The following is a 42,438-nucleotide window of genomic DNA, read 5'->3' as shown; positions in this document are numbered from 1 at the left end:
AAGAATATTAGAGAATATCGAATTAGCAAATAAACTAGGTTTTAAACCCATAAAAATAAATACTGTGCTTTTAAAAGGTTTTAATGATGGTGAAATATTAGATTTCTGTGAGTTTGCAGCAAAAACAAATACATTTGTTAGATTCATTGAGTTTATGCCAGTTGGAGATAATAAATGGAATGAGGATAAAATAATAAAAAAAGAGGATGTGCTGAAAATAATCTCATCTAAATACAGCTTTAAAAAAATAGAGGATCATTATAATACAACCTCCACAGACTATCAACTATCTAATGGTGGTATTATTGGACTTATAACACCCATTACTAATCATTTTTGTAAATATTGTAATAAAATAAGAATATTAGCAAATGGCAATATAAGACCCTGTTTGCTCTCAAATAACGAAATATCGCTCTTTGACATTATCAAAAAAAGGGATAGCAAAAACTTTCTTAAAACAGTCCAAAAAGCAATAGACATGAAACCAAAAAATCATAATATAATTAATGATAAAGGTGGTGGTAATGACACGCCTATGTCCTCAATTGGTGGATAATCTACATATAAGATATGGTAAAGAAATATTTAATATTAAACTACCATTTAAAGTCGAATTGATAGATTCTAATAAAGAAACACCTCACTTAAGCAATGATGAAATATATAAAAAAACAATGACCTACGCTATAAAAAGTCAAAGTCTAAATGCACTCATCAATAAAGCAAAGAAAATTCTAATAGTTCTACCGGATATAACAAGAAAAAGTGGCGTTAAATTTATTTTACCCTATTTAATAAATGATATTTGTAAAAATAATAAACCCTTTAATATAATATTCGCCACTGGGATTCATAGGTCAATAACATCAAATGAAATTAAAGAAATAATTGGTTATGATATATATGATATAGTTAAAGATAAGGTTATAGAACACAATCCATATGATAGAATAAACCATATATATTATGGTAAAACAAAAAAAGGAACACCCTTGCTACTAAATAGTGCTTATCACAATAGTGATCTAATAATAACTATTGGAGCAATTACATACCACTATTTTGCAGGATTTGGTGGTGGACGTAAAATGATTATACCAGGGATCGCGGCAGAAAATACAATTATTAATAATCACAAGCTCGTAATAGATGAAAAAAACCTAAAAAGAAGACCAACTGCAACAACGGGAAAACTGCAAAACAACCCAGTACATAACGATATCATTGAAGGTGTTATGATAACCAAAGCTAACAAAACGCTATTTGCAATAAATACAATTATAGATGAGAAGGAAAATTTAATAGATATTGTAAGTGGTGATCTTTTTATGTCCCACATAGAAGCCTGTAGAGAATATTTTGACATGACTGCAATTAAGGTTAACAAAAAATATGATATATTAATTGTATCCTGCGGCGGTTTTCCAAAAGACATTAATATGGTACAGGCCCACAAATCACTAAATAGAATCTCTAATATTGCCAAAGAAAAGGCTCAAATATATTTTTTTAGTGAATGCATTGATGGGTTTGGCAACAATTATTTTAAAGAATTTTTCGATATAGGAAGCTCTAAAGAAATGATCAAAGAGCTAATTAAGAATTATCATGTTAATAGACAAACTGCATATTCGTTAAAATTACTCACTGAAAATTATGATATAAATCTCTACTCAAATTTTGATGAACAAGAATGCAGAAAAATGGGCTTTAAGAAAATAAACTCCATAGAGGCGCTTAAAACAATAAATCCGAATAATAGAAACATTGCTTTTATTCCTAATGCTTATAATTATCTCTTTGAAGATTAACTCTATTTTAATTATGATTATGTACGTGTTTATCACCTACAAACAACAAAGGAAAAACTATATCACTTGTACAACAAGGTAACCATACAGCTAAAAACAAGAATATAAAGACAACAATACTTGTAAATATATCTACTGAACCTCCTGCCATAAGAATATGGAAGAGTGAGGCCCATGTGCTAATTAATACGTGTAAAAAATGGGGAATCTTAGTAATAGCTTTAAAATAGGCTATAATTATTCCCAATATAGCAAGAGGATTAACTAGCCACCATTTTTCAATAAACCCTAAATGAATACCACGATTTGGAAGATCTAACAACCATTCGCCTAGATATGGCACAATGGAATCACTTATAGTTGCTATTCCCACAGAACCAATATATCCAATTATAAAAACATTTAGAAAAGTTGGTTTATAATTATTATCAGATTTATATATTATTAAAAGAGATGTCGTTACAAGTGCACTCATTAACACATGCAGTGGGTGAAAAATATAGAAAATCTTATATGAAACCTCATAAGGAACAGTTCTTAACAAGAGCAACAAAACTATCCCTGTTATTGCCCCAACAGTAGTAAAGGGCATATGATTCTTTAATTCTTTAGCTATTAAACTCAACATATTAGTTTGTTTAATAATATTAATATATTTAAAAGTCAATCAATAAGATTTATTTTAAAAAAATAACTTTTATAGTTTTATCAACAATATCAAAATTGCTAACGTATCTTTACTTATAAAAAATCTCTCACTTGTAAGTTACTTAAACAGCCAAAAAAATGAATTTTATAATAATGAGGCACAACAAATGTGCTTTTATTTTATAAAAAGATAATTAAACAATTTATCATCTGTTGATAAAAATAGATGACTGCTGTTATCAATAATCTTGTTATATACCTCTAAGGATTTCATATAATTGTAGAATTCAGGATCCTTGCTATAGGCTTTAGATGTGATTTTTATAACTTGAGCATCTGCTTTTCCCTTTATCTCCTCCATTTTCCTATAAGCTTCTGCTATTATAACCCGCCTCTCTTTATCTGTCCTTGATCGAATTTTTGCAGCTTCCTCCTTCCCCTCTGACCTATATCTTTTTGCTATCCTTATTCTCTCTGATCTCATCCTGTCAAAAACCCTCTCCTCATTTTCTTTTGGTAGATCTGCCCTTTTAATTCTCACGTCATCAATATAAACACCATATTCTTCAGCTTTTTTTCTGGACAAAGTTGTAACATTGTGCATTATTTTTTTTCTATTTTCTGAAATAACTGAAGATAAATTATGATTTGCAAGCTCTATCCTCATTTCAGAGTATATAATATCATCTATACGTGTTAATGCTCTTTCCATATCTCTCACTGTAAGATAAAATCTAAGTGGATCGACTATCCTCCATTTACAGTAATTATCTACAACCAATATCTTTTTATCTTTGGTTATTATTTCTGCAGGTTCTGCATCGTACTCAAGTAGCTTTTTACTTAAGGTATTCACTTTTTGAATAAATGGTATTTTCATCTTTAAACCGGGGTCTTTTATTACATTAACAGGTTCGCCCATTTGTGTAATAATTACCTGCTCTGATACTTCAACAGTAAAAAGAGCATTAATTAACAAAATTATCATCAATAATAACAAAACAGATATAATAACTAAACTATTTTTCACTTCCAATCTCCTTTCTCTTAATACTATCTAGACCCAACAAAGGTCTAATTTCAGTTATATTGGAGTCAAATATGTAGTTTCTGCTTTTACTTAAAAATTTACTCACATTTTCTAAGTATAAACGTCTCTTTGTAATTAGCGGAGATTTTTTGTACTCCTCAAAAATTTGCAAGAATCTAGAGGTCTCACCCTTTGCCTGTTCAACTTGCTCTGAACTATATGCCTGAGCCTGGTATATTATTGAGGCAGCTTTTGCTCTGGCTTTTGGTATCACTTCATTCCTATAAGCTTTTGCTTCATTGACAAATCTATTTCTATCTTCTTTTGCACTAGCAACATCTTTAAAGGCAGCATCCACTGGTGTTGGTGGGGATATATCTTGTAATTGTACTAATACAACTTTTACCCCACAATTATAGCTATCTAAAATTTTTTGTAATGATCTCATTGTTTCAATCTGAATCCTGCCTTTACCTGTTGTTAATATATCATCTATTTTTTCTTTCCCTGCAACTTCTCTAATAACAGCTTCGGCTGCCTCTTTAATAGTTTTTCTAACATTAGAAACCTCATAGAGATATTTGATTATATCGCTAATCTTATATTGAACAATAAAATCAATACTTACTATGTTTTCATCCCCTGTAAGCATTAATGACTCACTAGAAATCTCTTTCACTCTACCACCCACTGTTGTTCTATAACCAACCTCTATTCTATGAATCTTTGCTATCTCTGCTTTATCAACAGTCTCAATCGGAAAGGGCATATGATAATGCAGCCCTGGACCAACAATCTTTACAACTTTGCCAAACCTTTTTACAACTCCATTCTCGCTAGCATCTATCATGTATAAACCAGTTGATACCCAAACCAACAAGATAATAATAGCAATAATAAAAATAACTCTCAAATCTTTAAATTTAATCTTTTTAAAATTAATTCTTATATTCCCAAAGGGATCTTTTTCTATCATTTATTCAGACTCCTCAATTTATATTACCCTAGTATATATAGTAACATAAAATATAAGAATATAAAATATTAATTGAAAAAATTTAAATGTTTAATTTTTGGATAAATAGGTCCTTAGCGAATTACGATTACTTACAATTTTAGTAAATACACAAGTTTTACATAATTTACTGTAATCTATTAAAATGCCACAATTTATCTTATAATAAATAAACTTTTTAACATAATAATGTATTTGTTAATTATAAAACAAAAAACTTTTAATTTATAAAATACTAGAAAAATATTTTAAAGCTTCATCTAATAAACTAGTGTTAAATAAGATGTTTAACTACTTAATAAATTATATTGAATGAATATTTTTATTCATATTGACAAACATATAATTCCTTTTTATAATATGTTACCTTTATATAACAAAACATTAGGAGGTAATTATGAGAAATCTGTTGAAGTTATTTATGGTGTTCTGTTTGACTTTTGCTTTTACGCAAACTATCTTTGCACAAAATGACGATGAGACCATTCTTGGTCAGTGGAAAACTATTGATGATGAAACTGGTAAACCAAAATCAATAGTTAATTTATACATAGAGAACGGCAAACTCTATGGTAAGATAGTGAAACTTTTTAGGGAAGAAGGAGAAGATCCTGATCCAGTATGTGACAAATGTGAAGGGGAATATAAGAATAAAAAGATAATTGGTATGGTTATTATCAATGGATTAACAAAAGAAGATAATGTGTGGACCAATGGTAAAATTCTTGATCCTGAAAAGGGTAAATGGTATAGAACTAAAATATGGGAAGAAGATGGAAAATTACAGGTGAGAGGTTATGTAGCTTTTTTTCATAGAACTCAAGAATGGGTTAGACCAACTAAGGAGGAAATGTTTAAGGGTGAATTATAATAATGTGAATGATAATAGTAAACAGCTGATTGAAATAGCAAATAAAATATTATCAAAAGAACCCTTTAGTATATTCTTGGAAGCAAAGATATTAGACTTCCAAATAGGTAGTGTTATATTAGAAATACCTATCAGTGAAAATTACTTACAGCAAAATGGGTTTGTCCATGGTGGTGTACTAAGCTATGCAGCAGACAATGCTCTGTCATTTGCAGGAGGTTCTGTCTTGGGGACCAATGTGCTGACCCTTGAATTTAAAATAAATTATTTGAGGCCAGCAATTGGAAAAAGCCTCTTAGCATATGGGAATGCAATCTATTCAAGTAAAAGGCAGGCAGCTTGTAGAAGCGATATTTATGTGGTTAATAAGGAGGATGATAAAAAGCTATGCGCAATAGCTCAAGGAACTATTATAACAATAGATAATCAAAATAATAGTAAAATGAGCTAGAATAGCATAAAGGCCTCCTTATTTTAACTTTAGTGTAGTAAATTATTACAGCGAAATATAATATATGTGGTTACATCAATATTTATAGTCAGTTACATTTGTTTTTAAAAAATAAATGTAACTGACTATTTATTATAGCTTTTCCACATATCGTCATCATTATAGCATTTTTCTTGTTCAGCCTTTGAATTAGCTGCATCTTTCTCAATATCTCTAGCACCATAACTATTTTTTAGTATTTCATTATACCACTCATGTTGAATAAGTAGATTCATTATCTCATTTGTACCTGTCCAAATTTGGGCAAGCCTTGAATCACGAACAATTTTCTCTATAGGATAGACATCTGTATAACCAATACCACCCATCACTTGCATAGCAATATTACTTACATCCCACGCCATTTTTGTTGCAAATTTTTTAGCCTCGCTAACAAGTCTCCTCTTATTTGGAGCATCATTGTCAATAGCTTTTGCTGCCATATATGTTATACTTCTTGCTGCATCTAATTGTGTCACCGCATCGCTTATCATAAAACTAACACCCTGGAACTTTCTAATAGGTTTGCCAAAAGCAATCCTTTTGTCGCTATATTTTGTAGCAATTTCAATTGCAGCCCGTGCCATACCTAAACTTGCTGCTGCCGAGGTTAATCTCTCTGGTATCATCATTTGGTTGAAAACAATTGCACCTCCGTGCAGTTCACCTACTATATTTTCCTTGGGCACTTTTACATTTCTAAATACAAGCCTACCTGTGCCTCCACCCCTTGTGCCATGAAGACCGTAGACATATTCTGTTTCAATTTCATCACAACGCTCAACAATAAAAGTACTGATACGCTGATATTTATTAGCATCTTCACTAAGATTTGTTCTACAGTATACAAGAAAGATATCAGCTTCTGCTGCTCCTACTACAAATCTTTTCTGACCCCTAATAACAAAATGGTCACCCTTTTCCTCAGCAACTGTAGCAGCCCCAAAAAAATCTGAGCCACCCCTTGGCTCGGTTAAAGCTTCAGCACATATTTTCTCGCCACTTAATATTGGTTTTAAATATTTTTCTTTCTGTTTTTCTGTTCCAAAGACACTAAGAGCCTCACCTACTATAGAAGGCATAACAAAGGCACAGCCAAGGGCAGTACCTAAAACACCGATTTCTTCCTCAGCTTGTACTTCTGCACCCCAAGTAAGCCCTCTTCCACCCCACTTTGGATCAAATCTGAGGCCCAATAAATTATTTTTACCTAATTCTCTAACAAAATCCCTGGGATATTTAATTTCATCTCTATCCATTGCCTGGATATATTCTGATGATATACGGTCTCTAGCAAATTCCCTGACTTCCCTTTGAATATCTTTCTCTTGTTTGTTTAATAATTCTTTATAAAACATATAACACCTCCATTATATTCCCTTAATAATCTTACGCAGTTCAACCTTGTTTATTTTGCCTGCACTAGTTAGCGGGATTTTAGCACCATTTATAAACTATTATTTTCTTTATATATGTTATCTCTAAATATATTAACAAAAATTAACGCCAATTTTTTCATATGATTTTTTACCTCTTCTTTTTTTCTACCAGGATAATTTATAAACGTTATAAGAATTCCATTAATACCTGAAAAAAACAGATGAGTTAAATATCTTAATCTGTTTTTACCACCTTCCTTTTGAATTACCATTTCTATTCGATCTAAAAAGGATTTCATTGAATTATTAAAATTTTGCGTTAATTTATTATCGAAATTGCCACCTATCATAAACTGAGACATCATCATAAAGTAATGGTCATTTTCACTAAGATAATCTATAAGTATATTAGCAGTTTCGTTTAACATGTTTTTATCCACCGGCTTATCAATAAGGTTATCTAATCTATTCTTTAGCTCTTCTAAGCCCATCAAAAATACTTCTAAAAATAATTCATCTTTATCGTGAAAATAGCGATAGATACTTGCATGAGATATGCCAGCATTTATTGCAATCTCTCTCATACTAACCTTCTGAACCGGCTTTTCACTAAATACTTTTAATGCTGCCCTAATTATAATTGATCTTTTAACTTTTCTTTCATGGTTCTTAAAATCTAAAAAAGTAGCCGGAATATCCATAAAAAACACTCCTTATTAAATAAACCATATTAATTATAATGTTACCATTGGTTAATAAACAATTCAACAAAAATTATAAAATTTTTTTAATATATAATTAATCTGCATAATAAATTAGATTTATATTAACAAAAATTTATTCTGTCACTTTTTCAGTGATTAATTTTATTAAACTTCTTAGAAGCAAAAACTGCAGCTCCATAGGCGCCTATAAATTGAGGCATATTACTAACTATTAAATTGGTATTTAACGTTTCCTTTAGCATTGAAACAATACAGTTATTCTTAGCTACCCCTCCTGCAAAAACAACAGACTCAACTATACCTATTCTATTTAACATTGATACAGCTCTTTTCACAACTGTCCTATTTACTGCATTTGCTATATTCTCCCTTCTTTCCCCTTTTGTTAATAGAGATATAACCTCAGATTCAGCAAAAACTGTACATGTGCTATTAATCACAACCTGCTTATCACAAGTTAAATGTTTATTATCACCTAATTCATCAATAGAATAACCAAGGGTTTCAGCCATAATCTCAAGAAATTTTCCTGTACCTGCGGCACATTTATCATTCATTTCAAATTTAGCAATTTTACCACTATTATCAATTGATATGACTTTAATATCCTGGCCACCAATGTCTAATACCGTTCTTGCATCTGGAAATAAATTAAAAACACCTATTGCATAGGCTTTTATCTCTGTGATAGTATCAATAACATCAAAATAACTCTCTAAGATATATCTACCATAACCTGTTGCTACAAGTTTAGAATAGCTATATTTACTAAGTAGTTTTTCTACAGTTTTTGAAGGGTCATATCCTGTCTTTACAATCTCATAGTTAATATTCCTGCTATCATCTAAGAGAACAAACTTTATTGTTGTTGAGCCTATATCTAAACCTGCAAACATTTACAATCAGTTATACCAACTTCATTCTAATCTTTCCAAAAAAGCTTCTATTCTTGTTCTAAGCTGGCCTATATCCTCATTACTATAATCGGTTTCAATTTTTAATGTGGGGATCCCCTCCATCTCTAATGATTTTTCAATATTATATGACTCAATCATATAGGGTTGACAAAATTGCAATGAATAGTGAATAACCCCATCAGCATTATATTTCTTATACATCTCTTTTATATGCTTTAATCTTTCAGGGTTTGGAGTAAATATTGCACATTCAATTTGAAAATAGCGATCAACTATTGCATCAATTAATTCATCTACTGTTTCCCCTGTGTTATTAACTAAGTTTCTAATACCCCTTTCACCAACACAAGACTCCTCGCCTACAATAACTGCATTATTTTTTTCAATGAGGCTTGGTATTTTCCAATTGGGTAAAGCCATAGGACAACCTGTAATAATTAATCTCTTAGCATCTTTATTTTTAACCCCACTACCACTTTTAATCCTTTCTTCAAGCTCATCGCATAATTTATTAACAGAATCAGTAAAACGAATTGGATCATCATAAAAATAGATTTGATTTATCAAAAGTGAATCAAGCCCAGATATAGATATGCATTCTGAAGATCTTAAATTATTTAATCTATCTATAGCTTTTCTTTTGTTGTTAACTATGTCAATTCCTTTTTTTAAACTTTCTACATCAATTTTATGCCCTGTTAACTTTTCAACAGCATCTTTAAATCTTATATATTCATTTTTTAAGAGTTTTTTACCAATCTCTGTCTTCATTTGTGGTAAATCAATTATATGTAGATTAGGCACTAAATTATCCAAAGTCTCATAGGCTTTCTTCTTACCATCACAGGTATTTTCACCTACAATCATATCGCAGGCTTCAATATAGGGACAAACATTGCCTAATTTAAAGCCAAAAGCAGATTTTATTAAAGCACATAGGTTCCTAGGCAATATCTCCTCAACCTTTTCTGTCATAAAATCAGCACCTGTGCAAAGCCCCACCAATGTTGAACCAGTAGCTCTAACTATTTCCTCAGGCACAAACACACAAAATGAGCCAATTACCTTTTTACCCTCTTTCTTTGAATCAATTAATTCTTTTATCCTCAAGCCATGAACTTCTTGCATCACAAAATTAAAATAATCCATTGATTTAGGTCTATTCTTTTGACTTAGATAAACCTTTGAATAATTATCGCTAACGGCATTTAAAAGCAGATCATGTGAATTTAAATCCAAACCTAAGGACTGCCACATCTGCCTATAATTATTTTCCTTATCCATATACGCCACCCTCCATTAATATAAGAATTATATCTTTATTGCATCTATGTCAAGCTCCACACTTGTTATTCAATTCATTTAAAGTTTAATTTCCCTCGATTTTATATAATAATTGTTTTAAATATATTAACAAGTTGTATAGACATAAAATTATTAAAATTATATAATATTAATTATATTTTAAAATCTTTAATAACCTTTGACATGGAGGTTAAAATGAAAAAATTTTTAATAGGCATTGATCAGGGTACATCAAGTTCAAGAGCTATTCTACAATCTGTAGATGGAGACGTCGAATATTTAGCTCAAAGCGAGTTCCAATGTATATACCCTAAAATTCAATGGGTAGAGCAAAACCCCGATGATATTTTAAAGACAACTATATCAAGCTGTAAAAAAGCCATAGAAAAAGCTAATGAACTCAAAGGTAGTATTGAAGCAATTGGCATAACCAACCAAAGAGAAACTACAATAATTTGGGACAAAAAAAGTGGAGAACCTGTATATAATGCCATTGTATGGCAAGATAGAAGAACATCAGACCTCTGCACTAATCTAATTAATAATGGCTATGAAAAAGAAATAACTTCAAGAACTGGTTTAGTTGTAGACCCATATTTTTCTGCAACAAAAATAAAGTGGCTTCTTGACAATATAACAAATTTAAGGGAAAGAGCAAAGAAAGGAGAACTAGCCTTTGGAACAATAGATACATTTTTATTATGGCACTTAACTGGTGGGAAAGTTCACGCAACAGATGCTACAAATGCATCAAGAACAATGCTTTTCAATCTAGCTAAGCAAGATTGGGATGATGAGATTTTAAGAGAATTATCTATCCCAAGACAAATTTTACCTGAGATAAAATGTAGCTCAGATATTTATGGGGTTACTAATAAAAATATTATAGGCTGTGAAATACCTATAACTGCAATTTTGGGGGATCAGCAAGCAGCTGCCGTAGGTCAAGCTTGTTTTGAACCTGGTATTTTAAAATGCACTTACGGAACGGGGTGTTTTGCAATAATGAATATAGGCGAAGATCCTGTTTATTCACATAATAGGTTATTAACAACTGTTGCATATAAATTAAAAGATAAAACCACTTATGCTCTTGAAGGGTCTGTATTTGTCGCAGGTGCGGCAGTCCAGTGGTTAAGAGATAATTTGAAAGTAATTAAAACAGCCGCAGAGACAGAAAGTTTGGCGAAAAAACTAACTGACAATGAGGGTGTATACATAGTACCTGCTTTTACAGGTCTTGGTGCGCCCTATTGGGACTCTAAAGCAAGAGGTATAATAGTAGGCTTAACAAGAAATACAAAAATTGAACATTTAGCAAGAGCTGTTTTAGAAGCTGCTTGTTACCAGACATATGATTTATATGACGCAATGAACAAAGATTGTGGGATTGAATTATTTGCACTAAGGGTTGATGGTGGCATGACCGATAATAAATGGATGTTACAGTATCTAGCTGATATCTCTAATTTAACTGTTGCTAAATCTAAAGTAACACAGATTACAGCTTTTGGAATAGCTGCATTTGCAGGTCTTGCAGTAGGTATTTACAATGATTTAAAGGATATAGAAAAATTACTTAAAATTGAATCTGAATATAAACCATCTATGGATGAATATAAAAGAAAACAATATATAAAAAACTGGCGCCTTGCAATTAAAGCGACAAGAGGATATAAATAATATTAAATAATATTAACTATTTTAATAGGAGGCAAAGATGTCATTAAAAGCAGCATTTATCTTTTTATCACCTCAGGCTGAGCCTACAAAAGACAAAAGCATAGTTAAAACACCTGATGTTGAGCTACACGTAATAGCTTGTAAAAACTATGAGGATGCCTGTAAAATTTCAAAACAATTGTTAGAAGAAAATTTTGTAGCCATAGAGCTATGTGGTGGCTTTGGCAACGTAGGTGCAGCTGAAGTTACTAAAGCAGTTGATAATAAAATTCCCGTTGGCGTAGTCAGATTTGATATCCATCCTGGATTAAACAATAAAAGTGGTGACAACATATTCATGTAAATTCTAACTATTAAATAAAAAAGTGGAACTTCCGAAGTCAGATGAAATTTTAACTTGCGAAGTTGGAAGAAATTGATGGTTTCATTATTAAATTGACAATTTCATCAATTAAGTATAACGTTATGTTGTGTTTAATGATATCCAGTATAGCACTGATATAAGCAAGGATGAATATAAAAGCTCAATAAATAATATTATTGGCGACCTCGTTTCGCTACAATATAAATTCAAAGATCATAGAGGTCCACTCATAATCATAATTTCTGGTTTTTATGGAGCAGGAATAGAAAAACTTCTGAATTTTATATCTCATCATATCGATATGCGTCTTGTCAAGGTACATACTTCATGGAAGAAGGTATATAACAAAGAAAAACCTCACCTTTATAATTACTGGCAGGCGCTCCCTGAAAGAGGAAAAACTGCTATTTTTCTACACGGATGGTATAAAAAGCCTATAAAGGATTATGTTAATGGCAAAATTAGCGCTTTAGAATTTGAAAATCACCTCATAGATATAGAAAAATTAGAAAAAATGTTAGCTGAGGATGGAGCGGTTTTTTTGAAATTTTGGTTATTTATTGATAAAAAGAGAATGAAAAATGTAATAAAGAAGGCAGAGAATATTTTTGGAAACTCCATTGAAAATGTTATTAAGGAAATTAAGTGGAATTATAAATATTATGAAAAATTCTCATTAGCATCTGAAAAGGCTATAATCACTACAGACACATCATTTGCTAGATGGAACATAATAAATGCTCGCTCTAAACGATATTTAAAAGTAAATGTATTAAAGAGTATACACGAATTATTCAGTGTATATAAGCAACAAGAAAATGTATGCATAAACACTACACTTCCAAAACATATAAATAATAGTATACCACCTATATTAAGCAATGTAGACCTGTCAAAAACCTTAAGTAAAAATAAATATGAGAAAAAATTAAAAGAATTAGGAAAAAATATATATGAAATAACCTGGAAAAGTTATTATAAAAAAGTAGGTATTATTTTAGTATTCGAAGGCTTTGATGCCGCTGGCAAAGGTGGATGCATTAGAAGGCTAACTGATGTTATAGACACCAGGTTGTACAATATTTACCAAACAACAGCACCTTCAGATTATGAAAAACGATTTCACTATCTCTGGAGATTTTGGAACCAAGTACCATCCAAAGGATTTATCACTATTTTTGATAGATCATGGTATGGACGAGTATTAGTTGAAAGAATTGAAAATCTTGCAAATTACACAGAATGGTCAAGGGCATACGAAGAAATAAATAGTTTTGAGGAACAATTATTTCATAGTGGTATAAAAATATTAAAATTTTGGCTTCACCTATCAAAGGATGAACAATTAAGAAGATTTAAAGAAAGGGAAGAATTGCCATGGAAACGTTATAAAATTACTGAAGAAGACTGGAGAAATAGAAGTAAATGGGAAGAGTATGAAAAATGTGCTAATGAGGTCTTTTTGAGGACTAACACATCTTTTGCACCATGGTTGATTATACCCTCTAACAATAAGCAATATGCAAGAATTGAAGTAATGAAAAACCTATATAATACACTAAGAAGTGCTATCTAAATATATTTAGATAAAAGGGTGACACTGAAAATACAATTTAACATAATAAAAATTACAGTCGAGCATAGCTTTTGAGAAAGATTGTTACTTATTAAGTAAATGCTTAAAATAATTAATAGTAGCTTTTAATCCAATTTCTAAGCTAACTGATGATTCCCAATCAAGCAATTTGTTGGCTAAGATTATGTTAAGTTTTCTCTTAAACATGTTTTATAATTTCAAAATAGGGATCTTTTAAAAGTTCTTTATATTCTCTTTGTTTTTCGTAAAAAAATTATCGACACAAAGGACTTCACAGTTCTCATCAAGTAGTCTTTCGCCACCTGTAACCAATACCCTCTTTTTTATATATCTAATCAGTTTAAGATAATCTATTAATTAAAATTTAAGTATAATAACTATTTAATATCTCTGATAAATGTTTAACAGTTTTATTAGAACCTTTCTTTTTAAGAGCTCCATCAATTTGCATTATACAGGCTGGACAATCAGTTATAACAATATCACAATTTGTATCAAAAATATTATTAAGCTTTTTATTTATTATAACATTAGAAACATCTCTATAGCTGACAGAAAAGGTACCACCAAAGCCACAACAGACATCACTATCACTCATAGGTATATATTTATCACCTGCAAGTTTTCTTATTAAGCCTTCTGAGGAAGTGTTTTGTCCTCTCCTTAAATGGCAAGGGATATGGTATGTAACCTTTTTATCTAAATTCAATGTCAGATCAAAACCATTCTCCTCTAAAAACATATTGAGGGACTTTGTGTTATTTTTTAAGTGCTGACTAAATTTATATAGAGACGGATCATCCTGAACAAAATATGAGACCTCTGATATAAAGGCTACAGCACATGTTGGGCAAAGTGTAATATAGGCGCTATAAAGCCTTGGATAACCTAAAGATTTAATCAATTTTCTTATGAGTTTAAAGGCATTACTTTTATCACCTTGGTGAATTAGAGGCATACCACAACATGCAGGATTTTTGGGTATATCAACACCAACTCCCAACCTGTCTAAGAACTTAACTAGATCAATACCAATGTCGGGATATATATATTCAATCATACACCCTGGATAGAAAAATACATCATTTTTGATATTTTCTTTATAAAAATCTTTATTATATATCTCAGTAAAGCTTTTCTTTTTAACCGATGGTAGCTTCCTAAAATCTTTCTTAATTAAAGGTAAATCTGACTTTATATAATTACCATCCTCTTCTAAAAAAGGTCTCTCCACAACTCTTACCAACCTAAAGGACTGATCCATTAAGAATGGTCTTGCAAAGCTAATATTATTAATAGCTTTCATAATCTTTCCCTTATGATATTTTTCAGATAATGAAAGCTTTAGATAGGTGATAATGCTTTCTAAATCAATATTAGAAGGACAATTCTCAGAACAAGCCTTGCAACCAATACACATATCAAATAAATCTAGTGCTTTTTTTTCTGTATGATATAATGCTGTCAGAATCAATCCAATTGGTCCAACATAAATATCTCCAAAAATATGCCCTCCAACAACCTCATAAACAGGACAAACATTAGCACAACTGCCACACCTAATACACTTAAATACATCCTTTAAAATAGGGTGCCGCAATAAGGACAATCTACCATTATCTAACAAAACATAGTGGACTTCTTTTTTTTGGCCTTTATTCTTTAGAGATTCATTACAACCTTTAACCATAGTGACATAAGAACTAAAATGCTGGCCTGTCGTAGATTTTGATAGTATCTTTAAAATTTTGCTGGCTGAACTAAAATTATCTACAATCTTATCATAGCCCGCTATCACTATATGAACTGGTGGTATTGTTGATGTAAGCCTCCCATTACCCTCATTTGTTACAATTACACTTGAGCCACTTGAAGCAATAAGTATATTGGCACCTGTTATCCCAACATCAGCATCAAAAAAACTGCTTCTTAGAATACGCCTTGCAATCTCAACCATCTGCTTTGTGTCATTTTCATCTATAGATTTTTTAGCGGCTTTAGACAAAACAGCTGCTACTTGTTTCCTATTTTTATGTAATGCTGGTATTACCATATGTGATGGCTTCTCGTTACACAGCTGGATAAGCCACTCACCTAAATCTGTCTCTGCTCTTTCAATACCTGCAAATTCAATATATCTATTTAGATCAGTTTCCTCGGCAGTCATTGATTTTGATTTAATAACTTTCTTTGCATTATGTTTCCTACATACATTAATTATATACCTAGCAGCATCAACCCCATTTTTAGCTTTATATATATAACAGCCTGCCTTTGAAGCATTATCAATAAACTCTCTTGACAATGTTTCAATATTATTTAATAGATCTAACCTTAGCTTACCTACACTTTCTCTCAAAGCATTAAAATCTAAGTCTCCAAAGGCTACCTCTTTCTTGCTTTTATAATCACTTGCAAAATTTGTTAAATGTTTTTGGAAGAAAGAATCCTCTATTCTACTTTTAATATCTTTTTTTATGTTCCTTTTCATTTTAATCCTTTTTTACTACTATTATTCTTTGCTCTTTTGGACCATGCACACCTATTATTAATTGATTTTCAATATCCGCTGTTCTTGAAGGACCAGTTATAATAGTTATGTAGTTTTTTTCTTTCTTTGTCTCCCTTTCAATATACTTTGAAATACTATCTAAGGTATCAACTATATTATTCTCAAGTAATATATATGTTATACTATCAGATAGCATTGAAGCCCTATTGATGTTTTCATCTGATGAAATTAAAACAATACTACCAGTCTCGGCAATGCCATAATCTGCTTGTAATAGTGACGCCCTAATACCTTTTTCATTAATATCCACTTTTTTAAATAACTCAAAATAGGGAACATAAACAAAATCAAACTCATCAATTAAGTTTCTCTTATATAAATTGAAATCTCTTTCATTAACAACTTCATTTTCGTTCCCAGCTACAATTGAGTATTTTAAAAACAAATCAATCATAAGAAGATAATATCTAAAAAACCAAAAAAATGCAATTTTATTAAATAGTTATTAAAATTTTATATCATTATAAAGATTATTTTTTATTGCATTCTATTAACTATAATATATAATAAATGAGATATTTTGCTATTGATGTTGCAATGCATTTTTATTTAGTTAAATCATTAAATTTGTTTAAATATGACCAATCAAATATAAAGGAGGCACTATGGGCAATAAAAAATATATCACAATTGATGGAAATACAGCTGCTGCATATACTGCACATGCCACAAATGAAGTAATATCAATCTACCCAATCACTCCATCCTCAGTTATGGGAGAATTAGCTGATGAAAAGAGCGCTAAAGGTGAAAAAAATATATGGGGAGAAGTGCCAAAAGTTGTTGAAATGCAATCTGAAGCAGGTGCAGCAGGAACTTGTCATGGTTCAATAACTACAGGGGCGCTAACAACAACTTTCACTGCATCACAGGGTTTACTGTTAATGATTCCCAACATGTATAAGATTGCAGGAGAATTAACCCCAACTGTTTTTCATGTAAGTGCACGAGCTGTAGCCACACATGCTCTATCAATTTTTGGCGATCATTCTGATGTTATGACCTGCAGACCAACTGGTTGGGCATTACTAGCTTCAGCCAACCCACAAGAAGTTATGGATTTTGCGCTAATTGCACAAATGGCATCTTTGGAAAGTTATATTCCTGTTTTGCATTTTTTTGATGGCTTTAGAACCTCTCATGAGATTAGAAAGGTTGAACAAATTGATTTTGATATAATGAGACAACTCATTGATGATAATCTTGTATCAAAATTAAGACAAAGGGGTTTAAATCCTGAAAGGCCAATGATAAAAGGAACATCACAAAACCCAGATGTTTTCTTCCAAAGTAGAGAGGCAGTAAATAAGTTTTACGATAGATTTCCTCAAATACTACAAAAAAATATGGATAAATTTTATGAAGCAGTGGGTAGGAGATATAACTTAGTTGATTATGTAGGTCATCCTGAGGCAGAAAAAGTTTTAGTTATTATGGGATCCGGTGCTGACGTTGCCCACGAGACAGTTGAGTATATGAACCAATTAGGTGAAAAGGTGGGTGTTTTAAAGTTTAGGCTATTTAGACCCTTTCCTTTAGATGCATTTGTAAAGAACTTACCAAAAAGTGTTAAAAAGTTTGCAGTATTGGATAGAACCAAAGAACCAGGCGCACTAGGCGAACCAATGTATCTTGATATAAGAACAGCAATAGGTGAAGCTATGCAAAAAGGCCTATTTGAATTTAAGGGGTATCCTATTGTTGTTGGTGGGAGATACGGCCTTGGTTCAAAGGACTTCACCCCAGCAATGATAAAGGGCGTTTTTGACAACTTAGATAAGAGCGAGCCAATCAATAATTTCTCTGTAGGAATACATGATGATGTTGCCTTTAGAAGTGTAGATTATGACCCTGAATGGTTAACGCCTCAAGATGACATCTACAATGCAATGTTTTATGGTCTTGGTGCAGATGGTACTGTTGGGGCAAACAAAAATTCTGCAAAGATAATTGGTGAAATGACTGAAAACTACGTCCAAGCTTATTTTGTCTATGACTCTAAAAAAGCAGGCTCCCTTACAACCTCACATTTGCGCTTTGGTAAAAGAGAGATTAGGAGTTCCTATTTGATCCAAAAAGCAGATTTTATAGCATGTCACAACTTTGCATTTCTAGAAAAATATGATCTCTTAAAACCATTGAAAGAAAATGGAACATTTTTGCTCAACTCTATATATAGTAAAGATGAAGTATGGGATAAATTACCATCTACTGTGCAAGAACTACTTATTGAGAGAAAACCAAAAATGTATATTATAAATGCTAGTGAAATAGCTGAAAGAATTGGTTTAGGTCCTCGTATAAATGTTATTCTACAAACAGCCTTCTTTAAAATTTCTAATATTATCCCCTTTGATCAAGCTTTAGAAGCAATAAAAGAAACTATCAAAAAAACTTATGGTAGATACGGCGAAAAAGTAGTAAATATGAACATAGAAGCAGTAAACGCTGCGGTTAATGAGCTAATAGAGGTTGAAATACCTAACAAGGTTACAAGTAATATATCTATGAAAAAATGTGCTATACCGCCTGATAGTGATAATTTTATAAAAGAAACAATTTGTAAATTAATTCCAAATGAAGGTGATGCACTACCTGTTTCAAAACTTCCCTTTGATGGCACCTATCCAACTGGCACTTCTAAATATGAAAAGAGAAATGTGGCGTTACAAATCCCTGTATGGGAGCCAGAATTATGTATACAATGTGGCATATGCTCCTTTGTTTGCCCTCATGCAACTATTAGAATGAAAATATATGATGAGAAATATTTAAAAGATGCGCCCCCTACTTTCAAATTTACTGATGCAAAGGGCAAAGAATATAAGGGAATGAAGTTTACTATACAAATAGCAGCTGAGGATTGCACAGGATGTGGAGCATGTGTGTTCAATTGCCCAGCTAAAAGTAAAAGCGAGCCAGATAAAAAAGCAATTAATATGATGCCTCAACCACCATTAAGGGAAACAGAGTCCAAAAACTTTGAATATTTCTTAAAGATACCCGAGCTACCTTATGATAAATATAACAAAAAAACAATTAAAGGATCTCAGCTAGCACCACATCTTTTTGAGTTTTCAGGGGCATGCCCTGGCTGTGGTGAAACTCCCTATGTTAGATTAATGCTCCAACTATTTGGTGATAGAGCAATAATTGGAAATGCTACAGGTTGTTCATCTATTTATATCGGAAACCTTCCAACAACACCATTTACAAAAAGGGCAGATGGAAGAGGCCCTACATGGTCTAACTCGCTATTTGAAGATACTGCAGAATTTGCCTATGGTATGCGTTTAGCAGTAAATTCTTTTAGGTCACAGGCTTTAAAATTATTAGAAAAATTAAGGGATAAAATTGATAGCTCTCTCGCTGATGAGATTGCAACTGCAAGAACAATAGAGCAAGTTGAGATTGAAGAACAAAGACAAAGGGTCGTCAAATTAAAAGAGCAGCTTAGAAATATTGATAGCTTAGAAGCTAAAAAACTATATGAACTAGCTGACTTTCTCATACCTATGTCTATATGGGGTGTAGGTGGTGATGGTTGGGCATATGATATAGGCTATGGTGGATTAGACCACATACTTGCCCAAAAAGAAAATGTAAATTTATTAGTACTTGATACAGAAGTCTATTCAAACACAGGAGGACAAGCATCTAAGGCAACCTCCCTTGGTGCTTTTGCAAAATTTGCTTTTGCAGGAAAGCCAACTGATAAGAAAGATTTGGGATTAATGGCAATGACTTATGGTCATACCTATGTGGCCCATGTATCTTTATCTAATCCAGCTCATTGCATAAGAACATTTATTGAAGCAGAAAACTACAATGGCCCATCAATTATTATAGCTGATAGCCATTGTATTGCCCATGGTATTGATATGAGCAAAGGTGTTGAGCAGCAAAAACTTGCCATCAACTGTGGGTTTAATATGCTTTATAGGTATAACCCACAACTACTGAATGAAGGTAAAAACCCACTAAAGATTGACTCAAAAGAGCCTAAAGAATCGGTTATTGAGTTTATGAAAACTGAAAACAGATTTAGAGCGGTAATGAAAATGTTTCCAGAAAGGGCAAAAATGCTGGCATCTGAAGCAGAAAAAAATATTAAAAGAAAATATAATCTATACAAATACCTAGAAAATATGGATAAGTGCTAAAAATTAAAATCTAATTCCAAAAAAGCCAGTTTAAAAACTGGCTTTTTTTATTCCTAAATTGCTAAATAAGAATTATATTTAATTGATGATCACTGCTGGGATTGATATTGGGAGTAACACAGTTAGATTGCTAATCGCAGATATTAAAAATAAAAATATTAATAAAATTATATTTGAAGATAGAAAAATTACAAGACTAGCTGAAAATCTAATTGATAATGGCTATCTACAAGATGATGCAATCAATCGCACAGTTGAAGTGCTGAAAAAATTTAAAAAAAACATAGATATATACAAACCTGAAAAAATAAAAACTATAGCAACTTCGGCTGTAAGAGAAGCAAAAAACAGTGAAATATTTCTTGAAAAGGTCTCAAAAATTGGTCTAAACGTTGAAGTTATTGATGGAGAAAGTGAGGGTTATTATACCTATTTAGGAGTTAATAGTATATTAAAAATAAATGATAAAAATACACTTATATTTGACATTGGTGGCGGATCCACTGAATTTATATATATTTTAAACAAACAAGTTGAATATATTAAAAGCTTATCTTTGGGCGTTGTTAAATTAGCAGATATCTTTAGAGTTGACGATAAACTTGATAACAATACTAAACTAGATTTAATAAAATATATTAATCCTATAATCAATAATCTAGATCAATCTTTAAAACCTGATATGCTTGTAGGTACAGCTGGAACAATAACAACTATTGCAGCAATAGATAGCAATTTAAAAAAATATGACAGAAATTTAATAAATAACTATAAATTAAAAAAAGATAATATCAAAAATATATTTAATCATTTAGCTAGTATAAACTCAGTAGAACGTGTTAAGAAATACCCTCTATTAAAAGGTAGAGAAGATCTTATTATTCCAGGGATTCTTATTATATTATCCATAATGGATTATTTTAATATTAATATTTTAACGGTTAGTGACTTTGGACTAAGAGAGGGCTTAACTATTGCAGCTGCAATGGTATAACTTAATAATCATTCCCCTATTATCAGGAATTGTAGGTTATATTACAAACTTTATTGCAATAAAAATGCTTTTTAGACCATTTAAAAGAAGGTGGTTTACCTTAGGCTGGCAAGGTGTGATCCCACGTAATAGATCAAAATTAGCAAGTGAAATTGGTTTAATGGTGGGAAACAAATTAATAAGTAATGAAGCTATAAAAGGAGCAATATGGGAGAGCAACTTTCAAGATTTATTAGAAGTGACTATAAAAAAAGAACTAAAAAATATCTTAGATAGAGACGTTGGTAACATAAAAGCATTACTCAATAATTTTGGTATAGATTCAAAAAATATTTCAAGAAAAATAGCTGAATATCTAATAGAAAGTGAAGGGCTAAAAAACACGTTAAATGAAAAAGTTAACAATATTTTAGAGAACCTCTTAGAAGAGGTATATGAAAAAAAAATAAGTGATTATCCTAAAATCTACGAGGGCGTCATAACCACCCTCCACAACCTTATACTAAATTATTTAATAACTAATGAATTTATAGATAAGCTATCAAATGATATAGGGGAAATTATATTATCGGGTAAATCATTAAAAAATATAATCAAAATAGATATTGATGAAATACTAAAAAACATATCAAATTCAATAACGGTTAAATTAACTGAATCTATTTATAACATCCTACAAAGAGATGAGGTTAAGGAGAAAATAACTAGAAAAATAATAGACTTTAAAAATAATTATTTTAAAGATGGTTTTTTTAATCAACTAAAACTTACTGCTATAAATATAATACTATCAGATGAAACAATTTATGAGATAATTGACAAAGAATTCCCACAAATAGTTAATTCATTAAAGAATAATAATGATCTAAAAAATAAAATAAGTGATAATCTCTATAACTATCTAAACAATATATTGTCAAAACCAATTTATGAATATATCGAAAGAATTGGCTTTGAAAAATTTTATGAATATAGAGCAAAAATTATTCATAGATTAAAAAAATATATACATTCTGATAATTTCAACGAAAAGATTGAGAATATTATAAAGAATAACATTGAAACACTTAGCCAAAAGAAAATAAAGGAGGTATTAAAAAATATAACAATTAACAATGAAAAGTTTTCTATTCAAGTTGATGTCTCCAATATATTAAAAACTGAAAATCAAAGTAAAATAGAAAATTTATTTAATGAAGTTCTAGACACTATAGTACTTGGGAATATATATAATAGTATATCTGAAAAAACATATAACGAATTAGCTGGAAATTTTAAAAAAGAACTTAATAGCATACTTGATAATAATATAATAAATGTATTTAATACAATAAATATCTCAAAGATTATTACTGATAAAATTAATAATCTATCTTTAAAAGATGTGGAAAATCTATTATTCTCTTTTATGAAGGAGGAGTTTAGATGGATAAACTTATTAGGTTTTATAATAGGTTTTATAATAGGCGTTATAGAAGTAATTATAATACAATTTTATTAATATTAATTTTTATACTGGCTATTTATGGATGTGGTGGTCTATATTTAGAGTATAACAGTGATGGGATATATGAAACTCCAATGATGCGTTACGAAATAAAAGAGACTGATAATAATGATTTAAACATTAAAATAACAAATATCTCGGGAGACACCACAATGAGATGTGACTTGATTTTCTATTTTAAAAACAATGATAATGAAACTGTAAAAACAAAAAGCTATATCTGCCCCATATTATATTCCTACTTTTGGAAAAGCACAGAAACCACTATAAAAACACCACCTGAAGCTACAAAGGTGTATATTAGATATAATGAATATGACTATCCCGGTGGACCTGTAAGTCGTTTTAATAAACATCATAGATATTCATATTTCAGCACAATCTATATGAGGCTTAGATATAAGTGATCTTTTCATTTTGTAGGTTATAGACTTCTTACGTCTCCTTAAATCGCAGGTTAAAAATTTTATTTAAAGGTTTCTTCAACTTGCGAAGCCAATAATGTGAGGAAACAACTTGTATATAGGGAAATTCAACTTTCGAAGTTGAAGGATTACAAAGATATAACCACCAACTTTAGAAGTGATGCCCAGGGGCGGAATCGAACCACCGACACGGGGATTTTCAGTCCCCTGCTCTACCGACTGAGCTACCTGGGCTTCATAAGGCGACGCCCGGAATTGAACCGGGGTACGCGGTTTTGCAGACCGCTGCCTAGCCACTCGGCCACGTCGCCATTAAAAAAAATAAGCGGGTGACGGGACTCGAACCCGCGACCTCAACCTTGGCAAGGTCACGCTCTACCAGCTGAGCTACACCCGCATTATGTGTTTAAATATATAATAAAATTAAAGTGTTTTGTCAATACTACTTTTTCATGTTAGATATTAAATATGTAGCTTCACATTGACAACTTTAAATAAATGTTATAATAATATTACTGTTAAAAATTTTATATAAAAAGGAGCTAATGTGGAAGACAAGATTAATGAGCTAAAGAAGCTGAATGAATTAGCAGAGTTAGGTGGAGGTATAGAGAGGATTAAAAAACAACATAGTGCAGGCAAATTAACAGCTAGAGAGAGAATTGAAAAGCTGTTAGATAAAGGAACCTTTGTTGAGTTAGATAAATTTGTTAGACATAGATGTCATTATTTTGATATGGAGAAAAATTCCTACTTAGGCGATGGTGTAGTTACAGGATATGGAAAAATTGCTGGCAGAAAGGTATATATCTTTTCGCAAGATTTTACAGTTTTTGGGGGATCGCTCTCAGAATATTTTGCAAAAAAAATATGTAAAATAATGGATCTAGCCCTCCAAAATGGGGATCCAATTATAGGATTAAATGATTCAGGTGGAGCTAGAATACAAGAAGGAGTATTATCCCTCGCCGGATATGCTGATATATTTTTAAGAAACTCTTTATCATCAGGTGTAATCCCTCAGATATCAGCTATTATGGGCCCTTGTGCAGGTGGAGCAGTATACTCCCCAGCACTTACTGATTTTATATTTATGGTAAAAGATACAAGCTATATGTTTATTACTGGTCCTGATGTTGTAAAAACAGTAACAAATGAAATTGTAACAAAAGACGAATTAGGTGGCGCTGTAACGCATAACACTAAAAGTGGTGTAGCACATTTTATAGCTGATAATGATGAGGAATGCTTATTAAAGATTAGGGAACTACTCAGTTTTTTACCATCTAACAACCTAGACGACCCTCCAATAAAACCTACCAAGGACGATCCAAATAGAACAGATAGTGAATTAAACAAGATTGTGCCAGAGAATCCTAATCAAGCTTATGATATTAAAAGCATTATAACAAAAATTGTAGATGATAACTACTTTCTTGAAGTACAAGAGTTATATGCTAAGAATCTAGTGGTTGGTTTTGCAAGGTTTAATGGTAAAACTGTTGGTATACTTGCAAATCAACCTCAAGTTTTAGCTGGTGCACTCGATGTTGACTCATCAATAAAAGGTGCAAGATTTGTTAGATTCTGTGATTGTTTTAATATTCCCCTATTAACACTCGTTGACGTCCCTGGTTTTATGCCAGGAACCAATCAAGAATATAACGGCATTATTAAACATGGTGCAAAACTACTCTATGCATATTGCGAATCTACTGTTCCAAAGATTACTATTATAACAAGGAAAGCATACGGTGGCGCATATGACGTATTAAGCTCAAAACATATCAGGGGTGATATAAATTATGCTTATCCAACAGCTGAGATTGCTGTTATGGGGCCAGATGGAGCAGTTAATATATTGTTTAGAAATGATATAAAATCAGCAAAAGATCCAGAAAAGAGAAAGAAAGAGCTAGTTGAAGAATATAGAAAAACCTTTGCAAACCCCTATAGAGCAGCAGAATTAGGATTTATTGATGAGATAATAATACCAGAGAATACAAGAACAAAAGTAATACAAGCCCTTGAGTTATTATCAAATAAGAGACAAACTAACCCACCTAAAAAGCATGATAATCTACCTTTATAAAACATATAAGGAGTAATATATGGCTAAAATAGATAAGGTATTAGTGGCAAATAGAGGAGAGATTGCCATTAGAATTTTTAGAACCTGTAGAAAAATGGGCATAAGAACAATTGCTATCTACACACATGCTGACAGAAAAGCTCCGCATGTAAGATATGCAGATGAAGCATATTTAATAAGCGATAATAAAGATGACCATACTTATCTAAAAAAGGATAAAATCATAGATATTGCCAAAAAAACAAATGCTGCTATACACCCTGGCTATGGCTTTTATGCAGAAAATGCAGATTTTGCACAAAGTGTGGAAGATGCTGGTTTAATATTTATTGGCCCTCATCCTAAACATATTAATGATATGGGCTCTAAAACTGCAGCAAGGCATATTATGAACTCTGCAGGTGTCCCAATAATACCAGGGACTAAAAATCCTATAAGGGATATAAATGAAGCTAAAAAAGTTGCTGTGGATATAGGGTTGCCCATTATGTTAAAGGCAGTTTATGGTGGTGGCGGCAAAGGCATGAGAATAATAAAAGATATTAAGGATTTTGAACCTTCCTTCAGGCTTGCCACATCAGAGGCTCAATCCTCTTTTGGGAATGGTGATCTGTATATTGAAAAATATATAGAAGAACCCCACCACGTAGAGGTCCAAGTTCTTGGTGATAAACATGGAAACTATGTTCACTTATTTGAAAGGGAGTGTTCAATACAGAGAAGGCATCAAAAACTTATTGAGGAGACCCCATCCCCTTTTATTGACGATAACACAAGAAAAGAGATGTTTGAGGTTGCCGTTAAAGCAATAAAAACAATTGGTTATATTAGTGCAGGTACATTAGAGTTTATTGTGGGAAAAGATAAAAAATTTTACTTTCTTGAGATGAATACTAGACTGCAAGTTGAACACCCTATAACAGAAATAGTTACAGGTGTTGATATTGTTAGAGAGATGATCCTAATCGCTGAAGATAAGCAAATATCATATAAACAAGATGAGATAAAAAGGGATGGCCATGCTATAGAGTGTAGAATATGCGCTGAAGACCCAACTAATAATTTTATGCCCTCACCAGGATTAATAAAGGTATACCATGCTCCTGAGGGGCCAAATGTTCGTGTTGAATCTGGTGTTTACGACGGTTATGAAATACCTCTTTTCTATGACCCATTAATGGCAAAGGTATGTGCACATGATAAAACTAGATATGGTGCAATTATCAATATGAGGAGAATATTATCTGAGTTCATATTGCTTGGGATAAAAAGCAATATACCCTTTCATCAAAGTGTGCTAAAAAATAATACATTTATAAAAGGTATATATGATACTGGATTTATCGACAATCAGTTCAATGTTGAGGAGATGCAGAGAAGGAAGGAGGAGGACCCTTCTGTGGCAATAATTGCTGCAAGCATAAAACAACTTCTTTCCGAAAAGAAAGCAGCAGCTGAAAGCTTGACAGAAAAAGAAGGAGTTTACGAAAACAATTGGAAAAGGATAGGCAGATTAATGAATATTCAACGATTATTTTGAGAGATAGCCTTAGTTAATTCAATCTATAATAAAGGAGGTTTACAAGAATGATTACAAAAAGGAAGTATTATGCTGAGGCAGAGGGTTCTGAATATAAAGTAGAAATAGTAGAAAGAAAGAACGGCTATTTTGAAGTAAAAATAAATAACGAACTACATATAGTTGATTTTGTGCAAATATCTGAGAGTATTTATTCAATAATAATTGATAACAAATCCTATGCAGTTGATATTACTGAACATAACGATAGATTTGAGGTACTAACAAATGGTGATTTCTATGAGATAGAGATCTTAGATGAGATTAAAAAAATGTTAAAGGACAAAAAAGCTATAAAAGCAGAGGGCAAGCAGATTCTTACTGCACCAATGTCAGGAAGTATAGGTAAAATTTTGGTAGATTCTGGTGATGAGGTAAAAGAAGGCCAAGCTATATTAATTTTAGTAGCCATGAAGATGGAGAATGAGATAAAGGCAGCAAAAGACGGTGTAGTTAAAGAGATATATATAAATGTTGGTGATTCTGTCACGTCTGATCAAAAATTAGCCCTAATTGAATAATCTTTTTAAAAAATATCTCTCTTAGGTGCTCCCAAATAAAATCCTTGAAAATAATCAAAACCTAGTTCATATGTTTTCTTTAAGATTTCTTCGCTATGAACAAATTCAGCAATTGTTTTAAGATTTAATTGTTTTGCAAAATATATTATTGAGCTTACAAGTATCTCCATATCTTTATCCCTATCTAAATTTTTGATAAGTGTTCCGTCAACCTTAAGATAATCTATATCAAGGCTAAGAATATGGGAGAAGTTAGAATAACCAGAACCAAAATCATCAATAGCAAATTTAACATTGTAGCTTTCCTTTAAAGATCTAATGTATTTACCAAACAGATCATAATCATTAATATTTTCACTCTCAACAATCTCAAAAGTAAAGCGCTTTGCCACTTCTTTATTATTATTTAAAACTTCTTTTATATAATTAAAAGTTTCATTATTATAAAAATCCTCAATATTTACATTTACAGAAAAATTAATACCGCTATCCTTAAAACATTTAAAGGACTCATCAAACATGCGTTTTGTAATCTGCGAATATAGGTTACTTCTCCTTGTAATGTCCAAAAATAGAGCAGGACTAATGATATCACCATTATTGTCAATTAATCTAACCAATGATTCATAACTTATTATATTATTATTTCTATCATAGATTGGTTGATAGAATGGGATAATCCTATATTCATCTAGAGCCTCTTTTACCTTTCTAGACCATATAATTGTATTTTGAAAATAATTTTTTGTAGATTCATAGTTATCATAAACCATTGAATAAATTTTATTTCTTTTTGCCTCTTCTATTCCAAAACCTAAAGCCTCCATGGCAATTGGGGTATTATACACAAAAACTGTATATACAACAAAATCTATAGCAAATTTATGTTCTGGCAGAATATACCTTTTATTATTTACATAATTAACAAATCTTTCGGCTACTTCTTGAAGATATTTCTTATCAATATTGCTCTCGTAAGTTGCCAAAAGTGCTAATGTATCTTCACTGTAATGATATATATTGAACTCACTCTTCCCAAAGAAAGCCACAACTTCATCTGCAAGCATCTTGAATATATCCTTACCTATCTCTAGTCCATAATAATTTTTTAGTAGATTATAGTTCTCTAGATATATAATACCCGCTGCAAAACATCTATTATTCATATTGATATAATTAAGATCCTCCCTAAATTTCTCAAAGCTTGGCAGATTAGTATCTAAATTATAATATAATCTTCTCCTTAATTCATTTTGGGCTGATATAAGAGATTTTGTCTTATCTTCAATCTGATTCCTATAATTTTGAAAAATACGCCAAATAAGCTTCGAAAAGAATAATGATATAACAAAAGCTACACTAGCAAAAAGGACAAAAAGCAAAATAGTGATTAATAACTGAACAAATAGATCCTTCTTAACATTAGTTATTACGCTTTTATACATTTTTTCAATATCATCCATAGAGACATTAATCGAAATTAACCAGTTAAACCTTGGATAATAATATAGGTATGCAAGTATATCTTTTCTCTTAACATTTTTATCTGGTAATTCAAAACTTATAAAGGAGCTACCTTTTTCTCTTATACTTTTTAAATATTTTTTTCTGTACTCAATACCCCTAATATCAGTAGCGTTATCTGAAATAAATTTGCCCTCTTCTTTTGGGTTTGATTGACGTATCAATATTTTTGCAAAATTCTTGCCACCCTCTAAATTATTGACCTCAAAAAGGGTAAGCATATATCTATCATCAGCCACTCTTTGTCTTAACATCTCTAAAATATCTTTTTTTAAAGTACCTTCAATTATATCCATATCTACAAAACTACCAATATACCAGTTAAAGATTGGAATCTTTTTTACAAATCCTACATATTTCTTATAGATAACAAAACCTTGTTCATTAGATTTTAAAAATTTAATATCCTTTTCTACAATACTCTTAAAAAAATGATCTTTATTTAATGATAATAAATTAACACCCTCAAACTCTGGGAATGCAGGCTGTAATATAGAGACTCCATCTAAGTCATTAATGTAGATATATGAATTACCAACAGCAAACCTAATCTCCCCTAAAGTATTAACAATTAATCCTTTTAATTCTTCATTATTTAATTGATTCTTATACCATTCATATAGATCTGTTGCGACATCCTCAGCCATAAATACATGTTCTTTTAAAACTCTATGAAGAAATCTTTGATTGTTCTGATAATAGGTGTCAATTACTGAAACAAGTTGTTCAACCCTATTTCTTATATCATCTTTTCTATCTTTAATAATATTGTCTCTATTGTATTTTAAAGACTTTTTATAATTACTATATTGACTATATATAAAAAAACTACCTAATGAAATCACCAGAAAGGTAATAATTATAACACTACTTATTACATTAACTTTAAGAAGATTACTCTCAGTTAGAAATTGTTTTAACTTTTTCTTCTCAAAAAAGCTCATTTTATCTACTAATCAACCCTTCGTTTGTTAAGAGGTTTAAAAAATTCTGCAAAATATCCTCTTCTTTTACTTTCATTAAAACTCTCCCTTTTTTAAATATTACAGCTTCGCCATTTTCAGCAGCAATACCATAGTCAGCTTGTCTTGCCTCTCCTGGCCCATTAACAATACAACCCATTACAGCAATTTTTACTGGAATCTTACAATTTGAAAGTAATTGTTCAATCTTCTTTGCCAAATTCTCAATATCTATAGTACACCTTCCGCAGGTTGGACAGCTTATAATCTCAACTCCTTCTTCTCTAAGTGATAAACTTCTAAGTATAGCTTTGCCAACGTAAACCTCTTTAACTGGATTCCCTGTAAGGGATACCCTTATTGTATCCCCAATACCATCTAACAAAAGACTTCCTATACCTATTGATGACTTTACAATTGCATAATCACCTATCCCTGCCTCAGTTATACCTAAATGCAGCGGATAATCACATTTTGAAGCAATCATTCTGTATGCTTGTATTGTATTAATTACATCACTTGATTTGACAGAGACTTTTATATTATTAAACCCTCTTTTTTCAAAGATATCTATATAATCTAATGCAGATCCAACTAAACCCTCAACAGCACCATATTTCTTTAAATATTTACTCTTAAGTGAGCCTGCATTAACACCAATACGTATAGCCCTATCATTCTGTTTGGCCGCATCAATTATATTATCAAGTTTTTTAAAGGGAAAATTACCAGGATTGATCCTAATACCATCGGCACCTGCCTCAATAGCCTTTATAGCCATATTATAATCAAAATGGATATCAGCAATAATAGGTATAGATATATAATTTTTAATCTTTTTTAAAGTAAAAACTGCTTCATTAGTTGGGATTGTTAACCTAATAATTTCTGCACCTGCACTAATTAATTCATCAATCTGTTTTATAGTTTTGTCGTAATCCTCAGTTTTTGTATTAGTCATAGTCTGAACAGAAATTGGACTATTACCACCAATATAGACTGAGCCTAGTTTAATCCTTTTTGTTTTTCTTCTTTTTATATTATTCATCTAAGTTTTAGATATAAAACAACTAATATATTGACTATTAAAATAAAAGAAATTATAAAATTATAATAGTTTTTCTTTACTATAAAATATATGAGTAATTTTAATAACACAATAAAAGGTGTAATAACAAGAATTATAATAGCTATATATTTAATATTAAATATATTAATATTTATTAAAAACTCTAAAAAATATGATATAACAATCAACAAGAGTGACAAATATATACCACTTTTATAGACTTTTGATATAAATCTAAAATCATTCATAAAAAAAGGCCTTTAGAAACATCTGTATTGCCATAACAAACAGTATAATTGTAAACAATATTTTAACTTTTACATCCCTAACCTTACTAAAATATCTATTTGAGATTTGTGAGCCAATAAAGACACCTATAACAATCACTGAGATTAAATTTAAGTCTATATCACCATAAAGAATATAAACCAATGCACCAGCTGAGGCAGTTAAGGATATCATAAAATTACTTGTAGCAGTTGCTGCCTTGATTGGCATCTTAGAGATTAAATTCATTGCAGGAACCTTTAAAAAACCGCCCCCTATACCAAGCATACTTGACAGTATGCCAGCAATTGATGAAAACAAAATTGAAATTGGTATATTTTTAGCATTATAGAATACTCTCTCTCTTATTATTTCATCATAATAATAATCTGAAAAATATGTTTTCTTCTCTAAGTTTAAAATTTTATAATCTTTTATGTCATTTTCGTTATTATTTTTAAAAATATCTCTTATATAAATGATGGCTAATATTAATACAGCTATACTAAATAAGAATATAAGATATTTTTCATTCAATCCTAAACTTAAAAAACCACCAACAATTGCAAAAAAAACAGTTGCACACTCAAGTGTCAAACCAAGAGGTATATTTACATTACCCTTTTCTATATTGTTTGCTGCTGCCACAGAACTATTAGCTACTATTGCCAATAAACTTGCAGGTACTGCAGCATGAAATGGGTAGCCTAATAATAACACTAATACAGGCATTATTATGATGCCACCACCAATACCTAATATAAATCCAAGAATGCCACCAATAATACCTGTTGATAGAAGTATTATATTTTCATACACCTATCAAAAATAAATTATAACCATAAAATAGTCAACAAAAAGAACTTCTATATAATTACATCAGAAGTTATACTGAAATTTAAAGTTTAATGCATAAACAGTATCATCCTCAAACTTTCTTCCTTCAGCATCTCTATTTGCTTCAGGGATAAGTGCACCAGCTAGCATAGATAGTGTTGTTCCCTCTAACAATTGATATTCACTAACAAGGGCAATCTGCACAAAACCATCATACATATATCTTTGATTAAAAGTGCTGGGCTGATCTCTTAGTATATTCTCTCTATCACTTGAGATAACATCCTCATCAATCATATTCCAGATATAGGCAACATCAAAGATATGTTTAAGGCTTTCGGTAGTATTAAAGGTAACCTGCCCGCCTATCATAGAAAAGCCTGTTGGATCATAGGCATAACTTGCAAGGGCTAAACTGTCAAAAAAGAATGTTGCGTAAGTTCCATAAACCATATAATCAGGTGAAATTGTGGGCATAATACCAAGATCCCTATCATCATAGTCACCTCCATCAAAACCAGAGGAATATAGACCGTATACATCAAACTTATATCTATCATATATATAGGTTAGTGAGCCATCTATTAGAAAACCTTCCATCTCAAGATCACTACCTGTCCTAGCATCTACTTCAGCACTGCCATATACACCGTGTAGTTTCCAATCAATACCATTTCCGTAAGGTATTCTACCGTCAAAGGCAGCTCCTATCCAGAATGCATCCATATCATTAAATGTTGTATGAAAAGAATCATCACTAAAACTTTTTCCCATTATTGTATAATTTCTATTAACTGAGTATTCATCTATTAGATCACCTTGATACATATCAACTAAATTACCTACTGTATCATAACTATATAGATGACCATTGTGTGAAACATGGGAATATAAGAAATAGGGGGTTACATTAAAATAATCAGTCTTCATTGGCACCATAACACCATAAAGATCACCATTATCATCATTATCATAGCCTACCTTATCATAACCTCCATCATAGAGCCTTGAATATAGAAAATTAACACCAAAATTATCAAAATCTTTACCAATTAATATACCCGCAGTCTCTTGTGAGAAAATAACGCTATTTGGCGTATCCAATTGGAATACACCTAATTTTGCATATAACCATTTATCAATTTCAATATAGGCATTTAACACTTCAACATCGGCACTATTATCACCACCACCAACTCGTGCATAACTATTTTCATCACCCCACATAGCATCACCCATCTCAAAAAATACAACACCTTTAATGCCATCTCCATTGTCAGCAGTAAGTTGCAAGCCTGTTCTCTGTTCAATATATTGATCAAAATCATCATCATCTTCAATATTTCCAAAATTATATAGGGTCATACCATCATCACCGCCACCGCCACCCCAAGAGTTAAACATCCTAATGCGGTAATATCCATTTGCTTCAAACTCAAGTGCATAGCTTGCTGTAACTATAAATAGAGATAATAATACAAGAGTAATTGTTTTTTTAAACATAATCCTCTCCTTATTTAATTATTAGTATTATATGGTTATTCTAATATTTGGTTCAATTACTTATTTAGAAAATACATTATATAATATTTTTATAATATTTTAAATAATTAAAAAAAAGGAGGCTTTTTAAAGCCTCCTTTTTTAAATTTATAGCTCTTTTTAGAAATTATACTGCAATTTGAAGTTTATAGCATAAGCTGTGTCTTCTTCAAATTCGTTACCATTAACATCATCATTTGCATCAGGAACCAATGCGCCTGCTAACATTGTAAAGGTAGTTCCCTCTGCAATTTGATATTCATTAATAAGAGCAATCTGAACAAAACTATCAAACATATATCTATAATTAAATGAATCTGTATTATCCCTTGAGATCCCTGCAGCTGCTGCAACATCCTCATCGATCATATTCCAGATGTAGGCAACATCAAATGTGTGTTTTAGTCTCTCTAAAGAATTGGCTGATACCTGACCACCTATCATTGAAAAACCGGATGGATCTTGGGTAAAGCAGCCCATAGAATAGCTGTCAAAAAATAGTGGTGCATATGTTTTATAAGACATATAGCCAGGTGCTAATGTTGGCATTATATCTAATTCATGACCGTTATAGTCTCCTTCATCAAAGCCTGAAGAATATAGGCCATATACATCAAACTTATATCTATCATATATATAAGTTAGTGAGCCATCAATTAGAAAACCATTCATCTCTAAATCTTCACCTTCTATAGCATTTAAATCAGCTGAGCCGTATACTCCATGTAGATTCCAATCGATATCATAACCAGGGATCTTCCCATCAAAGGCTGCACCAATCCACCACATATCTGCATCTTTATAGCCATCATGGAGTGTATCCTCTAAAAAACTTCTACCCATTAAGCTGTATTCGTTGTTTACATTTAGATTTGGGTTAATGCCACCATGATATAATCTCATAATATTACCATTATGATCAAAACTATTATATTCACCTTTTACATCAGCATGGGAATATAAGAAATAGGGGGTTACATTAAAATAATCAGTCTTCATTGGCACCATAACACCATATAAGTCTACATTGTCATCAGTATCATAACCTACCTCATCATAGCCAGCATCATAGAGTCTTGAATACATTAAATTAACAGCAAATCTATCAAAGTCTTTACCAATTAAAATACCAGCTGTCTCATCTGAAAAGACAGCACTATTTGGAGTATCAAAAGTAAATACACCTGCCTTTGCATAGATCCATTTGTCAACCTCAATGTAGGCATTTAACACCTCAACATCGGCATCATTATCGCCAGCACCAACTCTAGCATAATCATTCTCATCACCCCACATAGCATCACCCATTTGGAACATTACAACACCTTTAATGCCATCTCCATTGTCAGCTGTAAGTTTCAATGTAAATTCTTGGTCAAAAAAGGTATCATCATCATCACCATCTTGAATATTTCCAAAATTCCACGCATTGGCTCCTTTGTCAATATTAACGTCACTACCACCACCACCCCAGGTGTTAAACATCCTAATACGGTAAGAGCCATTTGCTTTTAGCTCTAATGCATAGGAGCTATAGGCAAACATAAGCATTAACAGTACTACAAATAGCTTTCTCATAGTTCTCCTCCTTTCTTTTATTTATTTACTCTTATTACCTTAATTTCCCTTTTCATTTACTGTTTACCACAGTAGCATTGTGGTGTCAACTAAATTTTCTATTAATATTTTAAAATTATTAAATTACTATTACCCTCATTTCCAAAGATATTCAAATCAACTGTTTTAGGGTTAGATTCAAGTACATAAAAATAATATTCGCCAAACTCATTTACCTTCATATACATATCATAGACGTTTTTAGAAAGGCCGCTGCCAACATAGCTAACAAGCATTGAATCTTTACCAATTTGCAATATCTTTGACGAGGTAACAATCAGTTTGTTTTCAATAAACGAAGTCAATGGTACATTAATGTAAGCATAGATAAAATTATTAAATTTAAATAATCTACTCTTTGGTGAAAACTCAAAAACTACCTTCTCCTCTTCATTCTCTCTTAACTTAAAAGCATCCTCATAACCTTCTCTATGGATTTCAGTAAAAAGGTCTTTCCTTCTCTCCCCCTCTAACATACCATATCTTGTTTTAAAGGTGTTTAAATATAACCCAAGTGAAGAGGGTACCTTATCCACAACGCTTCTACCAACCCCTTTTAATATCTTTCCCTCATCATCTATATATATTGATTCAGAACCTTCTGTAAAAAAACCATATAATCTAAACCCTTCGGGTGTATCAAAGGTTATTCCCTCTTTATAACTACCCTCCTCATAAACAACTGTAAATATTTTACCCCTCGTCAATCGCTCAAAGTGTTGCCTTTGGCCAATTATATAAGGAATACCATCTATTATAAAGGATCTGACAAAATAGGGTAAACTCTCTATTTTAGAATAAGATTCACCGTTATATTCATATATTTTTGTGCTAACATCACCCACATAAGGAAAATCTACTACAAATATTTCATCTATACCATTGCCATTTAGATCAGCAACCTCAACATTTATAATACTATTAAACCCATCTAACACGTTTTCTCTGACAGATTCTTTCTCTTCAATCTTATATATAATGACCTTATCTTTAGAGGAACCCACTACTTCATCAGTTTTATCCCCATCCACATCAGCTACAGATATACTTTTTAGTAGTGTATCTAAGGTAATTTTTTTTCTCTCTTTAAAATCACCTTCTTGAGCCATTTTTTCTTCTTCTTTTATTACCTTTGACGCTATTACTGAATTGTCTTTTGTTTTTAAACTCAGTGAATACTCACCCCTGTAAACCTTAGAAACATCCAGAATAAGATCGGCCTTAGATGGATCATTTACAATATTATAATTATTCGATGTAATATCATTTTCTACTAAACGTTTAAAATACTCATCTACCTCATTTTTATAATTAACAAAGATATTAAAATCTTGTGATACATTTACAATATCCTTTACCTTAGCTTCTGGACAATGTGTATAGGTTATAGAAAATCTCTCATATACCTCATCTAATTTAGCTTCGCAGATTTTATCTTTTGTTATCCCTAGAATCTCCCCAGTGATTGGGTGTTTTATCTCTTCAACCTGTTTATATATTTTTATCTTTAAGCCCTCAAACCCCCCTTGATCTTTACCAATATCTGTATATATTTTACCATCTTTTACCCTAATAACATAAAAATCCTTATTTAGTGATAATGAGTCAAACATAGACTCATAGGCATATAAATTTAGCGTACTATAAATTAGCACAATTATTAAAAATAATAATTTAAATAAATAATTTATATATATCATTTTATAAAATATACTGTGTCAAATCCTTATCACTTACTATTTCTGATAAATGAGTATCCACATATTCTCTATTAATTACCAACTTTTTAATATCCGTATCAGGTGCATCGAAGGAGATATCCTCCAATAATTTTTCCATAATAGTATAGAGCCTTCTTGCGCCAATATTTTCATTTGTAGCATTAACCTCTTCTGCAATCTCTGCAATTCTCTCAATACCACTATCTTCATAATAAATCTCTACACCATCAGAATTTAATAATGCCTTATACTGTTTTGTAAGAGCATTTTTAGGTTCTTTCAATATCCTTATAAATTCCATTTTATTTAAAGATTGTAATTCAACCCTAATAGGAAATCTGCCCTGCAACTCAGGGATAAGATCAGAGGGCTTTGCTGTATGAAAAGCGCCTGCTGCGATAAATAATATATGATCAGTTCTCACGAGCCCATATTTTGTGACAATCGTTGAGCCTTCAACCATTGGGAGTAGATCCCTTTGCACACCTTCTCTTGATACATCTGCAGATCTAAAATTTGCAGCATCAGCAGAACATACCTTGTCAATTTCATCTATAAAAACAATTCCACTGCTTTCCACTCTTTTTATAGCCTCATTTTTAACCTCATCCATATCTATCAATTTATTAACCTCTTGTGCTTCTATAATCTTCCTAGCCTCTTTTATACTCATCTTCTTTCTTTTTTTTCTTTTAGGAAACATATTTTTAAACATATCCTGCAGGTTCATCCCTACATCTTCTATCCCCATATTTGTCAAAATACCTATATTAGGGCCACCATCTTCAACCTCTACCTCAACAAATCTATCTTCAATCTGTTTGTTTTTAAGCATTTTTTTAAATTTGTTTCTAGTCTCACTCTCTGATTCACTCTCCACATAACCACGTGGCTTTGGTAGTAGTAAGTCTAAAATTCTCTCCTCAGCATTCTCTTTTGCTTTCTCTAAAACATCTTTTCTCTTTTCTTCCTTTACTAGATTAAATGCAATATCAGCTAACTCACGGATAATTGAATCTACATCCCTACCAACATAACCTACCTCAGTAAATTTAGTTGCCTCTACCTTTGTAAAAGGTGAGCCTGTTAGTTTTGCAAGTCTTCTAGCAATTTCTGTTTTACCTACACCAGTTGGACCAACCATTATAATATTTTTAGGCACAACCTCATCTTGTAACTCTTTAGGCAACTTAAGCCGACGATAGCGATTTCGCAGTGCTATAGCAACTGCTTTTTTAGCCTCACCTTGACCAATAATATATTTATCTAACTCTGATACAATCTCTTTAGGTGTTAATGACTCCATAATCCCCTCATATTATTTATAAATTATCTATTACTATATTATTATTTGTATATATACAGATAGACGAGGCTATATATAATGATTTCTCGACTATCTCTCTAGCGTTCAATTCTGTATTCTCTACTAATGCTCTAGCTGCTGCAAGTGCATATTGCCCACCTGAACCAATAGCTGCAATATTATTCTCTGGTTCAACCACATCGCCAATACCTGTTAATATAAACATAGATGATTTATCTGCAACAATCATCATTGCCTGGAGTTGTCTCAAATACTTATCTGTTCTCCAATTTTTAGCTAATTCAACAGATGATCTAAGCAAATTACCTGAAAACTCTTGGAGCTTCCCCTCAAATCTCTCTAAAAGTGTAAAGGCATCAGCTGTAGAGCCTGCAAAACCACACAATACGCTATCTTTGTATAGCTTTCTTATCTTTCTAGCATTACTTTTTAATACACTATTATTGAAACTTACCTGACCATCTCCACCAATTACAACATCACTTCCTTTTTTAACAGCAAGTATCGTAGTTCCTTCAAACATAATCAGATTAACCTCTTAAACTAAAATTAAGTAGCTTAATATATTATAAATAATATAATTTTTTTCAAGCTTTATTTAATTATATAGTTTTAGTGTTTTTATGCAATAAATAAACTTAAGCTATTTCTTTTAATTATTAAATTTTATTTAATAAAGACATCTGGGTCTAAACCTAACCTTATAGCTCCCCAATGTTTGCCATCTATAAATATTGGCATTGAAATCTCACTCAAAATCTCGCCTGTATCACGTTCATAGGTTAGAAAATCCCACCTTTTCATATTTCTAGCTGAACGAATCCCTGTTTTATCATTAAATATCCTTTTATCTCTAGAATAATTTCTATCAGTCTCTTTATCCCCAGTATATCTACAATATTTACTATTATGTGTTGGTGCATAACCATTCCTATCAACACATAGTAAAAACACGGCCCCTTCTATCTCTTTCAACCATCTATCATGTATTTGTTGCAAGTCCTTTTCAACGACCTGATCATAAAGGGTTCTATATTTTGGTGGATCAAAATCCCCCTCAATCTTCTTGTAATTCTCATCAAAAATATTTACTCCTTTTCTATAGGCATCCTCTAATATCTTTGCGCACTCCCTTCTATAGATCTCAAGTTTATCAAGTATTTCAGCAGTTTTACCCCTTCTTATCCTAAATTCTGATATAAGAGACACCAAATTATCTGTCCTATCAACTAGTTTATATAAAAAGTCTCTAATATTTGTAATAACGTCTAAGTTTTTATCACTTATACTATCAATATCTTCAATATTTTTAACCATCTCATCGCTACTTGATGATAACTCCTCAATGGAAGCAACTATTCTATTTATCTGATCTTCTGTATTTTCAAAATTTTTGATTATAAAATCAAAACTATTATGAGAATTATTAATGGCACTTGTACACTCCCCAATATCACTACTTAATACACCAGACTCTTTAGCAATATTATCAATAGTACCACTCATATTAACAATAGTCTCATTAATATTTGCTACCTCAGTTTTAACATTTTCTGCAAGTTTTCTTACCTCCTCAGCCACAACGGCAAAACCTCGACCAGCTTCACCAGCTCGAGCAGCCTCAATTGCTGCATTTAGTGCTAAAAGATTTGTCTGATCTGATATGTCGTTTATTATCTTTATTACATCTTTGATACCTTCTGCCCTATCCCTTAAGTTTAAAACTGTATCAACAAAATTTCCAATCTTTGTAGTGACTTCATTTATCTTTGCACTTGCCTCTGATAATTCTCCATAAGAATCTCTAGATTTTAAGACATTGTCATTAACAACATTTGATATACCCGATATATCATTTGCAATTAAGTTAGTAGTTTTAGAGATTTCCTTTAATGAATCAACCATTGTATTTATGGTAGCTTTTTCTTTTTCAAAATCACTACTAGCTTGGCTTATATTCTTACTGCTTTTTGTTGATGAAACACTTATATATGTTGTATTTGATCTAATACTATCAATTATATCACTAAGCATGCCTACAAATTTATTATAATAAACTGATAGATCCCTAAACTCATCATATGTAAAGGCCGGCAGTTTTACACTAAGATCTGCCCTTCCTTCAGATATATCTTTAAAAATATGAATAATTTTCTTTAATGGTCTATTAACAAGATATCTTAAAAATATAATAATTATAATGCCTGCAATTACACCAATAAATAAGAGTATTAAAAATATATAAAAATTTTGGTTTAAAATATTTTCAATGTAATTAATTAAATTTTTATCAACATTGTGGGAACTCAACTCATATACTAGTCTTTTATTTAAAAAATACAGCAAAGCAACGTAGACAAATTGTAAAAAAATTAGGAAGCCTATATTACCAGTTAGTTTTCTAGCTAAACTATTGAATACATTTTTTTCTAACCATACATATATCTTCCAGAACTGTCTTCTCATAAACATCCTTCAATATTAATTACTTAACATATAATTAAGGATATGTAAATAATTTAGGGCGTGTAAACTTAATATTTTAATGTTAATCATATTAAAATTTAAAGCTATTGTTATTAAATAATACAATTGTTATATTCTTCTCGATAGTGGCCTCTATTTTTTCATAGAGGCCACTATTTTTGCCAGAAATCTTACTTATAATGCAATCTATCTTATACTGATTTATTATAGCGAAATTTAGCTCTTTTGTAAAAGGTCCTTGCATAGCTATTATATTAGACTGTAAAACACCTAGTTCTTGAGCTTTCTTTATAGAACTGATTGAGGGTAGTATCCTAACATATGAATTTTCTAGAAACTCCCTAAACAAATAGAGGTATTTCACACCAATTGTAAAAAGTATCCTCTTAAAAGAATTTTTTTTAAGAAAGTCTTTAGCTGCTACTACTGAGTCAAAAATAAATATATTTTTACTATCCCTTGCAAGCTCCAATAAAGAGGGATAATCTATATCTCTTTTAGCATATATATAATCAATACCCACATCTACTGCCACTGTTTTTGCTATTTTTGTAATGGTAAGTGCATTTGGATGGGTTGTATCAATAATCTTTGTTATATTGTTCTTATTAACAAAATCTTTTAACAAATCTTTACTAAAATTTATCTTTAATACTTTAGAGCCATATAGTCTTGAGTAAAGACTATATCCATAATCTGTGCTTACAGTTATAATGAAGTCTTTGTCTAATTTTTCATTTGCAATAAAATTATGTGTTTCACTTGTTCCACCTAAAATCAATATCAAATGTTATAACCCCTTGGTGTTACAAGTTTATCATCTTTAACATAAGTTTTTGAATTGCCAATTATCAATACTGTACGCATATCTATATAGGAATAATCAATATCTGATAGTTTAAATAATTTTATATTTTCATTTCTATTAAAAGCATTCTTAACAGCTCCACAGTACACATCTCCCCTGTTTTCTAACAATCTCTCTACTAGAAAACTAAGCTGCCAATCCCTTTTCTTGCTCTTAGGGTTATACACTGATAATACAACATCAATTCTTGAGTAGGCTTCTATCCTTTTTTTTATAATATCCCATGGAATAAGTAAATCTGACATTGACAATATTACAATGTCTTCTGAAACAGCTGCACCAAGTTTTGCTGAGGCAGCAAGAAAGGCAGTAATACCAGGTATAACCTCTATATCCTTAACATTATCAATTAATTCATATCCCAAGGAAGCCAAACCATAAAGGGAGGGATCCCCACCACAAACTAAAGCTACATCCTTGCCAAGTTTATATTCTTTAATTGCAAAATTAACCCTTTTAACCTCTTCACCCATATCAAATCTATAAATCTCACTTCTTTTTTTATCTATAATACTATAAATTCTTG

At 31.2% G+C, this 42,438-nt stretch carries 34 protein-coding genes and 3 tRNA genes; 14 read left to right on the top strand and 23 right to left on the bottom strand.

Annotation, left to right across the window (positions count from 1 at the left end):
- Together SVN78_00185 and larA are read left to right on the top strand one after the other, a co-directional pair.
- Positions 1 to 559, top strand: a 559-nt coding sequence (locus SVN78_00185; protein ID MDY6820022.1) for a GTP 3',8-cyclase MoaA, incomplete at its 5' end; no start/stop codon positions are given.
- A complete protein-coding gene (gene larA, locus SVN78_00180; GenBank protein MDY6820021.1) occupies positions 528 to 1,814 on the top strand; it encodes a nickel-dependent lactate racemase in 1,287 nt (428 codons plus the stop codon). The genes SVN78_00185 and larA, both read left to right, overlap by 32 nt.
- Before the next feature lie 7 nt (positions 1,815 to 1,821).
- Here the strand turns inward: larA and SVN78_00175 are convergent, their stop codons facing one another.
- The 3 genes from SVN78_00175 to hflK all read right to left on the bottom strand — a co-directional run bounded on the left by SVN78_00175 (position 1,822) and on the right by hflK (position 4,468).
- Positions 1,822 to 2,442 (bottom strand): hypothetical protein, encoded by a 621-nt coding sequence (locus SVN78_00175; GenBank protein MDY6820020.1) that lies wholly within the window; start codon positions 2,440 to 2,442, stop codon positions 1,822 to 1,824.
- A gap of 195 nt (positions 2,443 to 2,637) precedes the next feature.
- On the bottom strand, positions 2,638 to 3,492 hold the full coding sequence (locus SVN78_00170) for a protease modulator HflC (protein MDY6820019.1): 855 nt from the start codon (positions 3,490 to 3,492) through the stop codon (positions 2,638 to 2,640).
- Complete coding sequence (gene hflK / locus SVN78_00165; protein MDY6820018.1) at positions 3,482 to 4,468, bottom strand: FtsH protease activity modulator HflK; 987 nt, start codon at positions 4,466 to 4,468, stop codon at positions 3,482 to 3,484. The genes SVN78_00170 and hflK overlap by 11 nt, the downstream gene beginning before the upstream one ends.
- 436 nt (positions 4,469 to 4,904) lie before the next feature.
- Here hflK and SVN78_00160 point away from each other — a divergent pair, with 436 nt between their 5' ends.
- Together SVN78_00160 and SVN78_00155 are read left to right on the top strand one after the other, a co-directional pair.
- Entirely contained in the window at positions 4,905 to 5,378 is a 474-nt protein-coding gene (locus tag SVN78_00160) for a DUF2147 domain-containing protein (protein ID MDY6820017.1), read from the top strand.
- Positions 5,368 to 5,829: a PaaI family thioesterase gene (locus SVN78_00155; protein MDY6820016.1), complete on the top strand. Its 462-nt coding sequence runs from the start codon at positions 5,368 to 5,370 to the stop codon at positions 5,827 to 5,829. The genes SVN78_00160 and SVN78_00155 overlap by 11 nt, the downstream gene beginning before the upstream one ends.
- A 125-nt stretch (positions 5,830 to 5,954) precedes the next feature.
- Here the strand turns inward: SVN78_00155 and SVN78_00150 are convergent, their stop codons facing one another.
- The 4 genes from SVN78_00150 to SVN78_00135 form a co-directional block, all read right to left on the bottom strand.
- On the bottom strand, positions 5,955 to 7,226 hold the full coding sequence (locus tag SVN78_00150; GenBank protein ID MDY6820015.1) for an acyl-CoA dehydrogenase family protein: 1,272 nt from the start codon (positions 7,224 to 7,226) through the stop codon (positions 5,955 to 5,957).
- Positions 7,227 to 7,315: 89 nt separating this feature from the next.
- Positions 7,316 to 7,948 (bottom strand): TetR/AcrR family transcriptional regulator, encoded by a 633-nt coding sequence (locus SVN78_00145; GenBank protein MDY6820014.1) that lies wholly within the window; start codon positions 7,946 to 7,948, stop codon positions 7,316 to 7,318.
- Positions 7,949 to 8,100: 152 nt separating this feature from the next.
- Positions 8,101 to 8,868: an acyl-CoA dehydratase activase gene (locus SVN78_00140; protein MDY6820013.1), complete on the bottom strand. Its 768-nt coding sequence runs from the start codon at positions 8,866 to 8,868 to the stop codon at positions 8,101 to 8,103.
- Between the two features lie 21 nt (positions 8,869 to 8,889).
- Entirely contained in the window at positions 8,890 to 10,173 is a 1,284-nt protein-coding gene (locus tag SVN78_00135; GenBank protein MDY6820012.1) for a double-cubane-cluster-containing anaerobic reductase, read from the bottom strand.
- Positions 10,174 to 10,389: 216 nt separating this feature from the next.
- Between SVN78_00135 and glpK the strand changes: the two genes are divergently transcribed.
- The 3 genes from glpK to SVN78_00120 all read left to right on the top strand — a co-directional run bounded on the left by glpK (position 10,390) and on the right by SVN78_00120 (position 13,817).
- Positions 10,390 to 11,877: a glycerol kinase GlpK gene (gene glpK, locus SVN78_00130; protein ID MDY6820011.1), complete on the top strand. Its 1,488-nt coding sequence runs from the start codon at positions 10,390 to 10,392 to the stop codon at positions 11,875 to 11,877.
- A gap of 37 nt (positions 11,878 to 11,914) precedes the next feature.
- Positions 11,915 to 12,220 (top strand): DUF6506 family protein, encoded by a 306-nt coding sequence (locus SVN78_00125; protein MDY6820010.1) that lies wholly within the window; start codon positions 11,915 to 11,917, stop codon positions 12,218 to 12,220.
- Between the two features lie 127 nt (positions 12,221 to 12,347).
- The gene (locus SVN78_00120) at positions 12,348 to 13,817 is read left to right on the top strand and encodes a polyphosphate:AMP phosphotransferase (protein MDY6820009.1); all 1,470 of its coding nucleotides are present in this window, start codon (positions 12,348 to 12,350) and stop codon (positions 13,815 to 13,817) included.
- Positions 13,818 to 14,202: 385 nt separating this feature from the next.
- On the opposite strand, the gene SVN78_00115 is transcribed toward SVN78_00120, so the two are convergent.
- Positions 14,203 to 16,329 carry an LUD domain-containing protein gene (locus SVN78_00115; protein MDY6820008.1) on the bottom strand — a complete coding sequence of 709 codons (2,127 nt, stop codon included), beginning with the start codon at positions 16,327 to 16,329 and terminating at the stop codon, positions 14,203 to 14,205.
- Position 16,330: 1 nt separating this feature from the next.
- Positions 16,331 to 16,804 carry an LUD domain-containing protein gene (locus SVN78_00110; protein MDY6820007.1) on the bottom strand — a complete coding sequence of 158 codons (474 nt, stop codon included), beginning with the start codon at positions 16,802 to 16,804 and terminating at the stop codon, positions 16,331 to 16,333.
- 211 nt (positions 16,805 to 17,015) lie between these two features.
- On the opposite strand from SVN78_00110, the gene nifJ reads away from it, so the two are divergent.
- From nifJ to SVN78_00090, 4 genes are all read left to right on the top strand, one after another.
- Positions 17,016 to 20,573 (top strand): pyruvate:ferredoxin (flavodoxin) oxidoreductase, encoded by a 3,558-nt coding sequence (gene nifJ / locus SVN78_00105; protein ID MDY6820006.1) that lies wholly within the window; start codon positions 17,016 to 17,018, stop codon positions 20,571 to 20,573.
- Positions 20,574 to 20,658: 85 nt separating this feature from the next.
- Positions 20,659 to 21,567, top strand: coding sequence for a hypothetical protein (locus SVN78_00100; GenBank protein ID MDY6820005.1), 909 nt, complete (start codon positions 20,659 to 20,661; stop codon positions 21,565 to 21,567).
- 64 nt (positions 21,568 to 21,631) lie between these two features.
- Positions 21,632 to 23,068: a DUF445 family protein gene (locus tag SVN78_00095; GenBank protein MDY6820004.1), complete on the top strand. Its 1,437-nt coding sequence runs from the start codon at positions 21,632 to 21,634 to the stop codon at positions 23,066 to 23,068.
- Positions 22,993 to 23,481 carry a hypothetical protein gene (locus SVN78_00090; protein ID MDY6820003.1) on the top strand — a complete coding sequence of 163 codons (489 nt, stop codon included), beginning with the start codon at positions 22,993 to 22,995 and terminating at the stop codon, positions 23,479 to 23,481. The genes SVN78_00095 and SVN78_00090 overlap by 76 nt, the downstream gene beginning before the upstream one ends.
- Before the next feature lie 179 nt (positions 23,482 to 23,660).
- Here the strand turns inward: SVN78_00090 and SVN78_00085 are convergent.
- From SVN78_00085 to SVN78_00075, 3 genes are all read right to left on the bottom strand, one after another.
- A tRNA-Phe gene (locus tag SVN78_00085) sits at positions 23,661 to 23,733 on the bottom strand.
- Between the two features lie 6 nt (positions 23,734 to 23,739).
- Positions 23,740 to 23,810 (bottom strand) — tRNA-Cys (locus SVN78_00080).
- Between the two features lie 13 nt (positions 23,811 to 23,823).
- Positions 23,824 to 23,896: transfer RNA gene (locus tag SVN78_00075), tRNA-Gly, on the bottom strand.
- 150 nt (positions 23,897 to 24,046) lie between these two features.
- Here SVN78_00075 and SVN78_00070 point away from each other — a divergent pair.
- From SVN78_00070 to SVN78_00060, 3 genes are read left to right on the top strand one after another with little or no spacing between them, the layout of a single operon-like run.
- A complete protein-coding gene (locus SVN78_00070) occupies positions 24,047 to 25,591 on the top strand; it encodes an acyl-CoA carboxylase subunit beta (protein ID MDY6820002.1) in 1,545 nt (514 codons plus the stop codon).
- A gap of 19 nt (positions 25,592 to 25,610) precedes the next feature.
- Positions 25,611 to 27,131: an acetyl-CoA carboxylase biotin carboxylase subunit gene (locus tag SVN78_00065; protein ID MDY6820001.1), complete on the top strand. Its 1,521-nt coding sequence runs from the start codon at positions 25,611 to 25,613 to the stop codon at positions 27,129 to 27,131.
- 47 nt (positions 27,132 to 27,178) lie between these two features.
- A complete protein-coding gene (locus tag SVN78_00060; protein MDY6820000.1) occupies positions 27,179 to 27,691 on the top strand; it encodes a biotin/lipoyl-containing protein in 513 nt (170 codons plus the stop codon).
- Between the two features lie 5 nt (positions 27,692 to 27,696).
- Here the strand turns inward: SVN78_00060 and SVN78_00055 are convergent, their stop codons facing one another.
- The 11 genes from SVN78_00055 to SVN78_00005 form a co-directional block, all read right to left on the bottom strand.
- Entirely contained in the window at positions 27,697 to 30,159 is a 2,463-nt protein-coding gene (locus SVN78_00055; protein ID MDY6819999.1) for an EAL domain-containing protein, read from the bottom strand.
- A gap of 1 nt (position 30,160) precedes the next feature.
- Positions 30,161 to 31,225, bottom strand: coding sequence for a flavodoxin-dependent (E)-4-hydroxy-3-methylbut-2-enyl-diphosphate synthase (gene ispG / locus SVN78_00050; protein MDY6819998.1), 1,065 nt, complete (start codon positions 31,223 to 31,225; stop codon positions 30,161 to 30,163).
- 261 nt (positions 31,226 to 31,486) lie between these two features.
- Positions 31,487 to 32,332 carry a sulfite exporter TauE/SafE family protein gene (locus tag SVN78_00045; protein MDY6819997.1) on the bottom strand — a complete coding sequence of 282 codons (846 nt, stop codon included), beginning with the start codon at positions 32,330 to 32,332 and terminating at the stop codon, positions 31,487 to 31,489.
- A 60-nt stretch (positions 32,333 to 32,392) separates the two neighbouring features.
- Complete coding sequence (locus SVN78_00040; GenBank protein ID MDY6819996.1) at positions 32,393 to 33,853, bottom strand: hypothetical protein; 1,461 nt, start codon at positions 33,851 to 33,853, stop codon at positions 32,393 to 32,395.
- A 159-nt stretch (positions 33,854 to 34,012) separates the two neighbouring features.
- Positions 34,013 to 35,470 (bottom strand): hypothetical protein, encoded by a 1,458-nt coding sequence (locus SVN78_00035; protein ID MDY6819995.1) that lies wholly within the window; start codon positions 35,468 to 35,470, stop codon positions 34,013 to 34,015.
- Positions 35,471 to 35,571: 101 nt separating this feature from the next.
- The gene (locus SVN78_00030) at positions 35,572 to 37,164 is read right to left on the bottom strand and encodes a VCBS repeat-containing protein (GenBank protein ID MDY6819994.1); all 1,593 of its coding nucleotides are present in this window, start codon (positions 37,162 to 37,164) and stop codon (positions 35,572 to 35,574) included.
- Between the two features lie 46 nt (positions 37,165 to 37,210).
- Positions 37,211 to 38,536: an ATP-dependent protease ATPase subunit HslU gene (hslU, locus tag SVN78_00025; GenBank protein MDY6819993.1), complete on the bottom strand. Its 1,326-nt coding sequence runs from the start codon at positions 38,534 to 38,536 to the stop codon at positions 37,211 to 37,213.
- A gap of 16 nt (positions 38,537 to 38,552) precedes the next feature.
- Positions 38,553 to 39,086, bottom strand: a complete 534-nt coding sequence (gene hslV, locus SVN78_00020; protein ID MDY6819992.1) for an ATP-dependent protease subunit HslV — start codon at positions 39,084 to 39,086, stop codon at positions 38,553 to 38,555.
- Between the two features lie 137 nt (positions 39,087 to 39,223).
- A complete protein-coding gene (locus tag SVN78_00015) occupies positions 39,224 to 41,023 on the bottom strand; it encodes a methyl-accepting chemotaxis protein (protein ID MDY6819991.1) in 1,800 nt (599 codons plus the stop codon).
- A gap of 91 nt (positions 41,024 to 41,114) precedes the next feature.
- Positions 41,115 to 41,831, bottom strand: coding sequence for a precorrin-6A reductase (cobK, locus tag SVN78_00010; protein MDY6819990.1), 717 nt, complete (start codon positions 41,829 to 41,831; stop codon positions 41,115 to 41,117).
- A partial coding sequence (locus tag SVN78_00005; protein MDY6819989.1) for a precorrin-3B C(17)-methyltransferase occupies positions 41,828 to 42,438 on the bottom strand: 611 nt, incomplete at its 5' end. The genes SVN78_00005 and cobK, both read right to left, overlap by 4 nt.

It is taken from the genome of Deferribacterota bacterium, from assembly GCA_034189185.1.
Lineage (GTDB): Bacteria > Chrysiogenota > Deferribacteres > Deferribacterales > UBA228 > UBA228.
Note: the sequence above shows the minus strand (reverse complement) of the source record. Positions and strands in the feature narration are given on the sequence as shown.

Bases quoted from the DNA above. Each gene is read 5' to 3' on its own strand.
- SVN78_00160 (MDY6820017.1), top strand. From the start codon at position 4,905: ATGAGAAATCTGTTGAAGTTATTTATGGTGTTCTGTTTGACTTTTGCT.
- larA (MDY6820021.1), top strand. From the start codon at position 528: ATGACACGCCTATGTCCTCAATTGGTGGATAATCTACATATAAGATAT.
- SVN78_00135 (MDY6820012.1), bottom strand. From the start codon at position 10,173: ATGGATAAGGAAAATAATTATAGGCAGATGTGGCAGTCCTTAGGTTTG.
- SVN78_00095 (MDY6820004.1), top strand. From the start codon at position 21,632: ATGCTTTTTAGACCATTTAAAAGAAGGTGGTTTACCTTAGGCTGGCAA.
- SVN78_00035 (MDY6819995.1), bottom strand. From the start codon at position 35,470: ATGAGAAAGCTATTTGTAGTACTGTTAATGCTTATGTTTGCCTATAGC.
- hflK (MDY6820018.1), bottom strand. From the start codon at position 4,468: ATGATAGAAAAAGATCCCTTTGGGAATATAAGAATTAATTTTAAAAAG.
- SVN78_00015 (MDY6819991.1), bottom strand. From the start codon at position 41,023: ATGAGAAGACAGTTCTGGAAGATATATGTATGGTTAGAAAAAAATGTA.
- SVN78_00175 (MDY6820020.1), bottom strand. From the start codon at position 2,442: ATGTTGAGTTTAATAGCTAAAGAATTAAAGAATCATATGCCCTTTACT.
- SVN78_00065 (MDY6820001.1), top strand. From the start codon at position 25,611: ATGGCTAAAATAGATAAGGTATTAGTGGCAAATAGAGGAGAGATTGCC.
- SVN78_00100 (MDY6820005.1), top strand. From the start codon at position 20,659: ATGATCACTGCTGGGATTGATATTGGGAGTAACACAGTTAGATTGCTA.
- SVN78_00040 (MDY6819996.1), bottom strand. From the start codon at position 33,853: ATGTTTAAAAAAACAATTACTCTTGTATTATTATCTCTATTTATAGTT.
- ispG (MDY6819998.1), bottom strand. From the start codon at position 31,225: ATGAATAATATAAAAAGAAGAAAAACAAAAAGGATTAAACTAGGCTCA.
- SVN78_00140 (MDY6820013.1), bottom strand. From the start codon at position 8,868: ATGTTTGCAGGTTTAGATATAGGCTCAACAACAATAAAGTTTGTTCTC.
- nifJ (MDY6820006.1), top strand. From the start codon at position 17,016: ATGGGCAATAAAAAATATATCACAATTGATGGAAATACAGCTGCTGCA.
- SVN78_00115 (MDY6820008.1), bottom strand. From the start codon at position 16,329: ATGAAAAGGAACATAAAAAAAGATATTAAAAGTAGAATAGAGGATTCT.
- SVN78_00110 (MDY6820007.1), bottom strand. From the start codon at position 16,804: ATGATTGATTTGTTTTTAAAATACTCAATTGTAGCTGGGAACGAAAAT.
- SVN78_00055 (MDY6819999.1), bottom strand. From the start codon at position 30,159: ATGAGCTTTTTTGAGAAGAAAAAGTTAAAACAATTTCTAACTGAGAGT.
- SVN78_00060 (MDY6820000.1), top strand. From the start codon at position 27,179: ATGATTACAAAAAGGAAGTATTATGCTGAGGCAGAGGGTTCTGAATAT.
- SVN78_00125 (MDY6820010.1), top strand. From the start codon at position 11,915: ATGTCATTAAAAGCAGCATTTATCTTTTTATCACCTCAGGCTGAGCCT.
- SVN78_00145 (MDY6820014.1), bottom strand. From the start codon at position 7,948: ATGGATATTCCGGCTACTTTTTTAGATTTTAAGAACCATGAAAGAAAA.
- glpK (MDY6820011.1), top strand. From the start codon at position 10,390: ATGAAAAAATTTTTAATAGGCATTGATCAGGGTACATCAAGTTCAAGA.
- SVN78_00090 (MDY6820003.1), top strand. From the start codon at position 22,993: ATGGATAAACTTATTAGGTTTTATAATAGGTTTTATAATAGGCGTTAT.
- SVN78_00150 (MDY6820015.1), bottom strand. From the start codon at position 7,226: ATGTTTTATAAAGAATTATTAAACAAACAAGAGAAAGATATTCAAAGG.
- hslU (MDY6819993.1), bottom strand. From the start codon at position 38,536: ATGGAGTCATTAACACCTAAAGAGATTGTATCAGAGTTAGATAAATAT.